General features: G+C 66.8%; 53 protein-coding genes (1 of these 53 cut by a window edge). 24 read left to right on the top strand and 29 right to left on the bottom strand.

What is annotated here, in order from left to right:
• The 3 genes in view from SP5_RS13670 to SP5_RS13660 are tightly spaced (at most 59 nt apart) and all read left to right on the top strand, a layout consistent with a single transcriptional unit that may run on beyond the window.
• Nucleotides 1-560, top strand: the 3' portion of a protein-coding gene (locus SP5_RS13670) for a quinone-dependent dihydroorotate dehydrogenase (protein WP_042489745.1). Its footprint begins 469 nt before the window's first position; only the last 560 of its 1,029 coding nucleotides appear in the window; its start codon lies beyond the left edge, outside the window; its stop codon occupies nucleotides 558-560.
• A gap of 46 nt (nucleotides 561-606) precedes the next feature.
• On the top strand, nucleotides 607-2,349 hold the full coding sequence (gene ggt / locus SP5_RS13665) for a gamma-glutamyltransferase (protein ID WP_369386091.1): 1,743 nt from the start codon (nucleotides 607-609) through the stop codon (nucleotides 2,347-2,349).
• Nucleotides 2,350-2,408: 59 nt separating this feature from the next.
• Nucleotides 2,409-4,196: an AMP-dependent synthetase/ligase gene (locus tag SP5_RS13660; RefSeq protein ID WP_042489744.1), complete on the top strand. Its 1,788-nt coding sequence runs from the start codon at nucleotides 2,409-2,411 to the stop codon at nucleotides 4,194-4,196.
• Nucleotides 4,197-4,515: 319 nt separating this feature from the next.
• Here the strand turns inward: SP5_RS13660 and SP5_RS13655 are convergent, their stop codons facing one another.
• Nucleotides 4,516-6,039 carry a fumarate hydratase gene (locus SP5_RS13655; protein WP_042489742.1) on the bottom strand — a complete coding sequence of 508 codons (1,524 nt, stop codon included), beginning with the start codon at nucleotides 6,037-6,039 and terminating at the stop codon, nucleotides 4,516-4,518.
• A gap of 115 nt (nucleotides 6,040-6,154) precedes the next feature.
• Here SP5_RS13655 and SP5_RS13650 point away from each other — a divergent pair, with 115 nt between their 5' ends.
• The 4 genes from SP5_RS13650 to SP5_RS13635 all read left to right on the top strand — a co-directional run bounded on the left by SP5_RS13650 (nucleotide 6,155) and on the right by SP5_RS13635 (nucleotide 12,147).
• Nucleotides 6,155-8,812: a putative bifunctional diguanylate cyclase/phosphodiesterase gene (locus tag SP5_RS13650; protein WP_241823828.1), complete on the top strand. Its 2,658-nt coding sequence runs from the start codon at nucleotides 6,155-6,157 to the stop codon at nucleotides 8,810-8,812.
• 69 nt (nucleotides 8,813-8,881) lie between these two features.
• A complete protein-coding gene (locus SP5_RS13645) occupies nucleotides 8,882-9,364 on the top strand; it encodes a hypothetical protein (RefSeq protein ID WP_042489740.1) in 483 nt (160 codons plus the stop codon).
• A gap of 361 nt (nucleotides 9,365-9,725) precedes the next feature.
• A complete protein-coding gene (locus SP5_RS13640; RefSeq protein WP_042489767.1) occupies nucleotides 9,726-11,648 on the top strand; it encodes a ribonucleoside-diphosphate reductase subunit alpha in 1,923 nt (640 codons plus the stop codon).
• Between the two features lie 106 nt (nucleotides 11,649-11,754).
• Nucleotides 11,755-12,147, top strand: a complete 393-nt coding sequence (locus tag SP5_RS13635) for an endonuclease domain-containing protein (protein ID WP_042489738.1) — start codon at nucleotides 11,755-11,757, stop codon at nucleotides 12,145-12,147.
• A 77-nt stretch (nucleotides 12,148-12,224) separates the two neighbouring features.
• On the opposite strand, the gene SP5_RS13630 is transcribed toward SP5_RS13635, so the two are convergent.
• The gene (locus tag SP5_RS13630) at nucleotides 12,225-12,476 is read right to left on the bottom strand and encodes a DUF2171 domain-containing protein (RefSeq protein ID WP_042489736.1); all 252 of its coding nucleotides are present in this window, start codon (nucleotides 12,474-12,476) and stop codon (nucleotides 12,225-12,227) included.
• A 56-nt stretch (nucleotides 12,477-12,532) separates the two neighbouring features.
• Between SP5_RS13630 and SP5_RS13625 the strand changes: the two genes are divergently transcribed.
• Both SP5_RS13625 and SP5_RS13620 read left to right on the top strand, forming a co-directional pair.
• Nucleotides 12,533-12,730, top strand: coding sequence for a hypothetical protein (locus SP5_RS13625; protein WP_042489734.1), 198 nt, complete (start codon nucleotides 12,533-12,535; stop codon nucleotides 12,728-12,730).
• Nucleotides 12,731-12,776: 46 nt separating this feature from the next.
• A complete protein-coding gene (locus SP5_RS13620) occupies nucleotides 12,777-13,832 on the top strand; it encodes a ribonucleotide-diphosphate reductase subunit beta (protein ID WP_042489732.1) in 1,056 nt (351 codons plus the stop codon).
• Between the two features lie 439 nt (nucleotides 13,833-14,271).
• On the opposite strand, the gene SP5_RS13615 is transcribed toward SP5_RS13620, so the two are convergent.
• The 6 genes from SP5_RS13615 to SP5_RS13590 all read right to left on the bottom strand — a co-directional run bounded on the left by SP5_RS13615 (nucleotide 14,272) and on the right by SP5_RS13590 (nucleotide 18,236).
• Nucleotides 14,272-14,604 (bottom strand): HNH endonuclease, encoded by a 333-nt coding sequence (locus SP5_RS13615; protein ID WP_245613500.1) that lies wholly within the window; start codon nucleotides 14,602-14,604, stop codon nucleotides 14,272-14,274.
• Nucleotides 14,605-14,698: 94 nt separating this feature from the next.
• Nucleotides 14,699-15,337 (bottom strand): hypothetical protein, encoded by a 639-nt coding sequence (locus SP5_RS13610; protein WP_042489730.1) that lies wholly within the window; start codon nucleotides 15,335-15,337, stop codon nucleotides 14,699-14,701.
• A gap of 232 nt (nucleotides 15,338-15,569) precedes the next feature.
• Complete coding sequence (locus SP5_RS13605) at nucleotides 15,570-15,902, bottom strand: MliC family protein (protein WP_042489728.1); 333 nt, start codon at nucleotides 15,900-15,902, stop codon at nucleotides 15,570-15,572.
• Nucleotides 15,899-16,240: a hypothetical protein gene (locus SP5_RS13600; protein WP_042489726.1), complete on the bottom strand. Its 342-nt coding sequence runs from the start codon at nucleotides 16,238-16,240 to the stop codon at nucleotides 15,899-15,901. The genes SP5_RS13605 and SP5_RS13600 overlap by 4 nt, the downstream gene beginning before the upstream one ends.
• A gap of 76 nt (nucleotides 16,241-16,316) precedes the next feature.
• Nucleotides 16,317-17,564, bottom strand: coding sequence for a multidrug effflux MFS transporter (locus SP5_RS13595; RefSeq protein ID WP_042489724.1), 1,248 nt, complete (start codon nucleotides 17,562-17,564; stop codon nucleotides 16,317-16,319).
• A gap of 60 nt (nucleotides 17,565-17,624) precedes the next feature.
• Complete coding sequence (locus tag SP5_RS13590; protein ID WP_042489763.1) at nucleotides 17,625-18,236, bottom strand: class I SAM-dependent methyltransferase; 612 nt, start codon at nucleotides 18,234-18,236, stop codon at nucleotides 17,625-17,627.
• 159 nt (nucleotides 18,237-18,395) lie between these two features.
• Between SP5_RS13590 and SP5_RS13585 the strand changes: the two genes are divergently transcribed.
• Together SP5_RS13585 and SP5_RS13580 are read left to right on the top strand one after the other, a co-directional pair.
• A complete protein-coding gene (locus SP5_RS13585) occupies nucleotides 18,396-18,893 on the top strand; it encodes a hypothetical protein (RefSeq protein ID WP_042489722.1) in 498 nt (165 codons plus the stop codon).
• A gap of 70 nt (nucleotides 18,894-18,963) precedes the next feature.
• Nucleotides 18,964-19,920 (top strand): isopenicillin N synthase family dioxygenase, encoded by a 957-nt coding sequence (locus SP5_RS13580; protein WP_042489720.1) that lies wholly within the window; start codon nucleotides 18,964-18,966, stop codon nucleotides 19,918-19,920.
• A gap of 157 nt (nucleotides 19,921-20,077) precedes the next feature.
• Here the strand turns inward: SP5_RS13580 and SP5_RS13575 are convergent, their stop codons facing one another.
• Complete coding sequence (locus SP5_RS13575) at nucleotides 20,078-21,367, bottom strand: homoserine dehydrogenase (protein WP_042489717.1); 1,290 nt, start codon at nucleotides 21,365-21,367, stop codon at nucleotides 20,078-20,080.
• A gap of 122 nt (nucleotides 21,368-21,489) precedes the next feature.
• Here SP5_RS13575 and SP5_RS13570 point away from each other — a divergent pair, with 122 nt between their 5' ends.
• Entirely contained in the window at nucleotides 21,490-22,053 is a 564-nt protein-coding gene (locus SP5_RS13570) for a 3'-5' exonuclease (protein ID WP_042489716.1), read from the top strand.
• Between the two features lie 189 nt (nucleotides 22,054-22,242).
• Here SP5_RS13570 and SP5_RS13565 read toward each other — a convergent pair whose 3' ends face one another.
• From SP5_RS13565 to SP5_RS13540, 6 genes are all read right to left on the bottom strand, one after another.
• A complete protein-coding gene (locus SP5_RS13565; protein ID WP_052811555.1) occupies nucleotides 22,243-22,674 on the bottom strand; it encodes a hypothetical protein in 432 nt (143 codons plus the stop codon).
• 16 nt (nucleotides 22,675-22,690) lie between these two features.
• The gene (locus SP5_RS13560; protein WP_052811554.1) at nucleotides 22,691-23,092 is read right to left on the bottom strand and encodes a hypothetical protein; all 402 of its coding nucleotides are present in this window, start codon (nucleotides 23,090-23,092) and stop codon (nucleotides 22,691-22,693) included.
• A gap of 104 nt (nucleotides 23,093-23,196) precedes the next feature.
• Entirely contained in the window at nucleotides 23,197-23,619 is a 423-nt protein-coding gene (locus SP5_RS18565) for a hypothetical protein (RefSeq protein ID WP_052811553.1), read from the bottom strand.
• Between the two features lie 45 nt (nucleotides 23,620-23,664).
• Nucleotides 23,665-23,925 (bottom strand): hypothetical protein, encoded by a 261-nt coding sequence (locus SP5_RS13550; protein WP_157013739.1) that lies wholly within the window; start codon nucleotides 23,923-23,925, stop codon nucleotides 23,665-23,667.
• 43 nt (nucleotides 23,926-23,968) lie between these two features.
• On the bottom strand, nucleotides 23,969-24,403 hold the full coding sequence (locus SP5_RS13545) for a CoA-binding protein (RefSeq protein ID WP_042489713.1): 435 nt from the start codon (nucleotides 24,401-24,403) through the stop codon (nucleotides 23,969-23,971).
• Between the two features lie 90 nt (nucleotides 24,404-24,493).
• Entirely contained in the window at nucleotides 24,494-25,447 is a 954-nt protein-coding gene (locus SP5_RS13540) for an Mrp/NBP35 family ATP-binding protein (protein WP_042489712.1), read from the bottom strand.
• A 71-nt stretch (nucleotides 25,448-25,518) separates the two neighbouring features.
• Between SP5_RS13540 and hflK the strand changes: the two genes are divergently transcribed.
• From hflK to SP5_RS13515, 5 genes are all read left to right on the top strand, one after another.
• Nucleotides 25,519-26,679 carry a protease modulator HflK gene (hflK, locus tag SP5_RS13535; protein WP_042489711.1) on the top strand — a complete coding sequence of 387 codons (1,161 nt, stop codon included), beginning with the start codon at nucleotides 25,519-25,521 and terminating at the stop codon, nucleotides 26,677-26,679.
• Entirely contained in the window at nucleotides 26,676-27,542 is an 867-nt protein-coding gene (gene hflC, locus SP5_RS13530) for a protease modulator HflC (protein WP_174435548.1), read from the top strand. Before hflK ends, hflC begins: the two co-directional genes overlap by 4 nt.
• Nucleotides 27,543-27,648: 106 nt before the next feature.
• Nucleotides 27,649-29,178 (top strand): Do family serine endopeptidase, encoded by a 1,530-nt coding sequence (locus tag SP5_RS13525; RefSeq protein WP_042489709.1) that lies wholly within the window; start codon nucleotides 27,649-27,651, stop codon nucleotides 29,176-29,178.
• Between the two features lie 103 nt (nucleotides 29,179-29,281).
• Nucleotides 29,282-30,892, top strand: coding sequence for a helicase HerA-like domain-containing protein (locus SP5_RS13520; RefSeq protein ID WP_157013738.1), 1,611 nt, complete (start codon nucleotides 29,282-29,284; stop codon nucleotides 30,890-30,892).
• Nucleotides 30,893-31,257: 365 nt separating this feature from the next.
• Entirely contained in the window at nucleotides 31,258-33,234 is a 1,977-nt protein-coding gene (locus tag SP5_RS13515) for an OPT family oligopeptide transporter (protein ID WP_042489705.1), read from the top strand.
• A gap of 192 nt (nucleotides 33,235-33,426) precedes the next feature.
• Here the strand turns inward: SP5_RS13515 and SP5_RS13510 are convergent, their stop codons facing one another.
• From SP5_RS13510 to queF, 5 genes are all read right to left on the bottom strand, one after another.
• Entirely contained in the window at nucleotides 33,427-34,710 is a 1,284-nt protein-coding gene (locus SP5_RS13510) for a glycoside hydrolase family 130 protein (RefSeq protein ID WP_042489703.1), read from the bottom strand.
• A gap of 62 nt (nucleotides 34,711-34,772) precedes the next feature.
• Nucleotides 34,773-37,043 carry a glycosyltransferase family 4 protein gene (locus SP5_RS13505; RefSeq protein WP_042489701.1) on the bottom strand — a complete coding sequence of 757 codons (2,271 nt, stop codon included), beginning with the start codon at nucleotides 37,041-37,043 and terminating at the stop codon, nucleotides 34,773-34,775.
• Nucleotides 37,044-37,318: 275 nt separating this feature from the next.
• On the bottom strand, nucleotides 37,319-38,185 hold the full coding sequence (locus SP5_RS13500; protein ID WP_052811552.1) for a SurA N-terminal domain-containing protein: 867 nt from the start codon (nucleotides 38,183-38,185) through the stop codon (nucleotides 37,319-37,321).
• A 214-nt stretch (nucleotides 38,186-38,399) separates the two neighbouring features.
• Complete coding sequence (locus SP5_RS19795) at nucleotides 38,400-39,173, bottom strand: PEPxxWA-CTERM sorting domain-containing protein (RefSeq protein WP_042489698.1); 774 nt, start codon at nucleotides 39,171-39,173, stop codon at nucleotides 38,400-38,402.
• Between the two features lie 126 nt (nucleotides 39,174-39,299).
• Nucleotides 39,300-39,740, bottom strand: coding sequence for a preQ(1) synthase (gene queF / locus SP5_RS13490; RefSeq protein WP_174435547.1), 441 nt, complete (start codon nucleotides 39,738-39,740; stop codon nucleotides 39,300-39,302).
• Nucleotides 39,741-39,760: 20 nt separating this feature from the next.
• Between queF and SP5_RS13485 the strand changes: the two genes are divergently transcribed.
• From SP5_RS13485 to SP5_RS13460, 6 genes are all read left to right on the top strand, one after another.
• Nucleotides 39,761-41,293 (top strand): cryptochrome/photolyase family protein, encoded by a 1,533-nt coding sequence (locus SP5_RS13485; RefSeq protein WP_042489693.1) that lies wholly within the window; start codon nucleotides 39,761-39,763, stop codon nucleotides 41,291-41,293.
• Between the two features lie 296 nt (nucleotides 41,294-41,589).
• The gene (locus SP5_RS13480) at nucleotides 41,590-42,435 is read left to right on the top strand and encodes a sulfurtransferase (RefSeq protein ID WP_042489691.1); all 846 of its coding nucleotides are present in this window, start codon (nucleotides 41,590-41,592) and stop codon (nucleotides 42,433-42,435) included.
• A gap of 5 nt (nucleotides 42,436-42,440) precedes the next feature.
• Nucleotides 42,441-43,637, top strand: coding sequence for a cystathionine beta-lyase (gene metC / locus SP5_RS13475; protein WP_042489689.1), 1,197 nt, complete (start codon nucleotides 42,441-42,443; stop codon nucleotides 43,635-43,637).
• Complete coding sequence (locus SP5_RS13470; protein ID WP_042489688.1) at nucleotides 43,634-44,926, top strand: mechanosensitive ion channel family protein; 1,293 nt, start codon at nucleotides 43,634-43,636, stop codon at nucleotides 44,924-44,926. The genes metC and SP5_RS13470 overlap by 4 nt, the downstream gene beginning before the upstream one ends.
• A gap of 195 nt (nucleotides 44,927-45,121) precedes the next feature.
• The gene (locus SP5_RS13465; RefSeq protein WP_042489685.1) at nucleotides 45,122-45,958 is read left to right on the top strand and encodes a TorF family putative porin; all 837 of its coding nucleotides are present in this window, start codon (nucleotides 45,122-45,124) and stop codon (nucleotides 45,956-45,958) included.
• A 140-nt stretch (nucleotides 45,959-46,098) separates the two neighbouring features.
• Nucleotides 46,099-47,253, top strand: a complete 1,155-nt coding sequence (locus SP5_RS13460) for an energy transducer TonB (protein WP_245613499.1) — start codon at nucleotides 46,099-46,101, stop codon at nucleotides 47,251-47,253.
• 212 nt (nucleotides 47,254-47,465) lie between these two features.
• Here SP5_RS13460 and SP5_RS13455 read toward each other — a convergent pair whose 3' ends face one another.
• From SP5_RS13455 to SP5_RS13425, 7 genes are all read right to left on the bottom strand, one after another.
• Complete coding sequence (locus tag SP5_RS13455; RefSeq protein ID WP_042489683.1) at nucleotides 47,466-47,879, bottom strand: DUF3035 domain-containing protein; 414 nt, start codon at nucleotides 47,877-47,879, stop codon at nucleotides 47,466-47,468.
• Nucleotides 47,872-48,378 carry a signal peptidase II gene (gene lspA, locus SP5_RS13450; protein WP_042489681.1) on the bottom strand — a complete coding sequence of 169 codons (507 nt, stop codon included), beginning with the start codon at nucleotides 48,376-48,378 and terminating at the stop codon, nucleotides 47,872-47,874. The genes SP5_RS13455 and lspA overlap by 8 nt, the downstream gene beginning before the upstream one ends.
• Nucleotides 48,371-51,202 (bottom strand): isoleucine--tRNA ligase, encoded by a 2,832-nt coding sequence (ileS, locus tag SP5_RS13445; protein ID WP_042489678.1) that lies wholly within the window; start codon nucleotides 51,200-51,202, stop codon nucleotides 48,371-48,373. Before ileS ends, lspA begins: the two co-directional genes overlap by 8 nt.
• A 35-nt stretch (nucleotides 51,203-51,237) precedes the next feature.
• Nucleotides 51,238-52,176: a bifunctional riboflavin kinase/FAD synthetase gene (locus SP5_RS13440; protein WP_042489676.1), complete on the bottom strand. Its 939-nt coding sequence runs from the start codon at nucleotides 52,174-52,176 to the stop codon at nucleotides 51,238-51,240.
• A gap of 32 nt (nucleotides 52,177-52,208) precedes the next feature.
• Nucleotides 52,209-53,240 carry a GGDEF domain-containing protein gene (locus SP5_RS13435; protein ID WP_042489675.1) on the bottom strand — a complete coding sequence of 344 codons (1,032 nt, stop codon included), beginning with the start codon at nucleotides 53,238-53,240 and terminating at the stop codon, nucleotides 52,209-52,211.
• Between the two features lie 148 nt (nucleotides 53,241-53,388).
• Nucleotides 53,389-53,856 (bottom strand): dihydrofolate reductase, encoded by a 468-nt coding sequence (locus tag SP5_RS13430; protein ID WP_042489673.1) that lies wholly within the window; start codon nucleotides 53,854-53,856, stop codon nucleotides 53,389-53,391.
• On the bottom strand, nucleotides 53,853-54,647 hold the full coding sequence (locus SP5_RS13425) for a thymidylate synthase (protein ID WP_042489671.1): 795 nt from the start codon (nucleotides 54,645-54,647) through the stop codon (nucleotides 53,853-53,855). The genes SP5_RS13430 and SP5_RS13425 overlap by 4 nt, the downstream gene beginning before the upstream one ends.
• Nucleotides 54,648-54,770: 123 nt before the next feature.
• Between SP5_RS13425 and SP5_RS13420 the strand changes: the two genes are divergently transcribed.
• Entirely contained in the window at nucleotides 54,771-55,136 is a 366-nt protein-coding gene (locus SP5_RS13420; RefSeq protein WP_042489670.1) for a JAB domain-containing protein, read from the top strand.
• 152 nt (nucleotides 55,137-55,288) lie between these two features.
• Here the strand turns inward: SP5_RS13420 and SP5_RS13415 are convergent, their stop codons facing one another.
• Nucleotides 55,289-56,029, bottom strand: a complete 741-nt coding sequence (locus SP5_RS13415; RefSeq protein ID WP_042489668.1) for a TorF family putative porin — start codon at nucleotides 56,027-56,029, stop codon at nucleotides 55,289-55,291.
• Nucleotides 56,026-56,472 carry a hypothetical protein gene (locus tag SP5_RS13410; RefSeq protein WP_157013737.1) on the bottom strand — a complete coding sequence of 149 codons (447 nt, stop codon included), beginning with the start codon at nucleotides 56,470-56,472 and terminating at the stop codon, nucleotides 56,026-56,028. Before SP5_RS13410 ends, SP5_RS13415 begins: the two co-directional genes overlap by 4 nt.
• Nucleotides 56,473-56,689: the final 217 nt, after the last annotated feature.

Genomic DNA, 56,689 nt, shown 5'->3' with positions numbered 1-56,689 from the left:
CGCAAGCCGCCCCGATCGCCGATTATGTCACGATCAACATCTCCAGCCCCAACACGCCGGGCCTGCGCGACCTGCAACATGGGGCCGCCCTTACCGAGCTGCTGGCCGCGTCGCGCGAGGCGGCGGGCACGGTGCCGCTGTTCCTGAAGGTCGCCCCCGATCTCGAGCCTTTGCAGATCGACGAGATCGCGCGCGCCGCGATCGACAACCGGCTGGATGCGATCATCATCGGCAACACCACCATCACCCGGCCGGACGTCAAGAGCGCCAACGCCAGCGAGACCGGCGGCCTGTCGGGTCGTCCGCTCGCCCCGCTCGCCCGCCAGCGGCTGGCCGATTTCCGTACGGCCACGGGGGGGGCGATGACCCTGATCGCGGCGGGCGGCATCGATTCGGGCACGGAGGCCTATGCCCGCATCCGGGCCGGGGCGAGCCTGGTCCAGCTCTATTCGGCGCTGGTCTATGAAGGACCTGGCCTCGCCGCCCGCATCCTCGCCGATCTCGACGCGCTGCTCGCACGTGACGGTTTCGTCAGTGTGGGCGAGGCGGTCGGCGCCTGACGTTACGGCTTGGCGCGGGCCGCGCCTTGCCGCTAGGGTCGCGGACATGAAGCACTGGCTCCTGTCCGTCGCAGCGCTGACGCTGCCGTTCGCCGCGCCCGTCGACGCGCGACAGCCCATCAAGGCCCCGGCCACCGGCATGGTCAGCGCCGCCGACCCGCGCGCCGCCGCCGCCGGGGTCGAAATCCTGCGCGCCGGGGGCAGCGCGACCGACGCCGCCATCGCGACCATGCTGGCGCTGAACGTGGTCGAACCGCAGAGTTCGGGCATCGGCGGCGGCAGCTATTGGGTGCGTCATGACGCACGCGGCACCAACACCATCGACGCGCGCGAGACCGCGCCGATGGCCGCCACCCCCGACTGGTTCTACGGTCCCGACGGCCGCCCGCTCAGCCATGCCGATGCCGTGCCCGGCGGACGCAGCGTCGGCGTGCCCGGCGCGCTGCGCGGCATGGCGCTGGCCCACCGCCAAGGCGGCAAGCTGCCCTGGGCGCGACTGTTCCAGCCCGCGATCCGGCTGGCGCGCGACGGATTCAAGCTGACCCCGCGCCTGCAGACCGCGCTGACCCGCTATGGCGGCCATGTCGACGCCGCGACCCGCGCGCGGCTGACCGGCCCCGATGGACAGGTGCTCCCGCTCGGCAGCATCATCCGCAACCCCGAACAGGCTGCATTGCTGGAGCGGATCGCCAAGCTCGGACCCGATTATTTTTATGTCGGGCCGCAGGCGCAGAAGCTGGTGACGACCGTCAACACCGCGCAGCGCAATCCGTCGAAGATGACGACCGGCGACCTCGCCAGCTACGCCGCCAAGCCGCGCCCGCCGCTCTGCGCCACCTATCGCGGCTATAAAGTGTGCAGCATGGGGCCGTCCTCCGGCGGCGGATCGACGGTGCTGTCGATCCTGAAGCTGCTGGAACGCTTCGACATGGGCCAACTGGGCAAGGATTCGCCGCAGGCCTGGCATCTGTTCGCCGAGGCCTCGCGCCTCGCCTATGCCGATCGCGATGCGTATCTGGGCGATCCCGATTATATCCGCGTGCCGCTGAAGGGCCTGTTCGACCCCGCCTATATCGCCAGCCGCTCCGCGCTGATCTCCCCCGATCGCACCATGGCGTCGGTGTCGCCCGGCACGCCGCCCGGCGCGCCGCCGCGCGTCCGCGCACCGGTCAGCGAAGTGCCCGGCACCACCGATCTCGTCACGGTCGATGCGGCAGGCAATGTCGCCGAGGTGACGACCACCGTCGAAGGCTCGTTCGGCTCGGGCCTGTCGGTCGACGGGACGATGCTGAACAACGAGCTGACCGATTTCGACATCGTGCCGGTCAAGGACGGCGATCTGGTCGCCAACCGGGTCGAGGGCGGCAAGCGGCCGCGCAGTTCCATGTCGCCGACCATCGTCTATGGTCCCGACGGCAAGGTCCGCCTGGCGATCGGCGCGGCGGGCGGATCGACCATCATCGCGCAGGTCGCCAAGGCGATCATCGGCGTCATCGACTGGAAGCTGAGTGCGCAGGACGCGATCGCGCAGGGGTTGCTCTTCGCGCCGTACAAGGTCGCGACGGTCGAACAGGGCACGGCGCTCGAAGCGCTTGTCCCCGGACTTCGGGCGCTGGGCGAGACGGTCGTCGTCGCGCCGATGGGGCTGAAGGCCAATGCCATCGAACGCGTCAGCGGGCGCTGGGTCGGTGCCGCCGATCCCCGCAGCGAGGGCGTGGCGATCGACGTGACGGGCCGGACGACCGCGATCCAAAGGGTCGGCGACAAACCGGGACGCCCGGCGGAATAATAAACAAAGAGCCCGGTCGCGCGTTATGTCACGCGATACGGGCCGGTGGGAGAGGCACCATGCGTACGCTCGAATATTTCCCCAATCTCGTCACCATGTTCTTCACGCGCGCCTCCGAGAAGGGCGACGCGCCCTTCCTTTGGCGCAAGCAGGGCGGCAGTTGGCAGTCGATCAGCTGGACGCAAGCCGCGTGCCAGGTCGCCAGCCTGTCGGCGGGGTTGAAGGCCACCGGCCTGCAACGCGGCGACCGGGTGATGCTGGTGTCGGAGAACCGCCCCGAATGGTGTATCGCCGACCTCGCCATCATGGCGGCGGGCGGCGTCACCGTGCCGACCTACACGACCAATACCGAGCGTGACCACGCGCACATCATCGAGAATTCGGGCGCACGCGCGATCATCGTCTCGACGCAGAAGCTGGCGACCACGCTGATGCCCGCCGCGCTGCGCTCCAACCATGTCCAGACGGTGATCGGCATCGAGGCGCTGAAACTGGGGCCGAGCCAGATCGAGTGCCGCCAGTACGACGCGATGATCGCCGAGCATCCCGCCGATCCGGTGGTGGTCGCCGGAGAGGCCGATTTCACCCGCGAGGATCTGGCCTGCATCATCTATACCTCGGGCACCGGCGGTGCGCCGCGCGGGGTGATGCAGCATCACGGCGCGATCCTGCACAATTGCGCCGGATGCAGCGCGGTGATCGCCGAGGATTTCGGCTGGGGGGACGAGGTGTTCCTGTCCTTCCTCCCCCTCTCCCACGCCTATGAGCATACCGGCGGCCAGCATTTCCCCATCTCGCTGGGCGGGCAGATCTATTATTCCGAGGGCCTCGACAAGCTGGCCGCCAATATCGAGGAGGTGCGCCCGACGATCATGTTCGTCGTGCCCCGCCTGTTCGAGGTGCTGCACACCCGCATCGCCAAGGCGATCGAGAAGAAGGGCGGGCTGGGCGCCCGGTTGCTCGACCAGGCGCTGGCACTGGGGGCGAAGAGCTATGACGGCCGCTTGCGGCTGATCGACCGGCCCGCGCAGCTCGCGGTCAACACCCTGTTCAAACCCAAGATCGCGAAGAAATTCGGCGGCCGGTTGAAGGCGATGGTGTCGGGCGGCGCGCCGCTCAATCCCGAGATCGGGCTGTTCTTCCACTCGATCGGCCTCACCCTGCTGCAAGGCTATGGCCAGACCGAGGCCGCACCGGTCATCGCCTGCAACCGGCCCAAGGCTGGCGTGCGCATGGACACGGTCGGCCCGCCGCTCGACAACACCGAGGTGCGGATCGCCGAGGATGGCGAGATCCTGGTGCGTGGCGAGCTGGTGATGCACGGTTACTGGCGCAACCCGACCGAGACCGAGCGGGTGCTCAAGGATGGCTGGCTCCACACCGGCGACATCGGTGAGATCGACGCATCCGGGCGGCTGCGCATCACCGACCGCAAGAAGGACCTGATCATCAACGACAAGGGCGAGAATGTCGCCCCCCAGAAGGTCGAGGGGATGCTGACCCTGCAACCCGAGATCGGCCAGGCGATGATCGCGGGCGACCGGCGACCCTATATGGTCGCGCTGATCGTGCCCGATGCCGAATGGACCGCCGAATGGTGCGCCAAGTCGGGGACGGGGTGCAACCGCGCCGCGCTGGAGGACGATCTCGATTTCCGCGGGGCCATCTCGGCGGCGATCGACCGGGTCAACCGCGACCTGTCAGTCACCGAGCGCATCCGCCGCTTCATCATCGCCGACGAACCCTTCGCGATCGAGAACCAGCAGCTGACCCCGTCGCTGAAGATCCGCCGCCACGTCCTGCGCGAGGTGTATGGCGAACGCCTGGACGCGCTGTACAAGAATTGAGCGATCGGGCGGCGATCGCATCCAACGCCTAAAACCTCCCCCATCCCCTCCCGTAAACGGGAGGGGATGGGGGAGGGACAGCCACGGGCGATAGTCTCGGTGAGACTTCCTGCCCTCCCCAACCCCTCCCGCCTGCGGGAGGGGCTAGAGTTGAAAGCGATCAGCATTGCACGGATTTAGCCCCTCCCCTTGAGGGGAGGGGTTGGGGCATCGCCATGGGCGTTTCGCTTGCGGAAGCGCCCCACCCCCGGCCCCTCCCCTGAAGGGGAGGGGTGAGTAGAGTTGGTCGTTTTTGACTCTAGAAGACGGCGCCCCAGCCTCAAGCCGGGGTCAGCAGGCCTTCCTTGGCGATCTTGTCCCGCCACACCAGCGGGGCCAGCGTGTGGACGTTCTGGCCCTCGGAATCGACCGCGACGGTGACGGGGAAATTCTCCACGTCGAACTCGTAGATCGCCTCCATGCCAAGGTCCTCGAAACCGACGACCTTCGATCCCTTGATCGCGCGAGCGACGAGGTACGCCGCGCCGCCGACCGCCATCAGATAGGCGGACTGGTATTCGCGGATCGCGTCGGTCGCCGCCGGGCCGCGCTCGGCCTTGCCGACCATCGCGAGAAGTCCCTGGTCGAGCATCATGCGCGTGAACTTGTCCATGCGGGTCGCGGTAGTGGGACCGGCCGGGCCGACCACTTCCTCGCCGACCGGATCGACCGGGCCGACATAATAGATCACGCGGCCCTTGAACTCGACCGGCAGTTCCTCGCCGCGATCGAGCATGTCCTTGATCCGCTTGTGCGCGGCGTCGCGGCCAGTGAGCATCTTGCCGTTCAGGAGCAGCCGGTCGCCATGCTTCCAGCTCTTCACCTCTTCCGGGGTCAGCGTGTTCAGGTCGACGCGGCGAGCGGCCTGGAGGTCGGGCTTCCAGTCGACCTTGGGCCATTCCTCCAGCTTGGGCGCTTCCAGATAGACCGGACCCGAGCCGTCCAGCGTAAAATGCGCGTGGCGGGTGGCGGCGCAGTTGGGGATCATCGCGACGGGCTTGGACGCGGCATGCGTCGGCCAGTCCATGATCTTGACGTCGAGGATGGTGGACAGGCCGCCCAGCCCCTGCGCGCCGATGCCCAGCGCATTGACCTTGTCGAACAGCTCGATGCGCAGCGCCTCGATATCGTTGCGCGGACCGCGCTCCTTGAGCTGGCCCATGTCGATCGCCCCCATCAGCGATTCCTTGGCGAGCAGCACCGCCTTTTCCGCCGTGCCGCCGATGCCGATGCCCAGCATGCCGGGCGGGCACCAGCCCGCGCCCATTTGCGGCACCATCTCCAGCACCCAGTCGACGATCGAGTCGGACGGGTTCATCATCTTGAACTTGGACTTGTTCTCCGACCCGCCGCCCTTGGCCGCGACGTCGACCGAGACCGTGTTGCCCGGCACCATCTCGACATGGAGGACCGACGGCGTATTGTCCTTGGTATTGCGGCGGGTGAAGGCGGGGTCGGCGAGGATCGAGGCGCGCAGCTTGTTTTCCGGGTGGAGATAGGCGCGGCGCACGCCCTCATCGACGACTTCCTGCAAGCTGCGGTCGCCCGACAGGCGGCAGTCCTGGCCCCATTTCACGAAGACGGTGACGATGCCGGTGTCCTGGCAGATCGGGCGATGCCCCTCCGCGCACATGCGGCTGTTGGTCAGGATCTGCGCGATGGCATCCTTGGCCGCCGGGCTCTTCTCGGCCTCATAGGCCTTACCCAGGGCACGGATATAATCCATCGGGTGGTAATAGCTGATGAACTGGAGCGCGTCGGCCACGCTCTCGATCAGGTCGGTGTCGCGGATCAGGGTCGTCATGCATGCGTCCTTAGCGAAAGCGGCGCGGCCGACGCAATGGACGGCGCCGGTTTCAAGCTATCTTAACCAGAGTTAGCGCAGTCTGGTGCGGCATTATTGGAAATCCGCACATCGCATGTCGCCAGCCCCCTCCAAGACCCTGTCCTTCCTCGCCCTGATGGGGCTGGTCGAGGATAATGACGAGCTGCTGGTGTCGCTGCACCTGGGGCGACTGAAGACATTGTGCCGTACCTGGCCGCTGGCGATCCTGCAGAATCTGGTGGCCGTGGCGACCATCTTCGGGCTCGATTCGCTGGACAAGCCGTCGTCCCAACGGTTCGAAAAGGCGACCGCGGGCGGGTTGATGGTGGCGGCCACGCTGGTCTTCGGCTTCGTGCTGTGGCGCGGCGTTTCGCGACAATGGCCCTTCTACCGCCTGAAACAATGGTTGAGCGTCATGGGCCTGTTGGTCGCGCTGGCCACCGGGCCGATGCTGCTGATCGTGGCGAATGCGCATCACGGCACCAGCGGATGGGTGGCCGTGCTGACGCTCGCCTGCACGATGTGGGCGACCGCGTCGATGCTGAACGCCGTGCGTGGCGCATTGCTGGGCTATTCCTTCGGCTTCGCGTTTCTGGCGCCGGTCACGGCGCTGGCCTGGGGCGTGTCGATCCTGCCCGTCCTGGCGGCGGTCCTGCCGCCGCTGCTGTTCCTGATCCTCAAGGCGCGCACCGTCGGGCAGCTCGATTATGACGGTGCCCGCGACCACGCCCTTGCCTTTGGCCAGGGGCAGCAGGCGGTGAAGATGATCGCCGAGTTCGAGGAACATGGCACCGGCTGGTTCTGGGAAACCGATCGGCATGGGCGGCTCACCTATCTGTCGGACAAGGTGGCGCGCGACCTGGCGGCCGCCGGCATCGACAGCCGCGGGAAAGTGCTGACCGAGCTGTTCCAGATGGACCCCTCCGCGCCCGGCACCGAGCGAACCCTGTCCTTCCACATGTCCTCGCGCACCGGCTTTTCCGATTATACCGTCTGCGCGGTGACCGAGGACGGGACGATGTCCGACCGCTGGTGGTCGATATCGGGCCGCCCGATCCTGGACGGCATCGGCCGGTTTCGCGGCTTTATCGGCTCGGGGTCCGACCTGACCGAGAAGCGCCGGTCGGAGGCGGAGATCACCCGCCTGGCGCTGTTCGACAGCCTGACCGGGCTGGCCAATCGCCAGCGCATGACCCTGTCGCTCGACAAGACGCTGAAACAGTCGATCCATCCCTGGCGCCCCAATGCGCTGTTCCTGATGGACCTGGACCGGTTCAAGGCGGTCAACGACACGCTGGGCCACCAGGCGGGCGACCTGTTGCTGCAACAGGTCGCGCGGCGGCTGGAGGACGTGGTCGGCGATATCGGGCTGGTCGGACGGCTGGGCGGCGACGAGTTCCAGATCCTGCTGCCCGGCATCGATGCGCGGGATCGGCTGGCCATGCTGGCGGACCGGATCATCGCCGCCCTGTCCCGCCCCTATGACATTCAGGGCAATGAGGTCACGATCGGTTGTTCGATCGGCATCGCCATCGCGCCTTACGATGGCGAGGATTCGCAGACGCTGATCCGCAATGCCGATCTGGGCCTGTACGCGGCGAAGGGCGACGGGCGCGGCGTCCACCGTTTCTATGCCGAGGCGATGCTGGAAGGCGCGCGCAGCCGCAAGCGCATGGAGGAAGACCTGCGCATCGCCGTCGCGCAAGGGCAGTTCCGCCTGGTCTATCAGCCGATCGTGTCGACCCGCGACGCGATGATCGTCGGCTATGAGGCGCTGCTGCGCTGGCACCACCCGGTACAGGGCCATATCCCGCCGTCGCAGTTCATTCCGGTCGCCGAGGATTGCGGCCTGATCGAACAGATCGGCGAATGGGTGATGCGCACCGCCTGCATCGAGGCGGCGGGCTGGCCGCAGGACGTGCGCGTCGCGGTCAACGTCTCGTCGATCCAGTTCGCCAAGCCGCAGTTGCCCGCGCTCGTCGCGCAGGCGCTGGCGCAATCGGGGCTTGCGGCGGCGCGACTGGAGCTGGAGATCACCGAAAGCGTCTTCCTGAACGACAATCAGGAATCGCATCGCCAGTTCGCCGCGTTAAAGGCGCTGGGCATCCGGCTGGCGCTGGACGATTTCGGCACGGGCTATTCCTCGCTCGGCTATCTGCGTCATGCGCCGTTCGACAAGATCAAGATCGACCAGTCCTTCGTGCGCGGCGCGGGCAGCAAGGGCAGCCGCAATGCCGCGATCATCCGCGCGATCGTGACCATGGCCGACACGCTGGGCATGGAGACGACCGCCGAGGGGGTGGAGATCCAGGACGAGATCGAGATGATCCGCGGCCTGGGGTGCAGCCATATCCAGGGCTTCGTCTATGGCAAGCCGATGGAGGCCCCCGACGTCCCCCAGTCGATGCGCGAGCATGGCGGCCATGCCGAACCGGTCGGCCTGAAATCGCTCCGTCGCCCGCGCGTGAAGGTCCTGCGCATCGCCCAGATCCTGTCGGGCGATGCGACGATCGATGTGCGCATCCGCGACCTGTCGACCACCGGCACCATGATCGAGGGGCTGCCCCCCGCCTATATCGTGGGCGGGGCGGCGGTCGGCATCCGTATCGGCGGCGACACGCCCGTTCGCGGCTATATCCGTTGGGAACGCGAAGGACGGGTGGGCCTGGCCTTCGCCACGCCGCTGCCCGAGGATCATCCCTGGCTGGACAAGACCCAGGACGAGGGCGACGGGCGGCTCCGCTCCGCCTGAACGGCAGCGGCCATATGGGGCATGGCACGGGGGCGGGATAGGAACGCCGCGCCGCACGTTCGCGCCGTCATGACCCCGACCACCTCCGATCCGGCCCCCACCCCCGCCCCCACGCCGGAGGGCGCCTCGCGCCGGATCCCCCTGCTCAGCCTCGTCTTCGGCTATGGCCCGGTGCTGGTCCTGCCCCTCGCCGCGCTGGCGGCCTGGGCGGGTATGCCGCTGGCCCTGTTGATCGGGCAGATATGGGGGGCGGCGATCCTGATCTTCCTGGCGGGCGTCGCGCGCGGGCTGAGCTTCTTCACGCCGGGCGGCACCCATGTCTCGCAGATGGCGACCATGATCCTGCGCTTCTCGCTGGGGTTGCTGGCCTTGATCGCGGGGCCGTCGACCGGCTTCGGCCTGTTGATCCTGGGTTATGCGTCGATCGCGCTGACCGATCCCTGGCTGGCCAGCTGGGGCGGCGCGCCGGGCCATTTCGCGCGGCTGCGGCCACCCCAGATGATGGTCGCGATTCTCGGCCTGATCGCGCTGTTCCTGCTCGCCCCGCGCTGATCCCGGCGGCCAAAAAATATTTTTAGGGACTTGCGCTTCCCGAACCCCGCAGACATCCGTGCGTCGCGGCTTTTGGGCAGCCCGGACGCGCCCGCCATTCGTCGCAACCAACCCCTGCCCCGCGCTTTAACCTCTTGCGGTGCTGCTCGGGATTTTCCACTAAGGATTGTGGAAGAGGTCGGGAATGGCCCCAAGCACTGGTAGGACGAGGTCATGCCCACATGCATGACCGGATGCGGAGAAAGCCCCGGAATCGGGGATTCCACCTCCCCTCTCGTCCTGATCGCGACGCGCCTGGCGCGCGGTGCTAGGGGTTGGATGCCGACTCGAACGGAACAAGAACAGAGGAGCGGCATCAATGATGGATTTCAGGGATAGCCGGGATAGCGACATGACCACTGATATGCTCGAAAAGATGGCGGCGGATGCGGCCCAGAACGCAGCGCCAGCGCCGACCCCGGCGGACACCAAGTCGGTTCGCCCGCAGCCCTATCCGGTCGAAGTCGACCATGCCCGCGACGCGCGGCTGACCGATTTCGGCAAGGAAACGCTGAACGACCGCTATCTCCTGCCCGGCGAAAGCTATCAGGACTTGTTCGTGCGCGTGGCCTCGGCCTATGCCGACAATGCCGAACATGCCCAGCGGCTGTACGACTATATCTCGAAGCTGTGGTTCATGCCCGCCACGCCCGTCCTGTCGAACGGCGGCACGGGGCGCGGCCTGCCGATCAGCTGCTACCTCAACTCGGTGCCCGACAGCCTGGACGGCATCGTCACCACCTGGAACGAGAATGTCTGGCTCGCCTCGCGCGGCGGCGGCATCGGCACCTATTGGGGCCAGGTGCGCGGCATCGGCGAGCCGGTCGGCCTGAACGGCAAGACCAGCGGCATCATCCCCTTCGTCCGCGTGATGGACTCGCTGACGCTGGCGATCAGCCAGGGTTCGCTGCGTCGCGGTTCGGCCGCCTGCTATCTCGACATCTCGCACCCCGAGATCGAGGAGTTCCTGGAGATCCGCAAGCCAAGCGGCGACTTCAACCGTAAGGCGTTGAACCTGCATCACGGCGTGCTGATCCCCGACGCCTTCATGGAGGCGGTGCGCGACGGCGCCGAATGGCACCTCAAGAGCCCGAAGACCGGCGAGGTCCGTGCCACGGTCGATGCGCGTGCGCTGTTCCAGAAGCTGGTCGAGACCCGCCTGGCGACCGGCGAGCCGTACATCGTCTTTGCCGACCATGTGAACAAGAACATGCCCAAGCATCACCGCGAGCTGGGGCTGAAGGTGTCGACCTCGAACCTGTGTTCGGAAATCACCCTGCCGACCGGCATCGACCATAAGGGCAAGGACCGCACCGCCGTCTGCTGCCTGTCGTCGCTGAACCTGGAAACCTGGGACGAGTGGAAGGACGACAAGCAGTTCATCGAGGACGTGATGCGCTTCCTCGACAATGTGCTGCAGGATTATATCGAACGGCACGAGCCGGGCATGGAGCGCGCCGCCTATTCCGCTTCCCGCGAGCGGTCGGTCGGCCTGGGCGTGATGGGCTTCCACAGCTTCCTCCAGGCGCGTGGGCTCCCCTTCGAGGGCGCGATGGCCAAGTCATGGAACCTGCGGATGTTCAAGCACATCAACGCGCAGGTGAACCAGGCGTCGATGACGCTGGCGGTCGAGCGCGGGCCGTGCCCCGACGCGGCGGACGTCGGCGTGATGGAGCGTTTCAGCTGCAAGATGGCGATCGCGCCGACCGCGTCGATCTCGATCATCTGCGGCGGCACCAGCGCCTGCATCGAGCCGATCCCGGCGAACATCTACACCCACAAGACGCTGTCGGGCTCGTTCGTCGTGAAGAACCCCTATCTCGAAAAGCTGCTGATCGAGAAGTCGAAGAACGCCGAATCGGTGTGGAACTCGATCCTCGAACATGGCGGTTCGGTCCAGCATCTCGACTTCCTGAGCCAGGAAGAGAAGGACACGTTCAAGACCTCGTTCGAGATCGACCAGCGCTGGCTGCTCGAACTGGCGGGCGACCGCACGCCCTATATCGACCAGGCGCAGTCGCTGAACCTGTTCATCCCGGCCGATGTGGAAAAGTGGGACCTGCTGATGCTCCACTTCCGCGCCTGGGAACTGGGCATCAAGTCGCTCTACTACCTCCGCTCTAAGTCGGTGCAGCGTGCCGGGTTCGCCGGGAGCGGCGGCGTCGAGGCCGACAACACGATCAGCGCACCCAAGTTCGAGATCGGCGAGACGACCGATTACGACGAATGCTTGGCGTGTCAGTGAGGTGATAGCCTGACGGGAAGGTGAAGTCATGGACTCTCACGCCCCCAAATCTCCCTCTCCCCTTGTGGGAGAGGGAAGGGGCCCGCGGCCGCAGGCCGGGGGAAGGGTGAGGGGCGACGCGCAAGGCCTGACCAAACGGCAACGGCTTCCCGCCACCACGGTCGCCCGCTCGCGTGAATTGCGCCAGAATGCCGGAGAGCCCGAACGCCGGTTGTGGCGTGTGCTCCGCGAGGCGTTACCGATGATGAAGTTTCGCCGTCAGGTTCCGATGGGTCCGTACCACGCCGATTTCTGCTCGCACGCGGCACAATTGATCATCGAGATCGACGGCGATGACCACGCAACGAAACAGGACAGCGACGCTGCACGCACCCGCTTCCTCGAACACGAAGGTTATGACGTGATCCGCTTCGCCAATGCCGATGTGATGACCAATCTCGACGGCGTCGTGGCGGCGATCGGCGCGCGGATTGCGCACAAGCAAAAGGGCCGCCCGTGATGGACGGCCCCCTCACCCTCCCACGGCCTACGGCCACGGGCCCCTCCCTCTCCCACGAGGGGAGAGGGGTTAGAAGCTCACTCGGCCTCTTCGAACTGGTCGACGGCATTCTGGCCGGTGGCCGACAGGCGGACCGTGTCGCCCTCGACCTCGGCGACCAGGCCGAGCGGCAGGTAATGATGCTTGGCGCCCTGCCCGTCCTGGGTCTGGGGGCTGTCGTTCTTGGTCAGCTTGATGCGGTCACCATCGACATGATCGACCGTGCCGACATGGACGCCGTCCGCGCCGACGACTTCTGCATGTTCCTTGATCTGGCTGACATCGACCATTTTACATCTCCTGTGTTGGGTTCGGTTTCGGAACGCGCAACATGGGAAATGGTCGCATGACCGGGGCAACGATCATGTACGGCGTTGCCGCCCTGTTAACCGGGATCGGCGCAACGCTGCTGCTGCAACTCCGCACGCCCCGGTCGGAGCAGGGCCGCTACGCCCGGCTGATCGCGGGCACCATGTTCGCCATGGGCGGGATCATTCTCGCCGGTTTCGCCACCGCTCTGCGCTCCTGGGCGAGCAGCGGCTGAACCGGCCTTCACCCTCTTCATCTCATTCGTACCCGGAGTAACACCGATGTCCCTCCTCCAAGCCTCCAAGCAGTACAAGCCCTTCGAATACCCCTGGGCGTTCGAGTTCTGGAAGCGCCAGCAACAGCTCCACTGGCTGCCCGAAGAGGTGCCGCTGGGCGAGGACTGCCGCGACTGGGCGCAGAAGTTGACCGATCATGAGCGCAACCTGCTGACCCAGATCTTCCGCTTCTTCACCCAGGCGGACGTCGAGGTGCAGGACTGCTATCACGAGAAATATGGCCGGGTGTTCAAGCCGACCGAGATCAAGATGATGCTGACCGCCTTCTCCAACATGGAGACGGTGCATATCGCCGCCTACAGCCATCTGCTCGACACGATCGGCATGCCCGAGAGCGAATATGGCGCCTTCCTCGAATATGCCGAGATGAAGGACAAGCATGACTACATGCAGAATTTCGGCGTCGACAGCGACGAGGACATCGCGCGCACGCTGGCGATGTTCGGCGGCTTCACCGAAGGTGTCCAGCTGTTCGCGTCGTTTGCGATGCTGATGAACTTCCCGCGCTTCAACAAGATGAAGGGTATGGGCCAGATCGTCAGCTGGTCGGTGCGCGACGAGAGCCTGCATTGCGAAGGCATCATCCGCATGTTCCACGCCTTCTGCCAGGAGCGCCAGTGCCTGACCAAGGCGGTCAAGGACGACATCGCCGATGTGTGCCAGACCACGATCCGCCTGGAGGACAATTTCATCGACCTCGCCTTCGAAATGGGCCCGGTCGAGGGGATGAAGCCCAAGGAGATCAAGAAGTATATCCGCTACATCGCCGACTGGCGTCTCAGCCAGCTGGGCCTGAAGCCGATCTACATGATCGACGAGCATCCCCTGCCCTGGCTGACCCCGCTGCTGAACGGCGTGGAACATGCCAACTTCTTCGAGACGCGCGCGACCGAATATTCCAAGGCGGCGACGCGCGGCCAGTGGAACGACGTGTGGGACTCGTTCGACAAGCGCCAGAAGGCCAAGACCGGCAAGGCCGCCAACGAAGAGGCGGGCGAGACCGGCGACATGTTCTCGGCCGCAGGCGTCGCGGCGGAGTGATCCGAAAGGGCGGGCTTCGGTCCGCCCTTTTTTTGTTCACGCGAAGCCGCGATGACGCGAAGAAGGTTGGTTCGCGCGGAGACGGGGAGGTTTTGGGGTTCGCGCAGAGGCGCGGAGGGCGCAGAGAAAATTATATCAGGGTAAGTCCCCCGCTCCGTTCAGCCTGAGCGTAGTCGAAGGCCACGGGATGGGAACCGCCTCTTGGGCGAACGCTTTCGGGAAACAGGTTGGGCCTTCGGCCCGAAAATGCCTTTTGGGGCGGAGGGATTCCCTTGGCCTTCGACTACGCTCAGGCTGAACGGAGGGGGGCCGGAATAAGCCAGCCGCGCTTCCGCTCTGCGTCCTCTGCGCCTCTGCGCGAACCAAAAACCTCCGCGTCTCCGCGCCTCCGCGCGAACCAACCTTCTTCGCGTCATCGCGGCTTCGCGTGAGCCAAAAATCACCGCCCCACACGCGTAGGCGCATGGAAATCCGCGGGTTTGCCCGCAATCCAGCGCAGGAAACGCGCCATATCTGGGTGCGCGCGTAAAACCGCAAAGCCCGCATAGCCCCGCGCCAGTTCCGCATTGGACAACGTCGCATGGATGGTCCGGTGACAGATCGGGTGCACCGGCACCGTCTCTCGCCCGCCTTCGCTCTTCGGGACGGGGTGGTGCCATTCAACCTTCACCCCCAGCGGCCGATCGCACAGCGCACACGCGGGCGGCGCATCCCGCTCGATCCGTTCGGCGGCGGCCACCAGCCCCGCCTTGCGCTTCACCCGTCCGACCATCGCCCCCGATATGGGGAGCGGGACGCGCATAAAAAACGGGGTCCGGCATCGCTGCCGAACCCCGTTCCTTTACGCCAACTGGATCCGAGAGGGATCAGAAGTGTGCGACAACACCCGCCATCGGACGGAAGGAGTGCGCGTTGTCGAAGGTCGAAACTTCCATACGCAGACGCAGACCCGAGTTGCCGGTCAGGCCGCCCAGACCGATGTCCTTCGGGCCGACTTCGGCGCCGACGCCGTACACGGTCGCGTGATAGTCACGCTTCAGGTCGCCAGCGACGCCCGGCGCGAAGTTGTGGAAGTTGTTCCAGCGATAGCCGACCTTGCCGTAGAACAGGCCGCTCTCACCGGCGCGGAAGCCCGCGCGGCCATAGGCGCCATACTGCCAGTCGATGTCACCCGACACGCCCTTGGCGACCGCGCCCTCGGCGCCGACGAACACGGGGCCGAGCGGCACGTTGAAGCCGACGATGCCTTCGACCAGCGCGCCGTCCAGGTTGTAGCCCTTGGGCTGCGCGGGGATGCCGGCGACCGTCTGGCGGTCGAACTGCTCCCAACCACCCATGATCGCGACATACGGCTCGATACCGAAGGCGCGGGTGCCGTCGGGAGCGGTCGCGGTGTCAGCGGCCGGGGCCGGAGCCGCCGCGTCGGTGGTGTTCATGTCCTGAGCCATGGCAGGCACGGCAACGAACGCGGCCGCCGCAGCGGCGACGAGGGAAAGCTTACGCATGTGAGATACCCTTCTCTTATTCTATGTGGGGCGGCGGATCGAACCGCTCAGCCCAGGCCCGCTTAACCGGCTAGACGCCCAGGGGTTGCACGGCTTTTCAGATTTTTGATCGCCTTATTGGAACCTGTGGCTCCAAAGCCACACTTCCTGTCATCTAGATGAACCAATTGGGGGCGGAATACGGCAATGGCGGATTTCCGCCACTTTTCGGCCGTGTTTCCGCACCCGATGCTTACCGTGCGGCGGTGCAGCGTATGGAATCACCGGTGGGGCGTGTCAAAACAACCTCACCCCCCTTGCCGCGCAGGTCGTGGCCAAAGCCGCTATAGTGGATGCCCGAGGCGACCCTCTGCCCCTCCAGGCGCATTTCCAGATCGTCGTCGAACCGCACCAGCGCGCTGTCGTCCCGATTGTCGAAGCGCACCCAGAAGCGACTCCCGTTCTCGCATTGGAAAGTCGTCGAGACCATCGGCGGCAGCGTCTGTGCGGCACGCGGATCGGGCATGGTCGAACAGCCGACCAGCACGATGCCGCCCGCCGCCAGCGCGACGGGAAGCCGGTTCATGGCCGCAGCGCGGTGTCGTCGGCGGCGTCGATATCGCCATCGGCCACCGTGTCGTCCTCGAAATCTTCCTGGAGATCGTCCTCGTCGATATCCTCGGCATCCATGTCGACCGAGGCATCGCTGGTCCCGACCTCTTCGGAATCCATGTCGAGTTCGCCGATCGGCTCGTCCTCGACGCCATCGTCGCCCAGATCGGGTTCGATATCGGTCAGCAACACGCCGTCGCTGGGGCCGTCACGCGTTACCTCCAGGATTTCGGCGCGCTGGCTCTCGTCATAGCCTTCTTCGTCCCAGCCATCGTCGCCGGGTCCCTGGCTCGGAACCTGATGTCCGCCCATCACTGCCTCCTCTTATACTGTGGAGGGGGAACACGGGGGCGGGCCGGGCGGTTCCCCCGGCCTCGATCAAGGGGCGTCAGGCGGGACGGAACATCCGCCCGCGCTCGGTCGCGAAGACGAACGCAAAGGCCGCGCATCCCGCGATCAGGAAGCCCAGGGTCAGCGGCTGGGTCGTCCCGTCATAGGCCTGGCCGATCCCTGCGCCGATCACCGAGCCGATGGTGACGCTGGTAAAGCCCTGCACGCTCGACGCGGTGCCTGCGATCCGCCCCATATTCTCCATCGCCATCGACGAGAAGTTGGAGGTCGCCAGACCGAAACACGCCATGGTGATCGCCTGAAGGACCGCGAAGACGATCAGCGACTCGCCCCCGAAATAGGCGACGCCCAGATGGATGGCCGCCACGATGATCAGGATCGTGACCGAGCTGTGGCTGATGAGCCGCGTGCCCAGCCGCATGACGATCCGCGAGTTGAGCAGGTTCGCCGCCGCCATCGTGACCGAGGTGGTGGCAAAGATCAGCGCCAGCAGCTTCTCGCGGCCGAAGGTCTGCGCCATGATCGGCTGCACGGAATTGAGATAGCCGTACAGTGCCGCCATCAGCGCCGTCGCCGCCAGCGTATAGCCGAGCGACAGCCGGTCGCCGATCGTCTCGCGCCAGCCGCCGACGATGCGGCTCAGCGAGATGGGTAGCTGCGCCTCGACCGCCAGCGTCTCGGGCATCCGCAGCGAGAACCAGGCCAGGACCAGCGTGGCAAGCCCCGCGATCGTCCAGAAGATCAGCCGCCAATTGCCGAACAGCAGCACCAGCTCACCAAAGGCGGGCGCCAGGATCGGCACGATCATGAACACCATGAACGCGATCGACATGACCTGCGCCATGGCGCGCCCGTGATAGCAGTCGCGGACCAGCGCCACCGTCGCCACCCGCGTCGCGGCGATCGCCGCGCCCGCGCAGACCCGCGCGACCAGCAGCAAGGTGAAGCTGCCCGCCACCGCCGACGCGCCATTGGCGATGATGTAGATGACCAGTGCCACGATCAACACCCGCCGCCGCCCGTAACGATCGGCCAGCGGCCCATGCACCAGCTGCGCCACGCCGAAACCGATCAGGAAGGCCGTGACGACGAACGGCCGCACGGCAGGCGAGGCCCCCAGTGCCTCCCCGATGGCAGGCAGCGCGGGCAGCATCGAGTCGATGCCCAGCGCAGTCAACGCCATCAGCGCCGCGATCAGGAGGACGAACTCGACAAAGCCGATGGGCGCGCCGGGAGGTTCGGCGGTGACGGGCGTCACCGGATCAGCGGAACGGGATTCGGACATGATGGCTGCCCTTTAAGGGAGATGGACGGAGAGGGGAACCGGAAAAACCCGGCTGGCGCGTCACGGTTTCCTGGCCGCTCCGCCCGAAGATCGGCTCGGCTTTGCCGCGTCGTAATAATGGTTCCGCCCCTCATCGGTCAGACAACCGGCCAGAACCAGACCATATTCCTCCAGCCGCGCCGCATAGGTCTCCATCCCCAGCGAACGGGACTCGCGCCCGGTCAGGCTGTCACGCCATTGGCATCGCTCGCGCGGCGCGCTGAACAAGAAGCGCCCGCCCGGCTCCAGCGCATCCGTCACCTTCTCCAGAAGGTGCAACTGATCGGCTTCGGCCAGCAGGAAGATCAGGCCGATCGCCACGACACCGGCAAAGCGTCGGCCGAAAAAGTCGCTGTCCTGCACCGGCTCACAACGGACGGGCATGTCGGGAAGATTGGCGCGATAGGCGGAGACGAGCGACGGAGACGCATCGATGCCCCATATAGCGAAACCCTCGCCGACCAGCGCCTGCCCGATCGGCACCCCGGAGCCGCAGCCCAGATCGAGAATCGCCGCCAATGGCGAAAGGCCGTCCTTCGCCCAGCGCCGGACGACCTGCGCGCCGACTTCCGAACGAACCGCCATGAACGTCGCGGCGATGGTGTCCCAGCCTTCGGATGTGTCGGTCGTCACCTCATGATTCCTTCGATCGATGAGTCGGGATTGGCTCGCCTGTGGGACCGAGCGCGCCATTCAGATGTTAAATGCCGACATTCAGCGTGGCTAAAGCTTGTCGGGCCGACATTCCCGGCGAGCCATATAGGCCCACAGGACGCGTAAGGAGTATACCCCATGTCCATCCTGTCCCGCACCCCCCTCGCCCTGCCGCTGCTGGCGGCACTGGCGCTGTCCGCCTGCGATCGGCCCAACCAGGGCACGTCGATCACGGTCAACGGCTCGGACGGCGAGACGCTGGCGTCGGTCGATGGAAAGTCGGGCGAGGTGAAGCTGGCGCTGCCCGGCTTTTCGGGCGCCTTCAAGCTGCCCAAGGTGTCGATGGAGGCCGATAATTTCGAGCTGAACGGCGTGCATCTCTACCCCGGCTCGACGATCCGCAACGTCGATGTCGGCAATGGCCGCGACAAGGCGTTCACCATGACCTTCGACAGCCCGGCCGATCCGGCGACCGTGCGCAGCTGGTTCCGCGACAAGATGGGCGAGGCCGACTTCACCCTGACCGACCAGGGCGGCGCGCTGGTTGGCAAGACGGCGGAGGAGAAATCCTTCCGCCTGGACCTGCGCCCCTCGGGCGGCGACCGATCGACGGGGACGATCACTTTAGGCGGATGACGCACCCTGTTCGGGGATGACGGGCGCGTTATATAGACGGCAGCCCATTCGATTTTCTGGAAATATCGCCATGACCGACACCCGCTCCGCCGAGGTTCCGACACTCAGCCTCGCCGACCAGGACCGTGATCCCGAGGGCTTTGCCGCCGCATTGGGCGAATCGTTCGAGCGGTTCGGCTTTGCCATCGTCGCCGATCACGGCGTGCCCGCCGAGCTGATCGACCGCGCCTGGGCGCAGACCAAGGCGCTGTTCGACCTGCCCGAGGAGGAGAAGCGCCGTTACCACGTCCCCGGCGGCGGCGGCGCGCGCGGCTACACCCCGTTCAAGACCGAGATCGCCAAGGACGCCAAGGTCGTCGACCTGAAGGAATTCTGGCATGTCGGGCGCGAACTGCCCGAGGGACACGCTTACGCCGACCGGATGCCCGCCAATATCTGGCCCGACCGGCCGGAGGGATTCCGAGAGGATTTCATCGAACTCTTCTCGGCGTTCGACCGGGCGGGCGACCGGCTGCTCTCGGCGATCGCGCGGCATTTGAAGCTGGAGCCGAACTGGTTCGATCCGGCGGTCAAGGACGGCAATTCGGTCCTGCGCCTGCTCCACTATCCGCCGATCCCCGCCGATGCCGAGGGCGTCCGCGCGGGTGCGCATGAGGATATCAATCTCATCACCCTGTTGCTGGGGGCCGAGGAAGCGGGCCTCGAACTGCTCGACCGCGATTCGGGCGAGTGGCTGGCGATCCGGCCGCCCGAGGGCGCGATGGTGGTCAATGTCGGCGACATGCTGCAGCGGCTGACCAACCATGTCCTGCCCTCGACCACGCATCGCGTCGTCAACCCGCCGGTCGAGCGGCGCGGCTTCTCGCGCTATTCGATGCCCTTCTTCCTGCATCCTGCGCCGGACTTCCTGATCAAGACGCTGCCGGGGACGGTGAGCGAGGGGCATCCGGATCGCTATCCCGAGCCGATCACCGCGCATGATTACCTGTTCGAGCGGCTGGTGGAGATCGGGTTGATCAAGAAGTGAGTTGAGAGGGCATCGCTTGTGGCCTGCCCTCCCCCATCCCCTCCCGCTTGCGGGAGGGGAGCGGCAAGATCGACAGTCTGAATTTGATCAACTTCCCTCCCGCCTGCGGGAGGGGTTGGGGGAGGGTAAGGGGTCTCACCGAGACCGACCCCGTTGATCACCCCAGAATATGCATCAACAGCGGCTGCCCGACCAAACTCTGGCTCCCCCGCAACCGCTCGAGCGCCTGCGCCACCGCGCGCTCCGGCCCCTCATGCGTCACGATGGCGATCATCACGCCGCCGTCCGCCGCTTCCCCGCGCTGGATCAGGCTCTCGATCGATACCCCCGCATCGCGCATCGCCGCGGCGATCTCGGCCAGCACGCCGACCTTGTCCTGCACGGTGAAGCGCAGGTAAGCGCGCCCGCGCCGCTCGCCGCTGTCCGCCTTCGCCGCCGCGGTCAGCTCATGCGCGGGCATGGCGAAGGACGCGCCATATTCGCCGCGCGCGATGTCGATCAGGTCGGCGACCACCGCGCTGGCCGTCGGACCATCGCCCGCGCCCGCGCCCTGGAACAGCAACCGGCCGACGAAATTGCCCTCTGCGACCACCGCATTGGTCGAGCCGGTGACATGCGCCAGCGGATGGTCGAGCGGCACCAGATGCGGATGCACCCGCTGGAACAGGCCGTTCGCCCCTTCCTCCGCCACGCCGACCAGGCGGACACGGTAGCCGAGCGACGCCGCCTGCGCGATATCGGCGGCCAGCACATGGCGCACGCCGCCGATCGCGACGTCGGCAAAGGCGGGCTGGGTGCCAAAAGCGATGGCGGCCAGGATCGACAGCTTGTGTGCGGCATCGACGCCGTCGATGTCGAAGCTGGGGTCCGCTTCGGCATAACCCAGCGCTTGCGCCTCCGCCAAAACCTCGGCGAAGTCGCGGCCCTCCGCTTCCATCTTCGACAGGATGAAATTGCAGGTGCCGTTGAGAATGCCATAGACGCGCGCGATGGCGTTGGCCGCCGCCCCTTCGCGCAAGCCCTTGATGACCGGGATGCCGCCCGCGACCGCCGCCTCGAACTTCAGCGCGGCGTTGGATTCCTCCGCCTTCTGCGCCAGTTCCAGCCCATGATGCGCCAGCATCGCCTTGTTAGCGGTGACGAAGCCGCGCCGCGCCCCCAGCGCGGTCCGCGCCAGCGTCAGCGCCGGGCCGTCCGAACCGCCGATCAGTTCGACCACCACATCGGCATCGGGGTGCGAGGCCAGCGCGGCGGTATCGTCCACCCACTCGAAGCGCGACAGGTCGACGCCCCGGTCCTTGGTCCGGTCGCGCGCGGAGACGGCGACGATCTCGATCGGGCGACCGGCGCGCCGGGTAATCAGGTCACGGTTCGCATCGAGCAGGCGAATGACGCCGCCCCCCACCGTGCCCAGTCCCGCCAAAGCCACTCGCAAAGCATCGCCCATCGTCCAAATCCCGTATCGGAGCGTTTATTGAGTGCAGGCGGGTAGCGGATAGAAACGGTCGCTGTCGAGCCGGTCAGCGACCTTTTATTGCTCGAATGGCGCCAGCCCGCTAAAGGCCGTCCATGATTCCCCCCGATTTCGTGGTCATCGACGTCGAAACCGCCTGTTCGCGGACCAGCAGCATCTGCCAGATCGGCATCGTCGGCTATGCCGCGGGCGTCGAAGTGCTGGCCTATGAAACGCTGGTCGACCCGTGCGACGAGTTCAGCGCGTTCAATATCGCCATCCATGGCATCACCGCCGACCATGTGCTGGGCAAGCCGAATTTCGCCGCGCTGCATCCCGAACTGGCCGGGCTTCTGGGCGGGCGCGTGACGGTGGCGCATTCTGGCTTCGACAAGGGCGCACTGGGCCGCGCGTGCGAACGCGACGCCCTGCCGCCCATCGCCGCGCGCTGGCTGGACAGCGTGACGATCGCGCGGCGGGCCTGGCCGGAGCTGCCCAACCACAAGCTCAACACGCTGGCCGCGTTCCTGGAGCTGGAGCACCGGCACCATGATGCGCTCAGCGATGCGCGGGCGGCGGGGCAGGTCGTGCTGCGCGCCATGGCGACGACGGGCCTGACGCTGGCCGACTGGTTCCTCCCGCCGCCGTCCGCCCGCTCGCGGCGGCAGGTCCGGCGCTGAACCACCACAAACAAGCCCTCCCTCTCAAGCGCCACCCCGGCGAAGGCCGGGGTCCAGTACCGAGCCGACCAGAGGGCTTCACCATCGTACCCCAACTGGATCCCGGCCCTCGCCGGTATGGTATGGAAGGTCTGGGACGCTTATCCGGAGAGGGACGGGGGCTTCAAGACCCGCCGTCCTGAGCGACCATCACGGCTCCAGATGCCCCTGAGGACCCGGCCCGTCGAGCGCGATGGGAATGCGCTGGCTCTTGTCGCGCCTCTTGTCGGCCAGCTTGCTGATCCCGATCCGCACCTCGTTGGCGAGCATCAGTGCGGGCGTGACGAGATCGAATCCCACCTGACACCCGCCTTGCCGCGCCGGACACGGCGTGGAGGAGGCCGCCAGAGCCCCTGCCCCCGTCAGTTCGGGATTGGACGGCACCGGCCCGGCCGGCGGCTCGTCGCGGAGTTGCGGAACCCGGTCATCGGTCTGACGCCGCCCGCAGACGATGATGTCGGCGGCCGTCCCGCCCGAAGCCGGACAGGGATCGCGTGCCAGGATCGAAAAGCTTCCGCCCCCCGGTGGCGGCATCGGAACGGCGGGCACTGCCTGCCAAGCGATCAGCAGCAGCGGGATCATCACCTGTCTCCGGCCGTCATGGCGCGGGCTTGCGCAGGGTCGTCGTGCCACCGCTGCCCCGGGCATTGGTGTCCATCGTCACCCCGGCCAAGCCGCCGCCGACCAGGAAGGGCGACAGGTCCTTGACCGGCGTGCTTCGCGCGAGCAGCCGCGTCCGTTCCTCCATCACCCCTTCGTGACGGCGATCGCCGGGCTCGGGCGGTATCTCGAAGGGAATGCGGAAGCGGTCGGCATTGCGACGGCCGCACACGGTGATGTCGGTGGCGTTGGGATCATAGACGCAGCGCGTCTCGACACTGGTCAAGCGGCGGGTCTTGGCGACGATGGTGTCGACCGAAGGTGGCGGCGTGTCGTCGCCCTGTACCGACGGTCGTGCCGACAGTCCCGCCATCACCATGACCAACATCGTCGCAAGCATGACGCTCTCCCGGCATCGCCAGCCCCTCTGCCTGAAGGCGGGGCCGGGCGCGATCATGCCGGTTTTTCCAACCGAGCGCCAGCGTCAGCAGAGTCCCCCTCCGGTCAGGGTTCGAGATGCCCCTGCGGCCCCGGACCATCGAGCGCGATCGGCATCCGCTTGCTCTTGTCGCGCGCCTTGTCGAACAGCTTGCTGATGCCGATCCGCGCCTCGTTGGCGAGCATGAGCGTGGGCGTGACGACGTCGACCGGGGCGGCGCACCCCCTTTGACTGGCCGCACATGGCGTCCCCTCGGCGCGCAAGGCCCCGATGGCGGTCATCTCGGGATTGGACGGAGTCGCGCGGTCGGACGGCCCGCCCCGCAACTCGGGTGCCCGGTCGCTTCCCGGTCGACGACCACAGACGAGGATGTCCTGCCGCGTATCCGCAGAGGTCGGGCAATCGGGCAGCAGGATCGAAACGCGCTCTGTTCCCTCCGACGGGGCGGCGGGGACGGCCTGCATGGCGATCAGCAACAGGGGCAGCATGGCGATCCTCCTAAGGTATCGCGATCCTAGCGCCTGCCGCCCCGGCTAATCAATCGCGGTGCGGAACAGCGTACGCGGCTTGCTGGTGCAATATTTGTCGCCGACCACCGCGCAATAGGTGCCGTCATTGGCAAAGGCCCGTGCCTTGGAATCGATCGGCACGACATGGCTCGGGGCCAGGCGATAGGGCGAGGAACGCTTGCCGCCATGGCAGGTGGACAGGGTACAGCTCGGGGTCAGGCGCGGCAGGGTCATCCGCGGCTCCCCTTGCGCAACCGGAGCGGCCCATAGCAGCAGCGGCACCATCGTCATTCTCCCCTTCGTGTGATGTCGGCCGTCGCCCTTGTGTTCAGTCCTGCCCGACCGGCGCGACGCCCAGGCGCGGAATCTCGATGGCGGGGCAGCGGTTCATCACGACCTTCAGCCCGGCGGCCTCGGCGCGCGCGGCGGCGGCCTCGTTGACGACGCCCAGTTGCAGCCAGACCGCCTTGGCCCCGATGGCGATCGCCTCGTCCACCACGTCGCCCGCTGCCTCGGACCGGCGGAAGATGTCGACGATATCGATGGGGTCGCCCAGCTGGCCCAGCTCGCGAAAGACGAACTCGCCATGGACATGCTCGCCGGTGATCTGCGGATTGACCGGAATCACGCGATAGCCGTGATCCTGCAACCGCTTCATCACGCCGTAAGATGGCCGGTCGGGCCGGTCCGACGCGCCGACCATCGCGATGGTCCGCGCCTTCGCCAGCAGGTCGCGAATATCGTCATCGGCGGTCAACGGCATCGGTTATCCCCTATTCGCCGCCGACCTCCCGACTATCATTCGGAAAAGCGGCGGGTTACCGCGCCTCAACGCCCCGCCATGCCGCCGGTTTCATCGCGGGAGATCGAGCCAGTTCGCGACCTGCGCGGCCAGCGGCGCGAAGACCGTGTCGCCCTCGCCCGCCGCCGGAGGCTGGCCCGCGTCGGAGGCGGTGCGAATCGCGATGGTCAGGGGCACCCGGCCCAGGAACGGGATGCCCAGCTCGGCGGCGGCCGCCTCCGCCCCGCCCGATCCGAACGGATCCGACATGCCGCCGCAATGCGGACAGCAATAGCCCGCCATATTCTCGACCAGGCCGATGATCGGCACCCCCGCCTTGGTGAACAGGTCGATCGCGCGCCGCGCATCGATCAGCGCCAGATCCTGCGGCGTCGAGACGATCACCGCGCCCGCCGGGCGATGCTTCTGCACCATGGTCAGCTGCACGTCGCCGGTGCCGGGCGGCAGGTCGAGGACCAGCAGCTCGGTCGCGCCCCAGTCGCCATCGACCAGCTGGCTGAGCGCGCCCGCCGCCATCGGCCCGCGCCACGCGATCGCCTTGTCCGGCTCGACCAGCTGCCCCATCGACAGCAGCGACACGCCATAAGGGGTCGGCACCGGTTGCAGCTTGCCGTCCTGCGCCACCGGCTTCACACCCTCGGCCGCCATCAGGCGCGGTTGCGACGGGCCATAGATGTCGGCATCGACCAGCCCGGTCTTGCGACCGCCCCGCGCCAGCGCGATGGCGAGATTGGCCGACAGGGTGGACTTGCCCACGCCGCCCTTGCCGCTGGCGACCGCGATGATGCGACGCTCGCGCTTCTCGGCGGTCAGGACGACGCGGACATCCTCGGCCCCCGACTGGATCGCGGCGGCCTTCACCTCTTGCTCCAGCGCGTGGCGACCGGCGCCGTCGAGGCCGGTCGTGTCGAGCACGACCCCCGCCCGCGCGCCCTCCATCCGCACATTCGCGCGCTTGCCCGCCACCGCGGCGACCGCCGCCTTTACCGTCTCGATGATGCTCATGCGCGGCAGATAGGATGCGAAGCGCGGCTTGGCACTGTTTTTGTCGGCGAACCGTTCCTATAACGATGACTATGAGAAAGCTGACGGGCCGGTTTCAACGCCCCCCCATCCTAGCCGCCAACACGCCAAAAGGCCCCTGGGGCGGGTCCGGCGACGATCCCGATGGTGGTCCCCGCAACCCCTGGGCCGTTCCGCCGGGTGGCCGCAAGGCGCCGGGCAAGTCCACCGCGCTGGATGAGTTCATCCGCAAGGCGCGGGGATCGGGCGGCGGCGGCCCCGGTGAGGGGCCGGGCGGGTCCGGCGGCGGTTTCGGCGGCCTTCCGGGCGCACCGGGCGGCCGCACGCTCTGGGCGATCGGCGCGGCAATCTTGATCGTCATCTGGCTGCTCTATACCTCGATCCATCCGATCGGGCCGCAGCAGCGCGGCGTCGTGACCTATTTCGGTCGCTATACCGGCATCCTCGAACCGGGTATCCAGATCACCGCCCCCGCCCCGATCGCCAGCGTCCGGGTGCTGGACGTGCAAAAGATCCGCACCGAGAATTTCCCCGAAGGCTCGGGCGAGAATCTGGTGCTGACCAGCGACCAGAACATCATCGACCTGACCTATTCGGTGCGCTGGGACATCGCCAATCCGCGCGACTATGCCTTCCGCCTGGCGCAGCCGCAGGAAACCGTGCGCGCAGCGGCGGAGAGCGCAATGCGCGCGGTGATCGCCGACACTTCGCTGGACCAGGCGCTGGGTTCGGGACGTACCGGCATCGAACAGCGGGTGCAGGAGCTGACCCAGTCGATCCTGAACGAATATCGCGCGGGCGTGCGGATCCAGGGCGTCGCCATCAAGCAGGCTGCCCCGCCGCAGCAGATCGTCGACGATTTCAACAAGGTGACGGTGGCGCAGCAGCGTGCGGTCGCCGACGTCAACCAGGCGCGTTCCTATGCGCAGCAGGTGGTAGCCCGTGCGCAGGGCGAGGCGGCGCAGTTCGACAAGGTGTATGAACAATATCGCCTGGCCCCGGAGGTGACCCGTCGCCGCATGTATTACGAGACCATGGAGGCCGTGCTGGCCAAGTCGGACAAGACCATCGTCGAGACGCCCGGTGTCGTCCCTTATCTGCCTCTCTCCAAGGGGCAGGCCAGGCCGCTGCCGCCGGAGATCACCGCGACGGCTCCCGCCACGCCGCCCGCCGCTTCGGCGCAGGCCGGTTCGGAACAGGGAGGTGGCCAGTGAACGGCCTGACCGCACGCAACCCGATCGTGCTGGGCATCGCCCTGCTGATCGCGGTCATCATTGCCGCCTCGACCTTCTCGATCGTGCCCGAGACCAAGCAGGCGGTGATCTATCGGTTCGAGCAGCCGCGCCGGGTGGTCAACGGCTTTCGCCCCGGCGAGGAACTGGGCGACAGCGGCGCGGGCCTGATCGCGCGCATTCCCTTCGTCGACCGTATCGTCTGGGTCGACAAGCGCGTGCTCGACCTCGACCTGGAAAAGACCCAGGTGCTGTCGACCGACCAGCTGCGCATGAATGTCGACGCCTTTGCCCGCTTCCGCGTGATCGATCCGCGCCGGATGCTGGCGACCGCGGGCAGCGTCGACGGCGTCATCAACCAGCTTCGCCCGATCTTCGGATCGGCACTGCGCAACGAGCTGGGCAAGCGGCGTTCGTCCGAGCTGCTCAGCCCCGAGCGCGGCCAGGTGATGGACGCGATCCAGGTCCGCCTCGACCGCATCGCGCGCCAGTACGGCGTCCAGATCGTCGATGTGCGCATCAAGGAGGCCGAGTTGCCGCCGGGCACGCCGCTGCAAAGCGCGCTCGCCCGGATGCAGACCGCGCGCCAGCAGGAGGCGATCACCATCGCCGCACAAGGCCAGAAGCAGGCGCAGATCGTCCGCGCCGATGCCGATGCCCAGGCGGCGCAAATCTATGCCCAGGCCTTTGGCAAGGACCCCAATTTCTACGATTTCTACCGCGCCATGCAGTCCTATCGCCATACCTTCGGCGCGGACGGCTCGAATCAGGAACGCGGCGCCACGCAGATCATTCTGTCGCCGGAGAACAGCTATCTGAAGGAATTCACCGCGCCGGGCCGATAGGTGGAGATTCCACCTTTCCGCTCGTTCATATTCAAGCGTCGTTCAGCCAAACCGTGGCAAATAGGTCACGGTCAAACTGAATTTTCTTTGAGAGGACCCTAGCCCAGTGCGCTACGCCTACGCCATTACCAGTGCGCTCCTCCTCGGTGGTGCGACCGCGACCCTGGCCCTTCAGCCCGGCACCGCCCAGGTCGCGCAGAACGAACCGGGTGCGATCCAGGCGGTCGCCCCGCGCGCCGGCGCGCCGATGAGCTTTGCCGACATGGTCGCCAAGCTCCAGCCCGCCGTCGTCAACATTTCGACCAAGCAGTCGATCACGGTGAAGCAGCAGCCCAACCCGTTCTCGGGCACGCCGTTCGAGGGCTTTTTCGGCCAGTTCGGCGGCCAGGCCGGGCCGCAGCCGCAAAAGCGTGAAGGCGCCTCGCTGGGTTCGGGCTTCCTGATCTCGCCCGACGGCTATATCGTCACCAACAACCACGTCATCGCGCCGGGCGCGCAGGGTGCCTCGGTCGATTCGATCACCGTCACGCTGAACGACCGCAAGGAATATACCGCCAAGGTCGTCGGCCGCGACGAAACCTCCGACCTCGCGGTCCTGAAGATCGACGGCAAGAACCTGCCCTTCGTCCGCTTCGGCGATTCGGCGCGGGCGCGTCCGGGCGACTGGGTGCTGGCGATCGGCCAGCCCTTCGGCCTGTCGAGCACCGTGACCGCGGGCATCATCTCGGCGATCCACCGCGTCACCGGGCAGGGCGGCGCGAACGACCGCTTCATCCAGACCGACGCCGCGATCAACCAGGGCAATTCCGGTGGCCCGATGTTCGACATGAACGGCAACGTCATCGGCATCAACAGCCAGATCTATTCGCAGTCGGGTGGCAATATCGGCATCGGCTTCGCCATTCCGGCGGAGGACGCCAAGCCGATCGTCGAACGCCTGATGAAGGGCCAGAAGATCGAGCGCGGCTATCTGGGCGTGCAGATCGGCGGGCCGGTCAACGACGACGTCGCCGCTTCGCTGGGCGTGCCCAAGGGCCAGGGCGAGATCATCGCCAAGGTCGAACCCAATGGCCCCGCCGCCAAGGCCGGCCTGAAGGCGTTCGACGTCGTGACCAAGGTCAACGGCCAGTCGGTCACGCCCGAGCAGACCCTGTCCTATCTGATCGCGAACGTGCCGCCGGGCGGCCGCGTCCAGCTGGAAGTGCTGCGCGGCGGCAAGCCGGTGTCGCTGACCGCAACCGCCGCGACCCGTCCGTCCAACGAGGAACTGCGTTCGACCCTGGGTGACGGCTCCGACGCCTTCCCCGACGATGACGACGATGCGCAGACCACGCCTGCGGCCGGCGGCGGCCTGGGCCTGTCTGTCCAGGTGCTGACGCCCGCGATCGCGCGCGCGATCAATGTCGATCCGTCGACCCAGGGCGTGGTGATCGCGGCGGTCGATCCGTCGAGCGATGCCGCCGCCAAGCTGAAGCGCGGCGACGTCATCACGGCGGTCAACGGCGCGCCGATTCGCACTGCCGCCGACCTCCAGCAGGTCGTCGCCGCCGCCAAGGCCGCGGGCCGTCCGCAGGTGCTGGCGCAGATCACCCGCGGCAAGATCGCGGGTGCGCTGATCCCGCTGCGGATCAAGTAACCCGTCCACCCTTTACGGGCCGAGACAAAAAGGCCGTCGCATCCCAGGGATGCGGCGGCCTTTTGCTATTCCCGTCCCCGTCCGGCGCGATACAATGCGCGCCATGGACGGCATCTTCATCGGCACAGGTGGCGGCAAGCCACAGGCGATCGACCTCAAGCGCGCGAACCGGCACGGCCTGATCGCGGGCGCGACCGGCACCGGCAAGACGGTGACGCTGCAGACGATGGTCGAAGGCTTTTCGCGCGCGGGCGTGCCGAGCTTCGTCGCCGATGTGAAGGGCGACCTTTCGGGGCTCAGCATGGCGGGATCGGCGATGGGCAAGACGCACGCCGCCTTCAGCGCACGCGCCGCCGAACTGGACATGGCCGACTGGGCCTATGAGGCCGCGCCGGTGCAGTTCTGGGACCTGTTCGGTACCCAGGGGCATCCCGTCCGCGCCACCGTGTCGGAGATGGGGCCGCTGCTGCTGGCCCGCATGATGGGGTTGAACGAGACGCAGGAGGGCGTGCTGACCATCGCCTTCCATGTCGCGGACAAGGAAGGGCTGCTGCTGCTCGACCTGGACGATCTCCAGGCGATGCTGGCCGAATGCGCCGCGCGGGCGGACGAACTGACCACCACCTATGGCAATGTCTCGAAACAGTCGGTCGGTGCGATCCAGCGCGCGCTGCTCCAGCTGCGCACGCAAGGGGGCGAGCATTTCTTCGGTGAACCCGCGCTGGAACTGGCCGACCTGATCGCCACCGACGATACCGGGCGCGGCGTCGTCAATATCCTGGCCGCCGACCAGCTGATGGCAAGCCCCAAGCTCTACGCGACCTTCCTGCTGTGGCTGTTGTCCGAACTGTTCGAGCAGCTTCCCGAGATCGGCGACCCCGACAAGCCCAAGCTGGTCTTCTTCTTCGACGAGGCACATCTGCTGTTCGACGAGGCCGCGCCTGCCTTGGTCGACACGATCGAGCGCGTGGTGCGCCTGATCCGGTCCAAGGGCGTCGGCGTCTATTTCATCACCCAGAACCCGATCGACGTACCCGACAAGATCGCCGGACAGCTGGGCAACCGGGTCCAGCACGCACTGCGCGCCTTCACCCCGCGCGACCAGGCGGCGGTGCGCTCGGCAGCCGAGACGTTCCGCGCCAATCCGGGTGTGGACGTCGCCACCGCCATCACCGAGCTGAAGGTCGGCGAGGCGCTGGTCTCGCTGCTCCAGCCCGACGGCTCGCCCTCGCCGGTCGAGCGCACGCTGATCGCTCCGCCGCGCAGCCGGGTCGGCCCCGTGACGCCGGACGAACGCAAGGTCCTGATCGAGACCGATGCGGTCGGTGCCAAATACGACCAGGCGGTCGACCGCGAATCGGCCGAGGAACTGCTCGCCGCCAAGACCCGGGAGGCCGCTGCGGCGGCCGCCGAGGCGAAGGCGGCGACCGAGGCGGAGAAACAGGCCGCCCAACAGGCCAAGGCGGATGCAAAGGCCGCCAAGGAGGCCGAACGCGCCCGCATCGCCGAACAGCGCGCGGCGGCCGACTCCCCCTGGGCCAAGATGGCGAGCAGCGCGGCACGTTCGGCCAGTTCCTCGATCGGGCGACAGGTGGCCAACGAAATCGGCAAGCAGGTGTTCGGTGGTGGCTCGAGGCGGCGGTCGAGCAGCGCTGGCGGCGGGATCGTCGGCGCGGTGGTGCGTGGGGTGCTGGGGAATTTGTTTCGGGGGTAAGGCCCCGCGCGCACCCAACCCGCCCCCACCTCCGTTCCGCCTGAGCGAAGTCGAAGGCCACGGGAATCCACTCATCTCAAGCGCGCACCCCGGCGAAGGCCGGGGTCCAGTTACCATGGGCCGTTGAAGGCGCGGCATCTTGGCCTCCCACGCAACGGCCCGCGCACCACGAACTTTGCAAGACTTGGACCCCGGCCTTCGCCGGGGTGGGGCCTTTGGCGGTTGAATCGCGTAGCCTTCGACTTCGCTCAAGCTGAACGGAGGATTGGGAAGGAATACTCCCCCACGCCCGCCATGCGCAGCCTGAGCGCATTCCCCACACGAAATGCTAGGCGAGCGCCGCGCCTTCTGCCACATCTGCGCGCATGAGCCGTTCTCCCACGACCGCCCGCCCCGTTGCCGAACTGACCCTTCGCGGCATCGCACTCGGCGGGATCATCACCCTGTTGTTCACCGCCGCGAACGTCTATCTCGGCCTCAAGGTCGGCCTGACCTTCGCCACCTCGATCCCGGCGGCGGTCATCTCGATGGCCATCCTGCGCTACCTTCCCAACAGTTCGGTGCTGGAGAATAATATCGTCCAGACGGTCGCCTCGGCGGCGGGGACACTGGCGGCGATCATCTTCGTGCTGCCCGGGCTTGTCATGATCGGGTGGTGGCAGGGCTTTCCCTATCTGTTGACCGCCGGGATCACGGCGACCGGCGGCATATTGGGCGTCATGTTCTCGGTCCCCTTGCGCCGCGCGCTGGTCGTCGACACCGACCTGCCCTATCCGGAGGGCCGCGCCGCCGCCGAGGTGCTGAAGGTCGGTGCGGGCAGTCGTGAGGGCGAGGCCGAAAGCGCGACCGGCCTTCGCCTGATCGTCGTCAACGCCGTCGCTTCGGCCGCCTTCGCGATCCTGACCCAGACCAAGCTGGCGGTCGCCGAAGCGGCCGTCTGGTTCCGCACCGGCGCGGGCGCGACCGGCATTTCGGGCGGGCTGTCCTTCGCGCTGATCGGGGTCGGGCATCTGGTCGGCCTGTCGGTCGGCATAGCGATGCTGGCGGGCATCGCGATCGGCTGGTGGGTGGCGCTGCCCATTCTGACCGCCATGGCCCCCTCGGCCGGGCCGGTCGCGGAATGGGCGGGTGGCATTTTCAGCCGCGACGTGCGTTTCCTGGGCGCGGGGGTGATCGGGGTCGCGGCGATCTGGACGCTGCTGAAGATCATCGGGCCGGTCATCGGCGGTATCCGTTCCTCGCTTGCGGCCTCTTCGGCCCGGCGCGACGGCGCGGTCCTTGCCATCGGCGAGCGTGACCTGCCGATCGGGATCGTCGCCATCGTCGCGCTGGCGACGCTGGTGCCGATCGCCGGGCTGCTGTGGTCGGTGATCGCGGGCGGGCCGCTGGCCGCGTCGGGCTTTGCGTTGATCGGTGGCGCGCTGCTGTTCATCCTGCTGATCGGCCTCGTGATCGCGGCCGTTTGCGGGTATATGGCGGGGCTGATCGGCGCGTCGAACAGCCCGGTGTCGGGCATCGGCATCCTGTCGGTGCTGGCCGCAGCCCTGCTCCTCGTCGGGCTGTTCGGGCGCGGGACGTCACCGGAGACGACGCAGGCGCTGGTCGCCTATGCCCTGATCGTGACCGGCGTCGTGTTCGGTGTCGCGACGATCTCCAACGACAATCTGCAGGACCTGAAGACCGGCGAGCTGGTCGGCGCGACGCCGTGGAAGCAGCAGGTGGCGCTGGTCATCGGCGTCGTCTTCGGCAGCCTGGTGATCCCCCCCGTCCTCGACCTGCTCAACGCGACGCTGGGCTTTGCGGGCACGCCGGGTGCCGGGCCGAACGCGCTGTCCGCACCGCAGGCCGCGCTGATCTCGGCGCTCGCCAAGGGGGTGCTGGGCGGCGACCTCAACTGGGCGATGATCGGCGTCGGCGCGGCTGTCGGCATCGGGGTGATCGTGGCGGACGAAATCCTCGGCAAGCTCGGCTGGCTGCGCCTGCCGCCGCTGGGCGTCGGGCTGGGCATCTACCTGCCCATGTCGGCCACGCTGCCGGTCGTGATCGGCGCGGTGATCGGCCATGCCTATGACCGCTGGGCCAGGCGCAGCGCCAACCCGGAAGCCGCCGAGCGGCTGGGCGTGCTGGCCGCGACCGGCCTGATCGTGGGTGAAAGCCTGTGGGGGGTGGGTTTTGCCGGGATCGTCTACCTGACCAACTCGGACGCGCCGCTGGCGCTGGTCGGGGACGGCTTTGCCACGCCTGCGCTGATCGGGGGGACGATCCTGTTCCTGGGGATCGTGGCGGCGCTGTATCGCTATACGCGGCGTCAGGTCGTCAGCCTGCCGGCAGCGGCACGCTGATCCCTGCGGGATTCGATATGTTTCCTCCCCTGTAAGGGGAGGTGGCAGGCCGAAGGCCTGACGGAGGAGTGTCCCGCGATCGAGAGAGGGGGTACACCCCTCCACCATCCTTCGGATGGTTCCCCTCCCCCCTAAGGGGGAGGAAAGGAGGGGACCGGGCGGCACGGTATCGTTACCCGCGCCACTTCGTGATCACATCGCGGCGAGCAGCTCGCTGATCTTCACGAACGCAAAGCCGATCGAGCTGTCCGCGATGCCATAGGGCAGGAACAGCGAGTCGCCGTGGCGGATCGCGCCGCAGGAATAGACGACGTTGGGCACATAGCCCTCGCGGTCCTGATCCTTGGCGGCCAAGATCGGCTGCTTCGTCCGGCCAAGCACCTTGGACGGGTCGTTCTTGTCGAGCAAAGCCGCGCCGATCGAATATTTGCGCATCGCGCCGACGCCGTGGGTTAGCAGCAACCAGCCTTCGTCCACCTCGATGGGCGGACCGCAATTGCCGATCTGCACCAGTTCCCAGGGATAGACGGGCGTCAGGATCTTCTCGCCATCGTCCCAGTGGGTCAGCGAATCGGACTTGAGCAGGAACAGGTTCTCGCCGTCCTGCCGCCCGATCATCATATACTGGCCTGCCACCTTGCGCGGGAACAGCGCCATGCCCTTGTTCCGCGCCGCCGCGCCGGTCATCGGCACGAGGTCGAACGCGCGGAAATCGCGGGTGCGCATCAGTTCGGACTGGATGCCCGAGCCGTCATAGGCGGTGTAGGTGCCGATCCACTCGACCGCGCTGTCGTCATGTGTGAACTGGACGATGCGCATGTCCTCCAGCCCCTTGGACTGGGCCTGGGTGATCGGGAAGATGACCGTGCCCGACAGGGTCGAATCGCGGTGGCGGTGGACCGTGATCGGGCCGCTCGGCATCTCATACTCGCCCCAGCCATGCACGTCCGTCGCGGTCGCGAAGGGTGGCTCGGGCGCCAGGCGCAGCTGATTCTGGTCGTTGATGATGCCTTCGCGGAAGGCGACCGAGGAGATATGCCCCTCACCCACCGACCGCATCGACATCAGGATACGCTGCGACCCCGGCTGGATGCCGGTCTGGTCGAAATGCGGCACCGCCGACGGGTTCATCAGCGCGGCCGCGGCATAGCTGTATTCGTGGCAGAAATAGGCCCCGATCAGCTGGCGCTTCTCGTCGCCGATCTTCGACCCATCCAGCTTCAGCAGATCCTCGATCTGGTCGTAGCGGGTCATGAAGACGCGCCGCGTCTGCCAGTGCCGGGCCTCGAAATCCTTCAGCACGGCTTCCAGCTGGTCACTCGCTTCCTGCGGCGACATGGCCAGCACTTCGCCGACCAGCCGTTCGGTCCGGCTGGGGGGTGCGCCATTGCCACCGCCCCAGGCGATGTGAAACGGCCGCACCACGACGCGCGAAGGATCGGCATGAAGCCGCAGCCGGTGGTTGAAAAGATCCATCGCGCTACCGTCTCGCCACTTTACCAAAAACGCTCATCACTTCCCCCGAACATGACAGCATGTCAGGCAATGTGACGATCGGCTCCTGCCATGGATGACGCGGAATGGCAAAGGCTGGCTATCGCGCAATTGGCGAGTTGCAGCGCCAGGATCGATTCGGCCCCCTGGTTGCGGTTGAGGCCGGTCGGCATCAGCCCGTCGAAACAGCCGCCGTCCTGCGCCGTCGCCAGCGGCAGGTCGAGGTCGTTGGCACCCAGGAACCAGCCATAGGCCCGCTCACCCTCGGCGATCCAGCGCGAATCGCGGGTGGCGGCATAGGCCGACTGGCACGCCTCTACCGTCGCCTGCGCCTCCAGCGGCTGCTGGTCGAACTGCAACGGCTCGGCATAGGGACGGCCGAAGCTCTCGCTGCCGACCGCGCGGAAGCGGCCTTCGGGCGAGGTCTGCTTGCCGACGATCCAGTCCAGCGTGGAAATACCGCAATCGATCAGGTCCTGGCGACCCAGCGCACGCCCCGCCTCGATCAGCGCCTGCGGCACGCGGGCATTGTCATAGGCCAGCACGATCTCGAACCACTGCCATTCGGGGCGACGCGCCTCCTCGAGCAAAGCGAGGTGCAGCGGGGGCAGCTTTTCCAGGATGGCACGCGCCAGCTGATGCCCCGGCCGCGCCTCCAGCATGGCCGCCGCGCCCAGCATCGCAAAGGCCTGTGCCCGCAGCGATCCCAGGTCCAACGCCAGCGAGGCGGTCGCGTCGAACCACATCTGCGCCCAGTCGCGATGCTTGGCCTGCTGCGCATCGCGAGCGGTCACGCCCAGCGCCCAGAGGGTGCGACCGTTGGAATCCTCCGACCCCACATCCTCGCACCAGCTGCGGTCGAAGCGCATGAAGTTGCGATAACGGCGCGCTTCCGGGTTCCAGGCATATTGCAGGAACGAGGCGTAGATGGTCGTCCACTTGTCGCGTGTGACCGGATCGATATCCGGCGCCTGGGTCATGAAGATCAGCGCGCGTGCATTGTCATCGATGCAATAGCCATGGCGGCGATCGGGGATCGAGTAGATGGCATGCTGCAACATGCCGGTCGAATCGCTCATTCGCTCGACGGCGGCGATATCGGCCTTCAACGGCTTGATGCTGGTCTGGTATGATCCGGCGATCCGGCGCGGACGGGCGGTGATCGCCGCCGCCATCTGCTCCAGCGCCGCCTCGGCCAGGCGCGGCCAGATCATGGTGCGGCCACGGGCATAAGCGCGGCTCGACAGGCGGTTGCGGGCCACGTCGTCGGTCAGCAGCCGGTCGATCTCGCGGGCAAAGGCGTCCGCATCGCAGAAATCGACGAGGACGCCGTGATCGTCGCCCAGGATCTCGACGGCGTGGACATAAGGCGTGGAGACCACCGCCTTGCCGACACCGACCGCATAGGACAGCGTGCCGCTCGTGATCTGGGCGGGGTTGGTATAGGGCGTCGCATAGATGTCGGCGGCCTGCAGATATTCGATCAGGTCGTCATGCTCGACGAATGCATCGACAAAGGCGACATTGTCGGCCACGCCGCGCGCCTCGGCCAGCGCCTTCAACCGATCGCGATAGGCCTCGCCCTCATGCGCGATCAGATTGGGATGCGTCGCGCCCAGCACGACATAAAGCAATTCCGGATGATGCGCGGCGACGGCGGGCAGCGCCTCGATGATCGTCTCGATCCCCTTGTTCGGTGCAAGCAGGCCGAAGGTGAAGACCACCTTTCGCCCTTCCCAGCCGAACTTGGCCTTCAGCGAGTCGGGCGAGATCAGTTCGCGGTCCGGCACGCCATGCGGGATCATCGCGATCTGGCGCGGGTCCGCGCCATAGATGCGCTGGAGGATGTCGCGACCCTTGTCGGCCATGACGATGATCCGGGCGCAGCGACGCAGCAGCCCCTCCATCACCCGGCGTTCGTCGGCGGAGGGCTTTTCCAGGACGGTATGCAGCGTCGCGATCACGGGCAACGTGGTCCGGTCGAGCAGGGCCAGCAGATGCTCACCGGCGGCACCGCCATAGATGCCATATTCATGCTGCACCCAGATCGCCTGCGCACCGCTCGCCTCGATCCGGCGGGCCATGTCGATATAGGCTCCGCGCTCATGCTGCGGGATGGCGGCGGTCACGGCGGGGGGATAGGCGTAACGCCCGGGATGATCGTCCATCGCGTAAACATCGACGGCCAGATCGGGGAAGCGGTTGCGCAACGCGGAATAGACGTCGGTGGTGAAGGTCGCGAGCCCGCATTGACGGGGCAGGAAATTGCCGATCAGCGCCAGTCGTTCGATCACGGTTCCGTTCGCATCCACCATATCGCTTGTCCTTGCAGGTGCGAGGGCGGCGGCAAATCCGCAAATTCCCTCACGTCAAGGTTAACCCGCGATGAGCGGCGAAGGTTGCAATGCGTATGACATATTTGCTGCACCGCACTCGGACGCTGCGTCCAAATGGCGTCACGCAGCGCCGAAGCGTGTGCCCGTGACGGGGATGCGGGGTGGGTCCCTTGGATCAGGGTCTTGGAGCGGATCGCCGGGGACCGATATTTTCCTTCCCTCGCCCCTGTCCGGGGGCGAGGGAAGGCGTTCTCTTAGCGCGCAGGAACGCGGTCGGCCGCGTCGCGGACGGCCTTGCCGTCAACCGCCGCCTTGCCGACAGGCTTGAAGCCGGCCTCATAGGAGATGCTGGCCTTCTTGCGCTGATCCTTGAGCGTCTGGCCCAGTGCATCGGCGATCGCCTTGCGCCGCAGGATCTCGCCCGCCAGCGCGCGTGCGGGTTCGCCCGTGACGGGTGCCGCCATGCGCTGGACGATCGCATTGGCCGTGTAGGTGCCCTGATAGGGCAGCAGGATGGGATCGCCCGTCGGCTGCTTGGCCACCTGTGCCGCGATCGCAGCCGGGAGGAACGCCGAGTCGACCAGGACATGATCGCGCGTGAAGGGCGTGGCGTCGCGGGTCAGTCCGTCCGCCAGTGCATCCAGCGTCTTGAACTGGCCAAGCGCCAGCAATGCCTCGGTGCTGGCGGGCTGGGCGAAGCGAATCTGGTCGACATAGAATTTCTGTCGCTGCGCGAATTCGTAAGGGTGTGCGGCGATATAGGCGTCGACGGCCTGGACGTTCGGCACCGGCACGGTGTTGGCCAGCTTCTGCGCCAGCATCTCGACCAGCAGCTTCTGCTCCTGCCGTTCGCGCTGGGCGGCGAATTCGGGGGTCTTGTCGATCCCCATCTTCTGCGCCGCCTGCGCCAGCAGGGTACGGTCGACCAGCTGGGGCAGGATCACCTTGCGATAGGCGAGGCGGTCGATGCCCGGCGGCGCATCGGCCAGCTCGGCATCCAGCGCCTGGGTGGTGATCGCCTGTCCGTCGACCTGCGCGACACCCTGCCCCCCGGGCTTGGACTGGCATCCCGACAGGGTCAGCAGGGCGAGGGAGACGGCGCTCCAGGACCAATGTTTCACGCGAAGACTCCATGACCACATACCGCGTCCACCCCGCAGGCGGATGCCGGTTCGACTCTTACCGTTCCTGCGTCAAAAGCGGTTGCGATATTCTTATCCCCGCTTCGGGCGGCGTGGAATTTCCGATGGGCGACATGAAAAAATCGGCCGCCCGTCGGACGACCGATTTTCGATGGCCGACGCGGTGCGCGACGAACGCACCGCGATAGGCGGATCAGGCGATGGCGGCGCGCGGCGCGGTGCCGCGACGGCGCAAGACATAGCCCACCAGCACCAGACCCAGCAGCATCATCGCCCAGGTCGCGGGCTCCGGCACGGCGGTGGGGGCCGAAGCCGCGCCATAAGCCTGGCCGTTGGTGTAGGACGACACCTTCGTAGTCAGGCCGGTGGTCGGATCGATCGTGTAGATCGCATTGTCCTTCACACCGAACAGCGCGTCGACCGTCGAGGCCAACCCGAATATGTTGGTCGTGCCGCCGATCAACCGGCTGGCGCCGGTCAGCGGATTGACGACCGCCAGACCCAGATTGCTGGCGAGGTACAGCTGCCCCTTGAAAAAGGCCAGATCGCCCGCCGACTCCGGGTTGCCCATCGATCCGATCAGGCTGGCCTGCCCGTTGCTGGTATTGATCTTGTACAGATTGTTATTGCCCGCCCCGTACAGGGTGCCGTCCGATCCGAAGACCAGACCATTGACGAACGAGCCCATCGAGCCGAGCGCCGTGGTTGCGCCACCGCTCGTCGAGATCTTGAACAGCGTACCCCCATCGACGCCGAACAGATCGCCACCGCTGTTCAGCGCGATGTCGAACATCACCGTGCCGGTGTTACCCAGGACGGTGCTAACCTTGGTGGTCGTGTCGTAGGACACCAGGCCACCATTGGAGTCGTTGATGATGATCGTGGGATTGGCGCTTGCCGTTCCTGCCGCGCCAAGCCCGATCAGCGTGGCAACCGCCATGGCGAAATGTTTGACGATCTTCTGCACGGCCCTGTTCCTTTTCGCATCCCGATGACACGTTCCTTGCCACGACTTCTAAATCGCGGGTCGGACGTCTTCAAGGATGGAAGATGTTTCACATTGGGATGAAACAGGGGTTGGGCCGCGGGCGGATCAGCCGCGACCGCGATAACCCGCCACGCCCTGATCGGGCAGCCACAGATCGGCGGGCGGGGCCGAGGACTGCCAGAACACGTCGATCGGGATGCCGCCGCGCGGATACCAATATCCGCCGATGCGAAGCCATACGGGCTTCATCTCGTCGAACAGGCGCTCACCGATGCCCACGGTGCAATCCTCATGGAAACCGGCATGGTTGCGGAAGCTGCCCAGGAACAGCTTCAGCGACTTCGATTCGACGATCGTCTCGCCGGGCACATAGTCGATGACCAGGTGCGCGAAGTCGGGCTGTCCGGTCACGGGGCACAGCGAGGTGAACTCGGGGGCCGCGAACCGGACCAGATAGGTACGCCCCGGACGGGGGTTGGGAACATAATCGAGCACCGCCTCTTCGGGGGAAGCGGGCAGCGCGCTGGTCTGGCCGAGATGCTTCATGAAGGCCATGTAGGATAATCATGCCCCAATCGCCAACGCTGATCCCGATCCTGGGCGACCAATTGTCGATGAACCTGTCCTCGCTGGAGGACGCCGACCCGAAGCGCACCATCCTGCTGATGATGGAGGTGGAGGACGAGACGGGTTACGTCCGCCACCACAAGGCCAAGATCGCCTATATCCTATCGGCCATGCGCCACCATGCCGAGGCGCTGAGGAAAGCGGGCTGGACGGTCGATTACGTCAAGCTGGACGACCCGGACAATGCGGGCAGCTTCACCGGCGAGGTCGCGCGCGCCGTCGAACGGCACGATCCGACACGGATCGTCGTGACCCAGGCGGGCGAATGGCGGGTCGCCGCCATGCTGGAGGCGTGGGAGACGATGTTCGCCGTCCCCGTCGACATCCGCCCCGACACCCGCTTCATCGCCAGCCAGGCCGAGTTCGAGGACTGGGCGAAGGACCGCAAGGAACTTCGCATGGAGTTCTTCTACCGCCTGATGCGCCGCAAGACCGGCCTCCTCATGAAGGGCGACAAGCCGGAGGGCGGCAAATGGAATTACGACGCCGACAATCGCAAGCCCGCGCCTAAGAAGGAGACGCCGCCCGAACCGCTGACCTTCGCACCCGACAGGATCACCCGCGAGGTGCTGAGGCTGGTCGCCGGACGGTTCGACAACCATCCCGGCTCGCTCGACGGCTTCGCCTATGCCGTCACCGCCGAGGATGCGCGAGCCCAGGCCGAGGCGTTCATGGCGCATGGCCTGCCCAGGTTCGGCGATTATCAGGACGCGATGCTGACCGGCCAGCACCAGCTGTGGCACTCGGTCCTGTCGCCCTATATGAATTCGGGGCTGCTCGACCCGCTGGAACTCTGCCGGATGGCGGAGGAAGAATATGAGGACGGCCATGCCAGCCTCAATTCGGTTGAGGGCTATATCCGCCAGATCATCGGCTGGCGCGAATATGTGCGCGGGCTCTATTGGCATGTCGGGCCGGATTATGTCGACCGCAACTTCCTGCGCGCGCATCGCAAGCTGCCCGGCTTCTACTGGACCGGCGAAACCGACATGCACTGCATGGCGCAGGCGCTGGGCCAGACGCTCGACACCGCGCATGCGCATCATATCCAGCGGCTGATGGTGACGGGCAACTTCGCCGCCCTGATCGGCGCCGACCCGGCCGAGGTGCATCGCTGGTATCTGGAAATCTATATCGACGCCTATGAATGGGTCGAGCTGCCCAATGTCGTGGGCATGAGCCAGTTCGCCGATGGCGGCATCATCGCGTCCAAGCCGTATGTGTCGTCGGGGGCCTATATCAACCGCATGTCGGATTATTGCGGGCATTGCCGCTATGATGTGAAGCAGCGCGTGGGCGAGGACGCCTGCCCGTTCAACGCGCTCTATTGGGATTTCCTCGCACGGCATGAGAGCCGGTTCGAGGGGAATGTGCGGATGGCGATGGCCTATCGGAACTGGAACCGGATGGCGGAGGAGGACCAGAAGGCCGTGCGGGCGCAGGCGGCGGGGTATTTGAAGGGATTGGAGTAGCCGGATTCCCATAGCCTTCGACTTTGCTCAGGCTGAACAGAGGTGGGGGGCATGGGGTCTTCCGCAACATCCGTTCAGCCTGAGCGAAGTCGAAGGCCACGCCCCACCCTTGCCACTAGCCGCTCCCCTCCCGCAGGCGGGAGGGGATGGGGGAGGGCAAGGAGTCTCAGCGAGACCAGCGCCCCCGACTCTTGCCCCTCCCCAACCCCTCCCCCTGCCGGGAGAAGGGCTTTGCTTGGCTTGCGACCCCGCCCCCAACGCGCCTAGGTACGGGGCAGCAACCAAGGGGAAGCACCATGCCGCCACTCATCACCCCGCAAGACCTATCCGCGATCGCGGGCGAGGCGGACGTGCGCATCCTGGACGTCACCTATTTTCTCGACGATGCGGACGGCACTTCGGCCCGGCGCGGCTTTGAGGACGGGCATATTCCCGGCGCACGCTTCCTGCCGCTGGGGGCGCTCGCCGATCGGGAGAGCGATCTGCCGATGACGCTCCCCGGGCCGGAGCAGTTCGCCCATGCGATGAGCGAGGCGGGTGTCGGCCATGCCGACCGGATCGTCCTGTACGATCGCTCGCCGCTGCACAGCTCCGCGCGGGTCTGGTGGCTGCTGACCCTGTTCGGCGCACAGTCGGTTTCGTTGCTCGACGGCGGACTGGAGGCGTGGCGCGCCGCCGGTCATCCCGTCATGGTCGGCCCGGCAGGCGCCCCCGAAGCGCCCGGCCTGTTCGTCGCCCATGCCGATCTGGCACGCGTGCGCAGCCTTCGCGAAGTGCTCACCCATGTCGAAGCGGGTGACGCACAGATCGTCGACGCCCGCTCGCCCGGCCGTTTCGCAGGCGCCGAGCCGGAGCCGCGCCCCGGTGTCGAACCCGGCCATATCCCCGGTGCGCTGAACCTGCCCTACTCCAAGCTGTTCGAGGCCGACGGCCGCTGGAAGTCTGCGTCAGCGATCGCCGACGCCTTCGCCGCCGCCGGAGTAGATCCCGCCAGACCGATGGTCGCCACCTGCGGATCGGGTATCACCGCCTGCGTCCTCGCTTTCGGGGCGGAGCGGATCGGCGGGCTGATGCCGGTCTATGACGGCAGCTGGACCGAATGGGGTTCCGACCCCAGCACCCCCAAAGCGAAAGACGTTTGACCGCGATGACCGACGACGACCTGCCCATCAAGCCCGCCACCCGTCTGGTCCAGGCGGGCCGCCGCACGGAATGGACCAAAGGCGTGGTCAACGTCCCCGTCTGGCGCGGCTCGACCGTACTCTACGACAATGTCGCGCATATGCGCGCCACCGGCGCGGGCGATCTGCACGAGAAGCTGTTCTACGGCCGCAAAGGCCTGCCGACCCAATGGTCGCTGGCCGATGCGCTGACCAGCCTGGAGCCGGGGGCGGAGGCGACCTTCCTCTATCCCTCGGGCGTGGCGGCGATCGCGGCGGCGCTGCTGTCGGTGCTGTCGCCGGGCGACGAGCTGCTGCTGGTCGACAGCGCCTATGACCCGACGCGCGGGCTGGCGACCGGGCTGCTGGCGCGGATGGGGATCACGACGCGCTTCTACGATCCGCTGGTCGGGTCCGGCATCGCCGATCTGATCGGCCCGGCGACCCGCGCGATCTTCCTCGAAAGCCCCGGCTCGCTGACCTTCGAGGTGCAGGACATTCCCGCCATCGTCGGCGTGGCCAAGGCCAAGGGCATCACGACGATCCTCGACAATACCTGGGCGACGCCGCTCTTCTTCCCCGCCATCGAGAAGGGCGTCGACCTGACGGTTCTCGCCTGCACCAAATATATCGTCGGCCATTCCGACGCGATGCTGGGGTCGGTGACGGCCGCGCCCTCGCACTGGGCGGCCTTGCGCGACACGAGTTTCCAGCTGGGTCAGGTCGCCAGCCCCGACGACGCCTATCTGGGCAGCCGGGGCCTGCGCACCATGGGCGTGCGCCTCGCCCAGCATCAGCAGAGCGCGCTGGCCATCGCCCGGTGGCTGGCCGAGCAGCCGGGCGTGGCGCAGGTGCTGCACCCGGCTTTGCCCTCCTGCCCCGGCCATGAGGTCTTCGCGCGCGACTTCCTGGGATCGAGCGGGCTGTTCGCCTTCGTCCTCGACGGCGGCAACGACGCCGCGCGCACCGCGATGCTCGATGGCCTTGCCCATTTCGGGCTCGGGTTCAGCTGGGGCGGCTATGAGAGCCTGGCCATCCCCGCCGACCCGCATCGCTATCGCAGCGTGACCAGCCGCGACTTCGCCGGGCCGCTGATCCGGCTTCAGATCGGGCTGGAGGATACGGACGACCTGATCGCCGATCTCGATCGGGGGCTTTCCCGCTTCCGGGCCGCGCGCGGATGACGCTGTTCGAATGGCTTCAGGCGAGCGGCATCGAACTGCCGACCCGCGCCGAGGCCATGGAGGCGGCGGTCGCGTCGGTCCTGACGCTCGCCATGCTGGCGGGCGGGGTGATCGCGGGGCGCAGGCTCGGCCCGCCCATCGCCGCGATGGTGCAGCGTTTCGCCATCGCCAAGGGCGAGACGCTGCACGCGCGAATCTGCGCGATCACCCGGCATGGCACCGCCGCTTTCCTGTTGATGACGCTGGGCGCGATCTGGCCCTGGGAGTCGCTGGCGGGGGTTCCCATCGGGCTGGCGCTGGGCGCGTCGGTGGCGCGCGCCGGGTTCCAGCTGCTGCGCGGGCTGAACCTGCCGCGCTGGCTGGCCTGGGTCTTCGCCACCGTCTGTTTCGTGGCGCTGTTCAGCCGCGAGATCGGCGGGCTGGAGCCGGTCAGTCGCCTGGCAGAGCAGATCGGCTTTACCGTCGGCTCGCGGCGATTTTCGGTCATGCTGCTGGTGACGATGCTGGTCACGGTGGTCGCGATCCTGGCCGTCACCCGCGCCGTCACCCGGATCACCGAGCAATGGATCGGCCATGCCCGCGGGCTGGACCCGACGCAGAAGCTGCTGGCCCAAAAGCTCGCCAGCATCGCCATCGTCGTCCTCGCCTTCTTCTTCGCGATGGATTTGCTGGAGATCGACCTGACCAGCCTGGCGCTGTTCTCGGGCGGGTTCGGCCTGGCGATCGGCTTCGGCTTGCAGAAGACGATCGGCAATCTGATCGCCGGGATCATCCTGCTGATGGACCGCTCGATCAAGCCGGGCGACGTCATCGCGCTCCAGAACGAGATCGGCTGGGTGAACAAGATCGGCGTGCGCGCCGTGTCGATCATCACCCGCGACGGCAAGGAGCATCTGATCCCCAACGAGAATCTGATGACGCAGGAGGTGGAGAACTGGTCCTATTCCGACCGCAACGTCCGCGTCCGCATCCCGGTCTCCATCGCCTATGACAATGACCTGCGCCTCGCGCAGGAACTGATGCTGCGCGCCGCCAACGAATCGCCGCGTGTCCTGAAAAGCCCCAAGCCGACCGTCTGGCTGATGAGCTTCGGCGACTATTCGCTTCAGCATGAGATATTGGCGTGGATCAGCGACCCGGAAAGCGGTGTCGGCAATGTCCGATCCGACGTGCTCAACCGCCTGTGGTTCCTGTTCAAGGACCATGGCATCGGCCTGCCCTATCCCCAGCGCGACATCCATATCCGCTCGCTGCCCACGGGGATGCGACACGAGAATCTCGACACCTGATCTGTGTTATTTGCGCAACATCGCGTCCCCCGAGCATCAGTCCATGTTCGATTATACTTGTGCAGCGCACCACGGCCTGCCAATCTTTCATGACTTGCCAAGGCAGACGGTCCGCCGGGTTCACCCGACATACAGAGGCCGCACCGATGCAAGCTTGCAGGTGAGAACATCGAATTTCCGTTTGAAAGGGAAACGATGCGCTTCTCCACGATCCTCCTTGGCGGCCTCTCGCTGGTCGCCGCGACGCCCGCCTTTGCGCAGGACAGCAGTGCGGATACCGCGCCGCCCTCACCGATCACGGTCAGCGGCAGCGCTTCGATCCTGACCGACTATCGCCTTCGCGGCGTGTCGCAGACCAACAAGAACGCGGCCGTCCAGGCCGCGCTGACCGTCGCGCATGAAAGCGGCTTCTATATCGGCACCTTCGCGTCGAACCTGGCGGGCTGGGGCACGTTCGGCGGCGCCAATATGGAGCTGGACGGCATTGCCGGGTACAAGCACACATACGGCACCGCGACCGTCGATGCGGGCGTGACCTGGTACACCTATCCGGGCGGCGCGTCCGAGACCGACGTGGTCGAATTCTTCGGCCGCCTGTCGGGCACCGCTGGCCCCGCGACGCTGACCGCCGGGGCCTATTACGCGCCCAAGCAGACCTCGCTCGGCAACTTCTCCAACACCTCGTACAGCCGGGGCCAGCGTTGGGACAACGTCTACCTGACCGGCGACGGCGCCGCCGCGATCCCGGGCACGCCGATCACCGCCAAGGCGCATATCGGCTATTCCAAGGGCAATCCGGGCCTCGGCCCCAACGGCACCAGCCTGTCGCCGACCGGCAGCTATTGGGACTGGTCGCTGGGTGCCGATGTCGCGGCATACAAGAACCTGACCTTCAACGTGTCGTATGTCGACACCGACATCACCAAGTCGAAGGCGGCCTATATCCAGCCGAACTTCTCGCAGGGTCAGGTGCCGGGGGGCGCCTCGATCTCGGATGCGACGGTGGTGTTCTCGCTGACCGCCGCTTTCTAAAGGATATAATGGCTTTTCGGGGGTGAAGGGGCGGTGCCGGTGACGGCGCCGCTCTTTTCCATGGCAGCGGCAAGAAAGCCCCCTCGCCTCGGGCCGAAGACGCGCCTAAGCTGACGCCCTCTCGTCGTGGAGTGCGTTCGATGATCCGGTTCCGCCACGCTGCCCTGTCCCTCGCTCTGTTGCCCGCGCTGGTCGTTCCGTCCGCTGCGGCCTCGTCGCTCCAGAACGCGCTCCCCATCGCGCCGACAAAGCCCGGCAGCTCGGGCCGGGTGCTGGTCCAGTGGGTGCCGGGCGAGATACGCTGCCACGGCGTGCCGGTGACGGGACAGCCGATCCGGCGGCCCTGGAATCAGCTCGGCTGGGTCGGCAATGCCACGCAGAACGCGATGACCCTGCATTTCGCGATCGATCCGACCGGCCGCCCGGTCTCGCTGACCCGCGAGACGACGGGCTTCGTGCCGCTGTCCGAGGATGTAGAACCCGCCCTCGCCGCCAGCCGCTTCGCCCCCCAGGCCCCGCAGCAGGATTGCACCGTCACCTATATGATGCGCAGCAGCGCGCTGGCGGGGGCGGATGGGCTGGAGCTGATGGCCTATACCGTCCATCCCGTCACGGGGCCGCTGCCCGAGGAGGGCTGGCAGCGGATTCGCGATGCGGGCGGCGACTGCCTGACCAATCCTCAGCCGCAACCGCTCGAACGGCACTTCCCCGATTTTGCGACCATTCCCGCAACGCCCGGCGTGCAGGACTGGTCGATGATCCGTTATGACGTCGATGCGGGCGGGCGGACGCGCGGAGCCGCGCTGCTGGCGGGGACAGGCAATCGCGCGCTGGATGCCGCCGCGTTGAAGGCCATCCGCGAATCCCGCTTTACCAAGGGTGCGAGGAGCGGCTGCCTCTATCCCTATTGGCGCGCGGCAGCGAAGCTGCCCGCCCCCGACATGCCCGAGGCGATCCGCGCCACCAAGCTCGCGGGCAACTGCCCCGACGAGCATGGCTGGGCCGTGCCGCCGCAACTGCGCTTCCCCGAACCCTATCGCCGCCGCTCGATCGAGGGCTGGGCGGTCATCGGCTACGACGTCGCACCCTGGGGCCAGACGGGCAATCTGAGGGTCATCGCCGCCCAACCGGCGGACGGCTTTGGCGAGCAGGCGCTGGCGATGATCCGCGATGCGAAATTGCCCGCCAGCCAACAGGGCTATACCGGCTGCGTCGACCGGGTGCGGTTCAAGATCACGCCCGAACCCGCGCCCAGCGCAGGTGGCGAAGGCGGCGCGCCGGTGCCTGGTATGTGAAGCGGCAGGACATGAGTCTGACCCAAGCTTAGCCCCTCCCCTTCAGGGGAGGGGTTGGGGTTGGGCACCGCCACGAACACTATGCTTGCGCAAGCGCCCCACCCCCGGCGCCTCCCCTGAAGGGGAGGGGTGCATCAGCCCAATCGATGCCCAATGAAAAAGGGCCGGGAAGGCGATCCGCCCCCGGCCCTTTCCCTAACACTCGCCCGGCGTCACTTGGTCGCGGCGCGCGCGTCCTGGCCGTCGCCTTCGGGGGCGGCGACGATGTCGCGGGTGGTCGCACCCTTGTCGACGACGTTGGTGCCGGGATCGCCGACCGACGAGCGGATACCCGCATCGGCGCTGTCGGCACCGGCATTCTGCACCAGGCCATATTCCGACTGGCTACGCGCCGCCTGACCGCCGAACAGCGCATCCAGCGTCTGCTGCTGGCCGCTGCGGGTCTGGACGGGCGCGGCGCCCGGCTGCGGCGGGACCAGCGCGAAGTCGGGCGGGATCACCAGCGAGGGCTGGCGCGCGACGGCGAATTCGTCGGGGCGCGCCCGGTCGAGGCCACGCCCGGCCCCACATCCCGTCAGCAACGCGGCGCAGGACAGACCTGCGATGACGGGCACCAACTTACGCATTGCTCTTCTCCACGGGAGCGGGCCGGTCGCGCACGAGAAGCGCGCGCGCCAGCAGAACCAGAACGCCTATCGTAATCGCTGCATCAGCGACATTGAAGACCAAAAACGGACGCCACTCGCCGAAGTGAAGATCGGCGAAGTCGACGACATAACCGAAACGCACCCGGTCGATGATATTGCCCAGCGCCCCGCCGAGCACGCAGCCGAGTGCGACCTGATCGACCGGATTGCGCTCTCGCGTCATCCAGAAGGCGACCGCCAGCGCGATCGCCCCGGTCATCGCGACCAGCGCCCAGCGCGACGCGTTGCTGTCGGCGGTCAGCAGCCCCAGCGAAATGCCGTAATTGGGCACGAAACGCAGGTTGAAGATCGGCATGATCTCGCGCACGTCACCCAACGACCGGAGGCCCATCGGCCCGGTCACCGCCCATTTGATGACCTGATCGACCAGGAACAGCGCCAGCGCCGTCACCAGTCCACGCTTGGGCAGATTAGCCATGCGCGACCACCTCGGCGCAGCGTCCGCACAATTCCCCATCCGCCGCGACATCGGGCAGATGACGCCAGCAGCGGCCGCATTTGTGCTTGTCCGTCCGGGTGACGGAGACGGTATCGGCCATGCCGACGTCCGCGACGATGAACGCCTCGGCCAGCGCGTGCGGCTCGAGCGGCAGCGACGGCACCATCACCTCGGCCTCGTTGGACGAGCGCACGGTCTTTTCGCGACGCAGCGGCTCGATCGCCTCGGTCACTTGCGCGCGAAGCCCACGAATCTCGGTCCACCGCGCCATCAGCGCCTCGTCCTCGCCCAGCTGCGGCAATTCCGGCCATTCGAGCAGATGGACCGAACCATCCTCCGACGGGAAGCGCGACTGCCACACTTCCTCGGCGGTAAAGCACAGGATCGGCGCGGCATAGCGGACCAGCGCGTGGAACAGGATGTCGAGCACGGTGCGATAGCTGCGCCGCTTGGGATCGGTCGCGGCGTCGCAATAGAGCGAGTCCTTGCGGATATCGAAGAAGAAGGCCGACAGGTCCTCATTCGCGAAATCGGTCAGCGCGCGCAGATAGCGGTTGAACTCGAACGCGTCCGCCGCACGCCGCAGCTCGGTGTCGAGCGCGGTCAGGCGAGCGAGGACGTAACGTTCCAGCTCGGGCATCGCGTCGAACGAAATGCGCTCTTCTTCCGTAAACCCGTCGAGCGCGCCGAGCATATAGCGGAAGGTGTTGCGCAGCTTGCGATAGCTGTCCGAGGCGGTGGCGAGCACCTCCTTGCCGATGCGCACATCCTCGAAATAATCGGTCGAGGCGGTCCAGATGCGCAGGATGTCGGCGCCCGACTCGCCGATGATCTTCAGCGGATCGACGACATTGCCCAGCGACTTGGACATTTTGCGCCCCTGCCCGTCGAGCGCGAAGCCATGGGTCAGCACCGCGTCATAGGGTGCCCGGCCGCGCGTGCCGCACGACTCGAGCAGCGACGACTGGAACCAGCCACGATGCTGGTCCGAGCCTTCGAGATACAGGTTCGCGCGCGTACCCTCGCCGTACCGCGCCTCGATCACGAAGGCATGGGTCGAGCCGGAGTCGAACCACACGTCGAGGATGTCGTTGACCGGCTCGAAATCGGCCAGATTATAGTCGGCCCCGAGCAGCATCTGGTGATCGGCGGTGAACCACGCATCCGCCCCGCCTGCGCGGAAGGCGTCGAGGATGCGGGCGTTGACCGCCTTGTCCGTCAGATATTCGCCGGTCTGGCGGTTCACATAGAGCGCGATCGGCACGCCCCAGGCGCGCTGGCGGCTGATCACCCAGTCGGGGCGGCCCTCGACCATCGAACGGATACGGTTGCGGCTGCGCTCGGGCACCCAACGGGTCCGCTCGATCGCGTCGAGCGCGGTCTGGCGCAGCGTCGCGCCATTGCCCAGCGGCACGGTGAGCAGCGGCGTCACGCCCGAAATCGGGTCGACATTCGCCATCGCCAGATCGGGGATCAGCGAGCTGTCGGCGCGGTCCATCGGGATGAACCATTGCGGCGTGGCGCGGAAGATGACCTTCGCCTTGGACCGCCAGCTATGCGGATAGCTGTGCTGGAAATCATCGGAAGCCGACAGCAGTGCGCCCGTTTCGCGCAGGTCCGAACAGATCGGGCCGTCGGCGGCGACGAACTTCTTGTTGATGACGCTGCCCTGGCCGCCCAGCCATGCCCAGTCGGGGCGATAGGTGCCGTCGCCCTGCACCGCGAAGACCGGATCGATGCCGTGCGCCTTGCACAGCAGGAAGTCGTCCTCGCCGTGGTCGGGGGCCATATGGACCAGGCCCGTACCCGCCTCGGTGGTAACGAACTCGCCCGCCAGGAATGGGCGGGGCTTGGCGAAGAAACCGCCCAGCTTGTGCATCGGGTGGAGCGCCGTCGCACCCTCCAGCACCGGCCCCTTGGCGAGCGCGATGAAGGTTTCCATCGCGATGCCGGTCCGCTTGGTGAAGGCGGGCAGCAGCGGCTCGGCGACGAGATAGCGACGCCCCGCGCTCTCGAAGTGCAGATAGTCGATCGCCTCGCCATAGCTCAGCGCCTGGTTGACCGGGATCGTCCAGGGGGTCGTCGTCCAGATGACCGCCAGCGCACCGACCAGATCGGGATATTCGGGGCAGGACGCGACCTCGAACCCGACATCGATCTGGGTCGAGACGATATCCTCATATTCGACCTCGGCCTCGGCCAGCGCGGTCTTTTCGACCGGCGACCACATGACCGGCTTGGCCCCGCGATAGAGCTGGCCCGATTCGGCGAACTTCAGCAGCTCGCCCGCGATCACCGCCTCGGCGTCATAGGTCATGGTGAGGTACGGGTTGGCCCAGTCGCCCATGATGCCCAGCCGCTCGAACTGCGCCTTCTGCGTGCCGACCCAGGTGTCGGCATAGGCGCGGCACTCGGCGCGGAACTGCGCGACGGGCACCTCGTCCTTGTTCAGCTTCTTGGCGCGATAGGCTTCCTCGACCTTCCACTCGATCGGCAGGCCGTGGCAGTCCCAGCCGGGGACATAGGGCGCGTCCTTGCCCATAAGGGTCTGCGAGCGGACGATGATGTCCTTCAGCACCTTGTTCAGCGCATGGCCCATATGGATGTCGCCATTCGCATAAGGCGGGCCGTCATGCAGGATGAACCGCTCGCGCCCGCTACGCTCGCGGCGGAGGCGGTCGTACAGCCCCATCCTGGCCCAGCGATCCAGGATCGCCGGTTCCTTGGCGGCAAGTCCCGCCTTCATGGGGAAATCGGTCTTCGGCAGGAAGACGGTGTCGCGGTAATCGGGCGCGTCGCTCATAGGGGACACGCCCTTAACGACTTTAGGTTAACACGTCATGCCGGATTATGCGACGAAAGTATCTGGCGCGCACGGAGACAATCGGCGTCCATCTGCGTGACCAGGGCATCCAGCGAGTCGAACTTCGCCTCGGGCCGCAGATAGTCGATCAGCTCGACGGTCAGGCGTTGACCGTAAAGGTCGCCGTCGAAGTCGAAGAAATGCGGCTCCAGCAATTCCTTGGGCGGATCGAACTGGGGCCGGATGCCCAGATTGGCCGCGCCGTCCAGAACCCGCCCGTCGTCCAGCCGCCCGCGCACCGCATAGATGCCGTAGGCGGGGCGCAGATATTCGCCCATGTCGAGATTGGCGGTCGGATAGCCGATGGTGCGGCCCAGCTTGTCGCCATGCTGCACCACGCCTTGCAGGGTGTAGGGCCGGGTCAGCAGCCGCGCCGCCGTCTCCGGGTCGCCCGCGATCAGCGCGGCGCGAATCCGGCTGGACGAGATCGTCTCGCCATCCAGCATCACCGGCGCCACCGCATCGGTCGAAAAGCCATGCGCCCGGCCCCAGGCGCGCAGCGACGTCACATCGCCGCTGCGCGCGCGACCGAAGGTGAAGTCCTCGCCGGTCACCACGCCGCCGACCCGCAACGCAGCGAGCAGCCGCGCCTGCACGAAATCCTCGGCCGACAGCGCCGCCAGTTCCTCGTCGAAGCGGAACACCACCATCGCGTCCACCCCTGCCGCCGCGAACAGCCGTTCGCGCTGGTCGAGCGTGGTCAGGCGGAACGGCGCGGCGTCGGGCCTGAAATAGCGGATCGGATGCGGATCGAAGGTGGCGACCAGCGCGGGCCGCCCTTCCGCCCGCGCGCGTGCGACGGCGGCACCGACCACCGCCTGATGCCCCAGATGAAAACCATCGAAATTGCCCAGCGCGACGATTCCGCCCGCCAGATGCGCCGGGATAGGCCCCGCGCCGTCAACACGCTGCATGGGCCGCGCTATAACAGGCCGCGCCGAATTGGCTAGGCACGCGACAGGATGCGATTGCCCAGCCCGCCACTGGCCAGATCGCGCAGCATCTCGGCGCGGGCCAGCGTTTCCTCCAGCGGCACGCCGACGCCGACCGCGACACCGCCCGACATGGTGACCGCACCGATCGGCTCCCCCGATCCGCGCAACCGCAGCGTCCGCTCGCGCATCGCGACGCGCGCATCCTCCATCATGCCCGCCAGCGTGGACAATGGCCGTCCGCGCAGCACGACGAGGAACAGATTGCCCTGCCAGCGGACGATCTCCGTCCCCTCGCACGCCTGGCGCAGCGTGGCGACGAAGGCGCGCAGCACATTGTCGGCGACCGAGCGCCCGTAACGTTCGTTGATCCCCTCCAGATCGTCCAGGCTGCACGCCGCCAGCACATAGCCATGCGGCTCGCTGGCCAGCCTCTCGACCATCGCCCGCGCGCCCGTCCGGCTGGTCACGCCGGTCAGCGGGTCGATGCGGTCGTCGGTTTCGCCGGGCTCCATCCGGGAGCGCAGACCCGCGATATTGCTGGCCAGTTCCTCCAGGTCGCGTTCGGTCTTGGAAATGCGGGCGATCAGCTGTTCGAGCAGGGTGGCGATGGCGCGGGTGTCGGGGCCGACATCGTTGCTGCGATGCGCATGGGACAGCGCCATGACCTGTTCCGAGAAATCGCTGGTGATCGCCCTGGCGTCAGAAGTCAGCGCCTCCAGCGTCTCGGCCTGTTCACCCAGATCCTGCTCCATCTGGATCCGGCCGAGCCCCAGGTCGGCCACTTCATGCTCGCGGACCAGCGGCATCAGCTCGCGGACATCGTCTTCGGTCAGGCGAACACCGCCATCCGTCCGCCGCGCGACCTCTCCGCCGAGCGGGCCATAGGGGTGGAGGATCGCCTGCAACGCCAGCGCGTAGCTGGTGGTGGTCCGGGCCAGTCGATGCCGATCGAGGAACGCGACCGCTTCGTGACTGGCGTCGAGAAGGCCGACCGGATCGCTGCCCGTCCGACACCCCTGCGCACTCCCCCCGTCGATGATCATCCGACACTGCCCGCTGCCAAGACGAATGCGGTTGATGCCGCGATTCTTTATCCGACCATGGGTTTACGGATATCGTATCAACAAATGAAGATAGGTTGAGGGGTTTTTCGTCAAACCGTTCAGATGCGGCCAAGGCCGCGCCCTTCTGCTATCGCTCCAGCGTCACAAAGGAATAGGATGGGCGCCCATCGACAGCGGGATGATCCTGTCGCTCGACTTCGCGCCAACTTGAAAACGCGTCGACAACAGTATCACCCTCGGCGTCGATATTGATTTCGGTCAATTCCACCCGATCGGCGATGTCGCGGAACAGGTCGAAGATTTCCGCGCCGCCGATCACCGCCACCGGCCCCTCGCCCGCCAGCGCAAGCGCACCCGCGACGTCGTGCGCGACCTCGGCGCCCGGTGCGCTCCAGTCATGGTCGCGGGTCAGGACGATATGCCGTCGCCCGGGCAGCGGCGCGGGAAAGCTGTCGAAGGTCTTGCGGCCCATGATCATCGGCTTGCCCATGGTCAGCGCCTTGAAGCGCTTGAGGTCGGCGGGCAGGTGCCAGGGCAGCCCCCCATCGCGCCCGATCACCCCGTTTCGCGCGCGGGCAAGGACCAGCGTGATCATATCGCGACCGGCGCCTTGATATGGGGTTGCGCGACATAGTCGTGGAGGACGAAATCCTCTGGCTCATAGCCGTCGATGGCGTCGGGGCGGCGCAGGATTTCGAGGCGGGGCAGCGCGCCCGGCTCGCGGCCCAGCTGGGTCTTGGCCTGCTCCAGATGGTTCAGATACAGGTGGCAGTCGCCGCCGGTCCAGATGAACTCGCCCACCTCCAGATCGCATTGCTGCGCCAGCATATGGGTCAGCAGCGCATAGGAGGCGATGTTGAACGGCACGCCCAGAAAGATATCGGCCGAGCGCTGATAGAGTTGCAGCGACAGGCGGCCGTTCGCGACATGGGTCTGGAACAGGCAGTGGCACGGGGCCAGCGCCATGGCGTGGAGGTCGCCGGGGTTCCACGCGGACACGATCTGGCGACGCGAGGCGGGCTGGGTGCGGATCTGTTCCACCAGCTCGGCGATCTGGTCGATATGGCGGCCATCCGCCGTCGCCCAGTCGCGCCACTGCTTGCCATAGACCGGGCCGAGATCGCCCTGCTCGTCGGCCCATTCGTCCCAGATGCTCACCTTGTGCTCGTGCAACCAGCTGACATTGGTGTCGCCGCGCAGGAACCACAAAAGTTCGACGATGATCGAGCGCAGGTGGAGCTTCTTGGTGGTCAGGGCCGGAAAGCCCTTGGCCAGGTCGAACCGCATCTGGTGGCCGAAGACCGACAGCGTGCCGGTGCCGGTCCGGTCCATCTGCTGCACGCCCTGGGTCAGGACCCGGTCCATGAGATCGAGATATTGCCGCATGATCCGGGCCTAGCGCCGCGCGCGGCCGGAGCCAAGCCGAACCGGATCGGCGCGGGATGAAGCTGCGTCCGGGCCGCGATTCGGGCACTTCCGTCGGTGTACCGCTTACCCCGCCCTGCCCCGATGATCCGCACGCGACAGGATGCGCTGGCGCTGTTCGCCGGATTGGATCGCGACGGCGGCGAGGCGATGGGGATCGCCTATCTGGGTTCGGAACGGATGCTGTTGGGCTTGCGCCATGTCGCGGGGCACAGCGATTCGGTGACGGTTCCGGTCGCCCGGATCGCCCGCGATGCGATCCTGCTGGGGGCCGGTGCGGTGCTGATCGCGCACAACCACCCCGATGGCGACACCCGCCCCAGCGCGGCAGACCTGGCGCTGACCCGGCGGCTGGCGCAGGGGTTGGCGGCGCTGGACGTGATGCTGCTCGATCACCTGATCCTGGGAGGCGGCGAGGTCCTCAGCCTGCGGGAACAGGGAATGCTCTGAAAGCCCTCCTCCGCTGAAAGCCCCTCCTCCCGGCAGGGGGGAGGGGTTTGGGGTGGGGGCTATGCCACGGGCGACACCGCCCGGGGAGAAGCCCTCCCCCATCCCCTCCCGCCTGCGGGAGGGGAGAGCTTGTGGCCAGCGTTGGGACGTTTTTAGAACCCGAACCGCACCCGGCCGACGATCCTGTCCCCCGAATGCCGCGCATCGGCAAGCGCAAAGGCCGACGCCGCCCGCTCCGACACATCGGTCCCGACATAGTCCAGACCCAGCGTCACCGGGCCGGTGACATGCTCCACCCCGACCCGCCAGTCGCTATAGTCCCCACCGGGGCGAAGCCGTGCGGCGCGAAAAGCGTCTTCGGTCTTGCCGGTCGAATGGCCGACACCCGCCAGCACCGTCCAGGGCGTGCCCGGAATCCCTGCCTGCGCCCCGGCATGAAGATAGAGATTGTCGCCGCCGATCGCGCTTTGCGACGGCGCATAGTCCGCGCCAGCATTCACTTGCACCGGACCCAGCGTATAGGCCGCCGACCCGCCCAGTTCGACATAATCGGCGTTGAAGCCCGCCCCGCCGAACAGATGCCCGGTCACGTGTCCGCGCATCGTCACCGGGCCTAGCATCGTGGAGGCGCCAAGGGTCAGGTCGCCGACCACGCCCGCGCCGCCATGCCGGTCCGATTCGCGCAGTGCGACGATGCGGCCGCTCGCCTCGAACGGCCCGCTCGTCGCAAAGATATCGGCGGAGGGCGAAACCCGCCCCCCGCTCCAGCTCAGCCCCCGGCGATTCTCGTCGCTGTTCACCTCGACGCCGATCGCGGGCCGCTCCTGCGCGAGGAGCGGCGAGGCCATGGAGCCACCCAGCAGGGCGGCCAGAACAATGTTACGCAAGGTCATCCGGCGCGCGTCTCGGCATGGAGGCGATCCATCTCGGCACGCAACAGGCCATGGTCTTCCTGCGCCACGGCCTGAAGATGGTCGCGCACCGCGTCGTGACGCCGGGCGACGTCCTGCGCGATGGCGCTGCGGTTGGTGCTGCACCAGCCGGGGCGGCTGCCCTCGATCACGCGGTCCTGTGCCGCGCTGCGCATCAGCGCCGTGCCGCCGGCACTGCGCGCTTCGCGGTGGACGGTGACATTGGCGCTCCACAGGCAGCGCAGCGTCGAGGGACGACCGCCGGTCGTCACCGCGCCGATCTGCTTATGGGTCACGCCGATATCGGCGCTGTAGCGGACCGCGACCGGTCCCGAATGATGGTCGAGCTGGACGCGGTGTTCGAGCGCCCCGTCCGATGCCACCGCTCCACCGAGCGCAAGCCCGGCAATCAAAAGCATGTTCATCGTCATCTCCTTCTGCGGGACCCCGGCCCATGCTGACCGGTGGTCTATCGGCACCAGGCAGGGCCGATACGGGATCAATACATGACAAAGCTGTCATGTTCCAACTTTGTCGTAGCGACGGTGACGAATGGCCGACCCCTTCCTCCCCTGCAAGGGGAGGTGGCAGGGCGCAGCCCTGACGGAGGGGTGTAATCGCTGATAGGGTGGATTTTCCTCG

The organism is Sphingomonas parapaucimobilis NBRC 15100 (assembly GCF_000787715.1).
Taxonomy (GTDB): Bacteria; Pseudomonadota; Alphaproteobacteria; order Sphingomonadales; family Sphingomonadaceae; genus Sphingomonas; species Sphingomonas parapaucimobilis.
This window is presented reverse-complemented; position numbering and strand designations above follow the sequence as displayed.

Bases quoted from the DNA above. Each gene is read 5' to 3' on its own strand.
- SP5_RS13505 (WP_042489701.1), bottom strand. From the start codon at position 37,043: ATGGTGGATGCGAACGGAACCGTGATCGAACGACTGGCGCTGATCGGC.
- SP5_RS13455 (WP_042489683.1), bottom strand. From the start codon at position 47,879: ATGCGTAAGTTGGTGCCCGTCATCGCAGGTCTGTCCTGCGCCGCGTTG.
- lspA (WP_042489681.1), bottom strand. From the start codon at position 48,378: ATGGCTAATCTGCCCAAGCGTGGACTGGTGACGGCGCTGGCGCTGTTC.
- SP5_RS13430 (WP_042489673.1), bottom strand. From the start codon at position 53,856: ATGATCACGCTGGTCCTTGCCCGCGCGCGAAACGGGGTGATCGGGCGC.
- ileS (WP_042489678.1), bottom strand. From the start codon at position 51,202: ATGAGCGACGCGCCCGATTACCGCGACACCGTCTTCCTGCCGAAGACC.
- SP5_RS13470 (WP_042489688.1), top strand. From the start codon at position 43,634: ATGACGCTGTTCGAATGGCTTCAGGCGAGCGGCATCGAACTGCCGACC.
- SP5_RS13560 (WP_052811554.1), bottom strand. From the start codon at position 23,092: ATGCTTGCGACGATGTTGGTCATGGTGATGGCGGGACTGTCGGCACGA.
- SP5_RS13575 (WP_042489717.1), bottom strand. From the start codon at position 21,367: ATGGGCGATGCTTTGCGAGTGGCTTTGGCGGGACTGGGCACGGTGGGG.
- SP5_RS13550 (WP_157013739.1), bottom strand. From the start codon at position 23,925: ATGGTGCCGCTGCTGCTATGGGCCGCTCCGGTTGCGCAAGGGGAGCCG.
- hflK (WP_042489711.1), top strand. From the start codon at position 25,519: ATGAGAAAGCTGACGGGCCGGTTTCAACGCCCCCCCATCCTAGCCGCC.
- SP5_RS13540 (WP_042489712.1), bottom strand. From the start codon at position 25,447: ATGAGCATCATCGAGACGGTAAAGGCGGCGGTCGCCGCGGTGGCGGGC.
- SP5_RS13425 (WP_042489671.1), bottom strand. From the start codon at position 54,647: ATGCGGCAATATCTCGATCTCATGGACCGGGTCCTGACCCAGGGCGTG.
- SP5_RS13510 (WP_042489703.1), bottom strand. From the start codon at position 34,710: ATGGATCTTTTCAACCACCGGCTGCGGCTTCATGCCGATCCTTCGCGC.
- metC (WP_042489689.1), top strand. From the start codon at position 42,441: ATGACCGACGACGACCTGCCCATCAAGCCCGCCACCCGTCTGGTCCAG.
- SP5_RS13600 (WP_042489726.1), bottom strand. From the start codon at position 16,240: ATGGGCGGACATCAGGTTCCGAGCCAGGGACCCGGCGACGATGGCTGG.
- SP5_RS13640 (WP_042489767.1), top strand. From the start codon at position 9,726: ATGGATTTCAGGGATAGCCGGGATAGCGACATGACCACTGATATGCTC.
- SP5_RS13650 (WP_241823828.1), top strand. From the start codon at position 6,155: ATGTCGCCAGCCCCCTCCAAGACCCTGTCCTTCCTCGCCCTGATGGGG.
- SP5_RS13605 (WP_042489728.1), bottom strand. From the start codon at position 15,902: ATGAACCGGCTTCCCGTCGCGCTGGCGGCGGGCGGCATCGTGCTGGTC.
- SP5_RS13520 (WP_157013738.1), top strand. From the start codon at position 29,282: ATGGACGGCATCTTCATCGGCACAGGTGGCGGCAAGCCACAGGCGATC.
- SP5_RS13610 (WP_042489730.1), bottom strand. From the start codon at position 15,337: ATGCGTAAGCTTTCCCTCGTCGCCGCTGCGGCGGCCGCGTTCGTTGCC.
- SP5_RS13655 (WP_042489742.1), bottom strand. From the start codon at position 6,039: ATGACGACCCTGATCCGCGACACCGACCTGATCGAGAGCGTGGCCGAC.
- SP5_RS13660 (WP_042489744.1), top strand. From the start codon at position 2,409: ATGCGTACGCTCGAATATTTCCCCAATCTCGTCACCATGTTCTTCACG.
- SP5_RS13460 (WP_245613499.1), top strand. From the start codon at position 46,099: ATGATCCGGTTCCGCCACGCTGCCCTGTCCCTCGCTCTGTTGCCCGCG.
- SP5_RS13570 (WP_042489716.1), top strand. From the start codon at position 21,490: ATGATTCCCCCCGATTTCGTGGTCATCGACGTCGAAACCGCCTGTTCG.
- SP5_RS13485 (WP_042489693.1), top strand. From the start codon at position 39,761: ATGCCCCAATCGCCAACGCTGATCCCGATCCTGGGCGACCAATTGTCG.
- SP5_RS13615 (WP_245613500.1), bottom strand. From the start codon at position 14,604: ATGGTCGGACGGGTGAAGCGCAAGGCGGGGCTGGTGGCCGCCGCCGAA.
- SP5_RS13435 (WP_042489675.1), bottom strand. From the start codon at position 53,240: ATGATCATCGACGGGGGGAGTGCGCAGGGGTGTCGGACGGGCAGCGAT.
- SP5_RS13580 (WP_042489720.1), top strand. From the start codon at position 18,964: ATGACCGACACCCGCTCCGCCGAGGTTCCGACACTCAGCCTCGCCGAC.
- SP5_RS13630 (WP_042489736.1), bottom strand. From the start codon at position 12,476: ATGGTCGATGTCAGCCAGATCAAGGAACATGCAGAAGTCGTCGGCGCG.
- SP5_RS13645 (WP_042489740.1), top strand. From the start codon at position 8,882: ATGACCCCGACCACCTCCGATCCGGCCCCCACCCCCGCCCCCACGCCG.
- SP5_RS13515 (WP_042489705.1), top strand. From the start codon at position 31,258: ATGAGCCGTTCTCCCACGACCGCCCGCCCCGTTGCCGAACTGACCCTT.
- ggt (WP_369386091.1), top strand. From the start codon at position 607: ATGAAGCACTGGCTCCTGTCCGTCGCAGCGCTGACGCTGCCGTTCGCC.
- SP5_RS18565 (WP_052811553.1), bottom strand. From the start codon at position 23,619: ATGCTGCCCCTGTTGCTGATCGCCATGCAGGCCGTCCCCGCCGCCCCG.
- SP5_RS13410 (WP_157013737.1), bottom strand. From the start codon at position 56,472: ATGAACATGCTTTTGATTGCCGGGCTTGCGCTCGGTGGAGCGGTGGCA.
- SP5_RS13465 (WP_042489685.1), top strand. From the start codon at position 45,122: ATGCGCTTCTCCACGATCCTCCTTGGCGGCCTCTCGCTGGTCGCCGCG.
- SP5_RS13625 (WP_042489734.1), top strand. From the start codon at position 12,533: ATGACCGGGGCAACGATCATGTACGGCGTTGCCGCCCTGTTAACCGGG.
- queF (WP_174435547.1), bottom strand. From the start codon at position 39,740: ATGAAGCATCTCGGCCAGACCAGCGCGCTGCCCGCTTCCCCCGAAGAG.
- SP5_RS13595 (WP_042489724.1), bottom strand. From the start codon at position 17,564: ATGTCCGAATCCCGTTCCGCTGATCCGGTGACGCCCGTCACCGCCGAA.
- SP5_RS13420 (WP_042489670.1), top strand. From the start codon at position 54,771: ATGATCCGCACGCGACAGGATGCGCTGGCGCTGTTCGCCGGATTGGAT.
- SP5_RS13545 (WP_042489713.1), bottom strand. From the start codon at position 24,403: ATGCCGTTGACCGCCGATGACGATATTCGCGACCTGCTGGCGAAGGCG.
- SP5_RS13480 (WP_042489691.1), top strand. From the start codon at position 41,590: ATGCCGCCACTCATCACCCCGCAAGACCTATCCGCGATCGCGGGCGAG.
- SP5_RS13440 (WP_042489676.1), bottom strand. From the start codon at position 52,176: ATGCAGCGTGTTGACGGCGCGGGGCCTATCCCGGCGCATCTGGCGGGC.
- SP5_RS13415 (WP_042489668.1), bottom strand. From the start codon at position 56,029: ATGACCTTGCGTAACATTGTTCTGGCCGCCCTGCTGGGTGGCTCCATG.
- SP5_RS13565 (WP_052811555.1), bottom strand. From the start codon at position 22,674: ATGATCCCGCTGCTGCTGATCGCTTGGCAGGCAGTGCCCGCCGTTCCG.
- SP5_RS13620 (WP_042489732.1), top strand. From the start codon at position 12,777: ATGTCCCTCCTCCAAGCCTCCAAGCAGTACAAGCCCTTCGAATACCCC.
- SP5_RS13585 (WP_042489722.1), top strand. From the start codon at position 18,396: ATGTCCATCCTGTCCCGCACCCCCCTCGCCCTGCCGCTGCTGGCGGCA.